The organism is Bathymodiolus japonicus methanotrophic gill symbiont, from assembly GCF_019721995.1.
Lineage (GTDB): Bacteria > Pseudomonadota > Gammaproteobacteria > Methylococcales > Methylomonadaceae > Methyloprofundus.
In genome coordinates this window covers 52,669-98,708 of record NZ_BLYC01000012.1, presented here as the reverse complement: position 1 = coordinate 98,708, position 46,040 = coordinate 52,669, and the positions used below count along the sequence as shown (strand labels likewise).

The window sequence follows — 46,040 nt, the reverse complement described above, 5'->3', positions numbered from 1 at the left end:
ATTACACCGATAAAATTACAACAACCTCAGAATACCTGATTTTACCTTCTCAATCATCAGTGTTCCCCTATCAATTGAGGCCGTGAAACTAACCTCGCCACAAGAGAGCTCATAAAGCACTGTAAAGACATTCCTGTTATTATTGCGTTTTGAACTGCCCGAATGGTATACGAGCTGATACGAGATATTCTTGCCTGGAAAAATAATGGATTCACAAAACGATCTCGTTTTTGAGCCTGTTGCTGCCTTATCTCCAGAGCCTCGCTATATTTTTTATCCGATGGATGAATCAATTCTGGCTGTTGTGTTTTTGAAATCTCTTCAAATACGCGCATTAAATTATAGCTCATTGCAGTCAGGCGCATTTGATTTTCAAGTGAGCGGGTATTGGAAGACCAAGCTTTAGTTTCCTTGAAATTACTTTTAGTGTTATTGAATGTCTTTTCAATCGTCCATCGCTTGAAATACAGCATGGCAATGGTTCCAGGGTTAATAGTCATTGGCAAGGTTGTCACAAACCGGTGAAGTTTTCCGGTTTCTGGATCACGGTAATCCACCACGTTAAATTTGATGCCCTTGTTTTCGTACACACTGTATGCTTCAACCCCTGTATTGATCTCATGGCGGGAGTCAAAAGGGATAGACTCAACCAGAGTCGCAATTGAATTTTCTTTTAGCATTGAAATCATGTAATTAGCATGTCGTTTCTGCCGATCCCACCAGACAAAGTCGGTGACGGCTTTATCGTAGACATAGAGATGTTTCTGAGAGCTGTTATTTCCCTTGTTTTGCTTTTCAATATGATCTCGTAACACAGGTATTTCTTGATGCCTCTGAGTTCCGTTTGTCACCAGACAAAGAAATCTGAGCAACCCACTTCTGAGATTCAACGCGTAAATCCCCCCGGCCGCATAAACTTTCCCCTTGCTGTTTTTTTCAGTATGGCAGGCATGATCAATAAAATGTCCATCCGCTGCTTCTATGGTGTATTCGTCAAGTTCTGGGAATGCTTTAAGATAATCAATGCCTTGCGATAGCAGTGTTTCAGAGTGAAGATGGTAGCTCTGCTGTTCAAATGCCTCAAGCATACTTGTTCGTCTATGCGACTTCAGTGATTTAAAATACGTTGAGTGGGGAAGCAGCTGGCCATAAATCTGTTCATTGGTTTGGAGGAAATGGCGACCACTATCGACTACACTGATACAGCGTAATAACCCAAGGCGAATAAAGTCGATATCCTTCAACTCTGGGCATGAACGAGCCCACAAAGGATGACGCTCTGCTAACAGGGCACGTTCCATACTTTCATTGCAGTGTTGGTGAATATGTTCAGAGAGTGGTAGGTCTTTAAGCATGGGTGATATCCGTTTATGAGGTGATTAAAACGGAAATTTTTAGAAAAATTTTTTCGGCAATTGCAAGCTTTATTTGAAATTATTTGTTGTTTTTTTACGGTGCCTACAGAGTGTCTATTTGCTGTTATAAGTGATTAAAATCAAAAATATGGAAATATTCGAGTGGTGCTACCTTCAGGTAGGTTATAGGCTGCTTTGTTTAGGTACTTCTTCTTTCAATGGGAACACTGATGTTCTCAATATCAAAAACCTGATTTTACCTTCTCAATATCAAAAACTTGAACATCGAGTTTTAGGCTTAGCGTTTAAAGCGGATATTGATGACTTAAGAGAAAGTCCTGCCGTAGGCATCCGCACTTAACCTATCTTCGTCACTTTTATCTCTTCAAGTCATTGATTTATAATTCGCATTAAAAATTCATCGTAAAAATCCCTTTAGAATCAATGGTGTTTTTTTTGAGGGTCTCTGTAGTGCCATCTTAACTTGCTCTGACCCTTGATTTTCCCTGATTTTTCACCGATGCTAGTGGTATGTATATTCGAAGAACCAAAACAAAAAGCCTTGAAGACGGCTCAGCTTATTTCACTTACCGCATTGTAGAATCTGTGCGTATAGGAAAACAAGTCAAGCAACGTACATTGCTCAATATAGGTGCGGACTTTACGATTGATAAAAAGTACTGGCCCTTGCTGACGGCCAGAATCGAACAATTACAGCAAGGTTTGGAACCACATCAGGAAGAGCTATTCAATTTAGCCGATGATTTAAATCAACTTCTGGAAGCAACAGCCCAGCGCTATAGCTCACTGATGACTGCAAAACTGTCACAACCGCTAGATTCAAAAACAACAACGCGAGATTTTCATCATGTCGATATTAATCATGTCGAAGCCATTAATGCCCGTAGTATTGGTGTTGAAACCCTGGCACTGCATGCCGCACAGCAGTTACAGCTAGACGAAAAACTCATGGCGCTGGGCTTTAATAAAGTAGATACGGCGACGGCCCTGGGCACTATCATAGGACGTATGGTTTCACCCGGCAGTGAACTGCAAACACATGACTGGTTGCAAAATCGAACAGGCCTGGGCGAATTACTGGGTCATGACTACGGTAACACCAGCCTGACGCGATTATATACAGTCAGTGACAAGCTACTCAAACATCAGGCAACTCTTGAATATTTTCTGGCTGACCGAGAGCAGACGTTGTTCAATTTAAACCGCAAGATTGTATTGTACGATCTGACCAATACTTATTTTGAAGGCCAGTGCGCCCGAAACCCGAAAGCGAAATTCGGTCGCTCTAAAGAGAAACGCACTGATTGCCCGTTGGTTACTCTGGGGCTGGTTCTGGATGGTGACGGCCGCTGTCAGCCCCGGACGGGCTGATAGTCTCCAGAAGGCGCAGGGAAATTTGCCAATCCGAAGTGCGCGATAGCGCGCGAGGGAGGCTAAAATTTTATCCCGAATAGCCGTAGAGCCATTTGTGGTAGCCATGACTGAGCTGCTTTGTGCTCAGTCTGTGGCGGACGCAGGGCGGCTGGAGCATCTCCTATTCGCTGCGTAGGTGAACGAATTACGGCGACAGGAGTCCCGGAATTTCGTGAGGTAGCATGGCGCGCCTGTTTCCATTGAGTAGTCAGGTTTTTCCCGGCAACGCCAGTGAGCCCGCGACCTTGAAACTGATGCTTGACGAACTGCGAGACAAGGATCCCTTTCATCAAATAAAGCCGGTGGTTATCATGGATGCCGGCATTGCCAGCGCTGACAATATTGCCTGGTTAATCGAACAAGATTATCATTATCTCGTTGTCAGTCGAGAACAACATGTAAAAAACCCAAGAGATCAGAAAACTCCGGTAGCGGTCAGGGATACCCGGGACAGCAATGTTGTTGTTTATCGTGAAGTTGATCAAGAAACCGGGGAAACCCGACTCTATTGTCATTCAGAACAAAAAGCAAAAAAAGAACAAGGTATCCGTAATCGCTTCCATGCTCGTCTGGAAGAGGTCCTGGAAAAACTGCACACAGGTCTGAGCAAAAAAGGCACCCTTAAAAAATACGACAAAATACTGGAACGTATCGGACGACTACGTGAAAAACATAGCCGTGTTGCTGCAGATTACACCATTAACGTTATCGCGGATGACAAAAAAAACAAAGCCATCGGTATAGAATGGCAACGTAAACCTGAAAGTGACCAAAAAGATAAGCACTGTGGTGTTTACTGCCTAAGAACGAATATCCCTGACTGGTCGGAAGAACAGTTATGGCTAACCTATACCATGCTGACTGAGATTGAAGCGACCTTTAGAAGCCTGAAAACCGAGCTAGGCTTGCGCCCTGTCTATCACAAAAAAGAAGAGCGGGTTACCGGACACCTATTCATCACATTATTAGCTTACCACCTGGTACATGTACTGCGTTATCAACTTAGATTGCAGGACATCCATCTAAGCTGGGAAAGCATTCGCAACAGGATGTCGACCCAGCAACGCATGACCATTACTTTACCCACGGATAACGATACAATCATTCACCTGCGAACCACAAGCAAAGCAGAAACCAGACAAAAACAAATATACACTGCGTTGAATATTAACCCCGACCCGACGCTGAAAATCATGGAAACGTAGCTTAGCGAAGTGGTGATTTTTAGTCCCTGATAGGCGACAGGGCAATTCGCTGATTCGACGTGTGCTAGCAGCACGCGAGAGGAGCAAGAATTGCATTCCGAATAGCCGTCCAGCCAGTGAGGTAGTAATGACGAAGCGGCTTTTGTGCGTAGTCGTTGCGGACGCAGGGCGCTCAGGGCATCTCCCATCCGCTGCGTAGGTGAACGAATTATGGCGACAGGAGTCCCGGAATTTCGTGAGGTAGCATGGCGCGCCTGTTGGAAAAGTTAAAACGATCGTTGATATGAAACCTGTAGTGCCAACTGGGGCCGATTGAAAAATTTAACTCATTGAAATAATGGGAAATTGACTGTATATGTCACGAAGATAGGTTAAGGTAATTCAAGAAAAATTCGGTGAAGTGCTGATTGTGGAGCCTAATATTAAAGAATTGCCTACACGCTTACAAGCCGGAAATGTGCAATTAGTGAGCCTTGGAGAAAGCCTGGAGAGGGCGAATATTATCGTGACCTTAACGGACCATTCTATTTTAAGCAGGTGAAGCAATCGGTATTGCAAGAGAAAGTGATCATTGATGCGCGCGGTATCTGGGAAAAGGACTAATTGATGTTAGGAAAGATAAAAATTGCCATGATAGGCTTAGGCTATGTGGGCCTGCCTTTAGCCGTTGAGTTTGGCAAAAAATATAATACAGTAGGGTTTGATATTAATCAGGCGCGGATTGATCAGTTAAAATCAGGCCATGACCATACTCTGGAAGTGAGTGATGAGGAGCGTGCAGAAGCAAAACAATTAAGCTATACCCCTAATACTGAAGATATTAGTTTATGTAATATTTATATAGTAACTGTTCCAACGCCGATCAATGAATATAAGCAACCTGATTTAACTCCATTGGAAAAAGCCAGCTGCTTAATAGCTAAGGTTATTAAGCAGGGTGATATTGTTATTTATGAATCAACGGTTTATCCGGGTGCAACAGAAGAAGTGTGTGTGCCGATTATAGAGCAGGATTCTGCGCTAGTGTTTAATAAGGATTTTTTTGTAGGCTACAGCCCAGAGCGTATAAACCCAGGCGATAAAGAGCACCGCGTAACAAATATTTTAAAAGTAACATCTGGTTCGACGGATGAAATTGCCGAGCAGGTTGATCAGCTATATAAAAGTATTATTACGGCAGGGACCTACAAAGCGAGTAGCATTAAAGTCGCAGAAGCGGCAAAGGTGATCGAAAATACCCAGCGTGATGTCAATATCGCGCTAATAAACGAGCTTGCGCTAATCTTTAATCGTTTAGGTATTGATACCGAAGAAGTATTGCAGGCTGCGGGGACAAAATGGAATTTTTTACCTTTCCGTCCTGGGCTAGTGGGCGGGCATTGTATAGGTGTTGATCCGTATTATTTAACCTATAACTCGATGTTCAAGTTTTTCCATCCCATTGCCATCAAACTCTTACCTTCACCCAGTAGAACAATACTTTAATGATGCTGTTGGCCCTAAGCGCCCTAAATCTCTGCCAATCATATGTTTTCCTGATGGCATCAGTTGAAACACATCCTTTATTAATTCACCTAACTCTTTCAGCTTATCACCAGGATCTGGAAACTCTAGCAATGACGTGATGAACTCAAGCAGTACATCCATTTGAGACTTGCGCTGTAAGCTTCCTACGGTATACGCAGGTAGTTTGCTTTCAATGCGGGCTATTTGCTCTGGGTGAAGGAGAAGGCAATGGTCAAACAAAAGACTCAGAATCAGGCCACGGCTTGATCCCTCTTCATCTAATTGTTTGGCCTCACGCCCCCATCCTTCATAAAGCTTCCAGTCCTCAAAGAAAACCTCAATCAGCCATCTCAACGTATAGGCCTGAATAATATCTTGTGTGCGCCAAGTCAGGTCTGTCGCCACTAAATAGCGATAGTCGTTTTCACCGTCATATTTTAAGGCAATGACAAAGCGTTTTTTACTGTGAGAACTCACCTTTAATCGTGCACTGCTGACAGTCACTCGCTGAAAATCAGGGAAACGGAGCCTAAGCGAAGTGATGATTTTTAGTCCGCGATAGCCGTAGGGCCGTTATTTTGTCGGAGTCTGAGCGTTAGCGAAGGTGGAGACAAAATAAAAGGCCATCCGACACGGCGTCAAGTCATTTGGAGCCTATGTTCCGACCCCTTGTTGGGTCGGGACGAGGTGACGAGGACGAATCGGGGCCGCCGGAGGCATAAGTGGTCGCGTTAAGTTTTTGCTGCTTGCTTGGGCTGGGATGCCCAAAACAAGCTTTCGCAAAAATAGCGACTCCCCGATTAATCTCTTTGCCGCCACGTACACGTATTATCTGATCAATGCCTTTGTTAATCGAATTAAAGTAGCTCTCGACTGACCTTATTCTACCTCTGTATTCAATATTTTGGTTTTTACGTAATTGGCTAATCACCTGCGAGCCTCCAGATTCTTTAGCGGCTTCGTCCATAAAGGCTTTTTCACCATACAGCGCATCAGCCAGTACGCCTTTAATTTTAATCAGGCTATGCGCAACTTTAAACTCTTTTAATAAGCCTAATGCAATCTCTGTTTTGGTTGGGTAGGCACTGTCACGTTCAGGCTTAATAGGCCGATCTTTTTTTGCTATACCGCTCTTTTTCAACCGTTTATCTTCTTTATCCCACTGCTTTAAGGCTGGATCCGGCATATAAAAGAAAAAACCGACAGGCACTGTAATGGATGAGGTAACTAGCAGCAATAATACTATCGTTTGTCCATTAACATACCCGCCGGAGCCTTTGTGTTTCTGCTTGTAAACCTTATAAATACGTTTTGTAGACTTAGATCGTGCTCGGTCTGATTCATCAAAGGCCAACACACCTTCAGTAATGCCATAACGTTTTAAAATTAAGACCACACTCACCCGTAGCAACCAGTCCCAGGGTATACTTGCTTTACGAAACACCCAGGATAATGCGGCTACTTTGCAATCTCCAAGGCTTGCTCGCTCAAACTTAGCCCAGCAAACAGAGTTCATTAGCAGTATGCCCGTTAAACAAGCGCCCAACCAAGCGGCTTGAATCCGTGTCAAAGCGGCTCCGGGTTTTAGCTGATTGAGCGCATCATTTAAATCGTCAATATAGCTTTGGATAAAGGTGGCTGGGGCATTCATTAACATGGGCTTACACCGATAAAATTACAACAACCTCAGAATACCTGATTTTACCTTCTCAATATCAAAAACTTGAACATCGAGTATAAAGCACAGTCCATCGGCTATAACCCGGAAATTATCTTATCCGGTCGACGTATTAATGATGGTATGGGCGAATATGTGGTTTCGCGTTTAATTAAGCTGATGTTAAAAAACCGCTTGCATGTCCGTGAATCTGACATTTTAATTATGGGCCTGACTTTTAAAGAAAACTGTCCTGATTTACGTAATACGCGAGTGGTCGATATAATTAATGAATTACAAACTTATGGGGTTAATATCCATGTTTATGACCCTTGGGTTGATCCAGAAGAGGCACAGGCTGAGTACGGCATTAAACCAATAGCGACACTAGAAGAAGGCAGGTTTGATGCTGTCTTATTAGCAGTTGCACATGAACAATTTAAAAAAATGCATATTGCACAGATTAGAGCTTTAGGTAAACCTGACTCAGTCATCTACGATCTTAAATATTTATTTCCAGCAGAACTAACAGACGAGCGTTTATAAAATGAAAGTAATGGTTACTGGCACAGCCGGTTTTATTGGTAATCACCTGGCGATAAAATTATTAGAGCGCGGCGATGAAGTGATAGGCATTGATAATCTTAATGATTATTATGATGTTAATTTAAAATTAGCACGCTTAGATCGAATAAAAGATCATCAAAACTATACTGATGTGCGAGCCGATATTGCGGATAGAGAATGTATGGAGCAGCTATTTAAACAGCATCAGCCGCAGCGCGTCGTGAACCTGGCTGCTCAGGCGGGCGTGCGATACTCTATCGAAAATCCACATGCGTATATAGAAAGTAATATAGTGGGCTTTTTAAATATACTAGAGGGCTGTCGGCATCATAATGTAGAACATTTGGTGTACGCATCGAGTAGTTCGGTGTATGGTGCGAATGAGACCATGCCTTTTTCTGTGTATGATAATGTCGATCACCCCTTAAGCTTATATGCCGCGTCCAAAAAATCTAACGAATTGATGGCGCATACCTACAGTAATCTCTATAACTTGCCAACAACGGGCTTGCGTTTTTTTACCGTCTATGGTCCCTGGGGGAGACCGGATATGGCTTTGTTTTTATTTACCAAAGCGATAAAAGAAGGCAAGAAACTTCAGGTATTTAATTATGGTAAGCATCGGAGAGACTTTACCTATATAGATGATATCGTTGAAGGTGTAATTAGAACACTGGATAATATTGCCCAGCCTAATCCTGACTGGAGCGGTAAAAATCCGGATTCTGGAACTAGCAAGGCTCCTTGGCGAGTTTATAATATTGGCAACCAGAGCCCTGTGGAGTTGATGGATTATATAGAAACTCTGGAAAAATACCTGGGTAAAACTGCAGAAAAAGAACTATTACCTTTACAACCAGGTGATGTACCCGATACCTATGCTGATGTAGAAGCGCTAGTACAAGATGTAGGCTACAAACCCGATACAACGATCGAACAGGGCATAGAGAAATTTGTCACCTGGTACAATGAATACTATCGCTGAAAATCATGGAAACGGAGCTTAGCGAAGTGGTGATTTTTAGTCCCTGATAGGCGACAGAGCAATTCGCTGATTCGACGTGTGCTAGCAGCACGCGAGAGGAGCAAGAATTGCATTCCGAATAGCCGTCCAGCCAGTGAGGTAGTAATGACGAAGCGGCTTTTGTGCGTAGTCGTTGCGGACGCAGGGCGTTCAGGGCATCTCCCATCCGCTGCGTAGGTGAACTAATTATGGCGACAGGAGTCCCGGAATTTCGTGAGGTAGCATGGCGCGCCTGCAACTTAATGCGGATTTGCATAAAGTTGTAGGCCTAGTTTAGTTACAGTAAGTATTTAATAAAATGTTATCCAGGACATGCATCAGATTGACCAAACAATATTGCATCTATTTTAATATCACCAGCGCCATTAGTGCCATTACAATACCAGAAGCTAGTCGGGATGGCATCCTCATCAACATACAGTTCATAGGTGTAATCAACTGAACCATCTTTGGTAGGATATGTGTAGGTAATAGTATGAGCAGCCGCATCTGATGACCAGGTTCCGATTTTTTTGGTTGGATCAATAGAAGGACTGATACCTCGTTTCCAGTCAATCAAATCGCCATTTTATTTATGGTATTCTTGTGATTTTTCTCCTTGAGTTACACAAACGGTGGTAAAGGATAATCTAGCGTCAGGATCCATTACTTGAGTGCTACTACAATTAGCATTGGCATTGCCTAAGAGCACAAGGCTCGTTAGAGTAATATAACTTATTGTACCGAGTAGATTTTTCATTTTTAACTCCATTGGAAATCGAGGGTCTAAATCACAGTATATTTGAAACAATTGTTAAACTGAAGTTTCCTGGTTTTTAAAGCATAAGAATATCAGTTAATGCTTATTTTTCATTAATATTAGATATTACTAATATTAATGGCATTCCGTTGACTAAAAGCCTTGAATTCTTTTTAAAAACAACAGGTTAATCGTGAGTGAGGCCTGGTTTCAGTGTATAATGAAAGTTTATAACACATTGATTATAGAAATAAAACGACCTCATTCATGTTCATTTTACGCGATATTTTACTCCCGCTTCAAGATCATTTTTCCGAAACCACTTTAGGCCGCGAACGAGCCTCTTTGTTCGTTTACACGATCCTGTCCATTATCGTTCCTTTTACGTCATCAGTGACCTCTAATCTTTGGCGTTTGCCTTGATACGTTTGTTTGGGTTTGAGATCAAGAAATAAGCGCTTTTACACTTTCATGGCTTCTTCCAAACCTTTGCCGTGGGCTGGGCTGTGGAAACTATCTGGGAGCTGATGTCCGTCTCCTGAAACCGATGGGCGCATATTGTTTGCACTGGATGACTACATTTCACTAAAGTAGTCAAAAATAATCTTCGGCTGTGAAGCCATTTTTGACCACGCGGCCAATCGACATCAAGCAAATAGCCATGGGCACAAAATATTTGTATCGGTAGGTTGCTGAAACTCGATGTTCAAGTTTTTGAGATTAGAAAAGGTAAAAATCAGGTATCTGAGTTGTTGTAATTTTTATCGGTGTCCCCATGTTAATGAATGCCCCAGCCCCTTTATTCCAAAGCTATATTTTGACGATTTAAATGATGCCGCTCAATCAGCTAAACCCGGAGCCGCTTTGACACGGATCAAGCCGCTTGGTTGGGCACTTGTTTACGGGCATTCTGCCTAATGAACTCTGTTTGCTGGGCTACGTTTGAGCGAGCAAGCCTTGGAGATTGCAAAGTAGCCGCATTATCCTGGGTGTTTCGGTAAAAGCAAGTATACCCTGTGACTGGTTGCTACGGGTGGAGTGGTGGGTCTTAATTTTAAAAACGTTATGGCATTACTGAAGCTGAAGTTTTCCCATTATTGAAGTAGCTGAAATACACATGCTGGTGTATCGATGTTTATTTTAGGTGGTTTTTGCCATGTTTATAACTCGATGTTCAAGTTTTTTTCCATCCCATTGCCATCAACTCTTACTTCACACCACAGAACAATACTTTAAATGATGCTGTTTTGGCCCTAAGGCGGCCCTAAATCTCCTGCCGTCATATGTTTTCCCTGATGGCAATCAGTTGAAACACATCCGCCTGAAAATCATCACTTCCGCTTAGGCCTATTTCCTACGTTTCCCTGATTTTTCAGCGGGGGCGAGCCAGTTTCGCCTTTTCAGATATCCGCCGCATCATTGCCGAAGCGGCTTTGGATCCGGATTTTGAAAGGGTTTGCCCCAAATACAGCAGCTCCCCTGTAAATTCGGTGGTAGCCGTTTTATTGCGAATGGTTGCTTGATGAATTTCTAAGAAACTTCAGTTGTTAAATACAATGCCTGAAAAAAACAGTTTTTCTGTTGCTGCCTAATTTGAATAGGTTTGTGCAAATTTTTTAATAAAATGGTTTAAATTTTCTGTTACTAAATGATTAATACCTGCCGCTGCGCTACGACCTCCACCGGTAGGGAATGATGCACAAAGTTGATCCGCTTTTGTTTTATTATTTACCGGAGCCCTGACACTGACTTGATAGTCATTATCTGGTGTAAAAGTGAGTACTGCATGCGCTCTATCTGGGTGCTGATTAGCGAGGTCATTGCTAAAAACACCACTGACACGTCTTGCCCAGGTTTGGTCAGTTAGTATAAAAACGGCAATGTTTTCGTTGTTGTATTCTGCTTGTACTTGTTCAGCACGTTGCATATCCTCTAAATATCCATTTTCTAATTGCTGATAAATAGGCTGATTATTAGCTATAAAATCAAGTGGTGAGGAATAAATAGCCATTTCAAGATAGAGTCTATCTGGGGCAAAGTGCAAGTCTGCCAGACAGCTACCATAGCCATTGTAATTAACATAAGTACCCAGCTTTGTAAGCTGCTCCAGTATTTCCGCACTGATATTTATGCTGGAGGCAAGCTGTTCTGCACTAGCATGCAGGTTATCACCAAAAGCTGCGGTAATAGCCCATAAAGGAAACTGGCCTTGCAAGTGCTGGTTAATAATTAAGCTGGTGCAGGTATCTTCGCTGGTATTAATCAGCGCGGTAAAGTTTGGGTGATAGGGTATATCACCAGGCTGATGATGGTCTGCATAAAAAATATGGGCACCACTTTGCAGAAAAGCAGTCACTTCTTGTATGTTTTTATGCAGGGAAATATCTAAAGCTGTTAATTGATCTCCAGCCTGGATATTAATTTTATTTAGTAATTGTATATCCCGTTTTATGCCAGTGACTAGGGTGGATTCAAGTGGCTCATCAAGGCGTAGCTGAACTAAGGCACAGATGCCGTCTGCATCGCCATTAAAGACATCGTAGTTCATTGTGCTACTTTGTTTTCGGAAAGGATATGTCGGTCACGTAATAATGCAATCACTTGCTCGGCGCTTTCTTCAAGAGATAGAGAGTTGGTATCAACTTTTAATTCCGGCTTTACTGGCGCTTCGTAGGGCGATGAAATCCCGGTAAAGTCTTTAATTTCGCCATTACGGGCTCTTTTATAAAGGCCTTTGAGATCTCTTGTTTCGCAGACTTCTAACGGACAATAGCAGTGTATTTCAATAAAATCACCGTGTGGCATCAGGCTTCTGGCCATTTCCCGCTCTTCTTTAAAAGGTGATATAAAAGCTGTTAGAGTAATGACGCCTGCTTCTAACATTAGCTTTGCAGCTTCACTGATGCGGCGGATATTTTCTTTTCGATCCCTGTCGCTAAAACCTAGGTCTTTATTTAGCCCGTGGCGCACATTATCACCGTCGAGTACAAAAGTATTTAGACCAAGCAGGTAGAGTTTTTCTTCTACCGCATGCGCAAGAGTTGACTTTCCTGATCCCGATAGGCCGGTAAACCAGAGCACAACAGACTTATGGTGGTTTTTTTCTTCTCTGCGCTTTCTGCTTACTGTGAATTGATGCCAGACGACATTGCTGGATTTTTCAGCTTGTTTATTCATATTCGGAGAATTTATAAAGGTAGAATGTTTAGGAGCTGAAGTTTCCCAATAATTATTTATGGTAAAATTGAAACTATGCTACAACTATATGAAAAAAACAGTCTTTTCATTCGTTTCAAATGCTATTGCCTAAGGGGAATTAAGTAGGGGTTTGCTATAAACATGGCAAAACCACCTAAAATAAACCTCGATACACCAGCATTGTGTATTTCAGCTACTCAATAATTGGGAAACTTCAGCAATGGAAATAACGCTGGCGAAAATCGGACGTTCGATAAAAAATCGAGAAAACATAACCTTATCCTGCTGTTGATTCTGTTATAGGCTGTACTACGCTGCCGGGTCTGGCTTGTTGCAAGCCATTAATAATGACTTTATCTTCAGCTTTAATTCCCTGCTCAATAACGACCATGCCATCAATGCACTGCCCTAGCGTAACAGGGCGTTTTTCCACCTTGTTTTCCTTATTAACCACTAATACATAACGCCCACTTTGGTCTGCAGCGATGGCACGCTCACTGACTAATAATGCATCTGGCGTTTCACCTATAGGCAAGCGTAAACGGACAAACAGGCCGGGTAGCAAGCGCACTGGCTTCTCAGTATTTGAAAAAACACCACGTGATTCTATGGTACCGGTACTGGTATTGATTGATGACTCGCCAAAATCTAATATGCCTTCGTGCGGGTAGCCTTCCTCATTTGCTAGCCCTAAGAAGAGAGGAATATGTAATTCTTGATCAGACATTGTGTCAGAGTCATGTCCTTGTTCCACAGACTCCTCATTACGTAACTCCAGCAAGCTTAGTAAATCACGTTCATTTAAGTGAAAATAAGCATACATGGGTTTGTATTCGGTTATGGAGGTTAATAAACTGAGGTTTCCCAATATTTATTTATGGTAGAATTTAAACAATGCCGCAACTATATGAAAAAAATAATCTTTTCATTCGTTTCAAATGCTTTCGCCTAAGGGTACTTAAATGGGGGTTTGCTATAAACATGGCAAAGCCACCTAAAATAAACCCCGACGTGCCAGCGTTGCGAGCTTTAGCTACTCAATAATTAAGAAACTTCAGTTAATAAAGTAGCCTCCCCTTCACCAACTAGGTTACCAACATCGACCAGATTTCTTCCTACACGGCCACTGATCGGAGCCATTACCTGAGTATATTCCATTTGAATTTCTGCACTACGTACCCGGGCAGCTTTAAGGCCAATTGCAGATTGTGCAACATCACGCTCAGTTGAATGGCGTAGATGCTCGGTTTTAGAAATATAATTTTTCTGTATTAATTTATCGGCGCGATCCAGTTCTGCCTGAGCTCGTTTCAACTTGGCTCTGGCACTGGCTAACTCGGCCTGATAAGGCTCCGGATCAATAACAAATAGTAAATCTCCCTGCTCTACATGAACACCCGGAAAAAAGTGCATACTTTCTAATATACCAGAAACCCTGGCTCTAACTTCAGCATAACCTACCGACTGTGTAGTCCCGGTAAATTCTAGATAGTCGGTAACACTCTGCTGTATTGGCTTACTAACGGTGACTTCTGGGGCTGGCGGTGCAATATATTCATTTCTTGATTCACAGGCAGATAAAAACAATAACAGCAAAGTAGTCAGTAATTGGCCATAGCCACGGGATAGAAACAAGCTCATAGTATACCTAAGTGATATGATGTGATGTGTAGTGAGACAGAATAGACTTATTAAATCACAAGCCCATGACAAGTAGAATATTTTTATTGCTATCACTCTATATTAATTTATAGCTTTAATTAGAGGGCTTTTCTACAAACTAGTCTTGCTGCCGGCAATATTCCAATGGAATCACTGCATCTTTTAGGGTAAAGTAATATTTCTATAAACAATTATATTGATCATCCAATGAAAAAATTTTACGCTCCTTTTGCACTATTGCTGCTTACTGTACTACTTTCAGCATGTACTAATACAAAAGACATAGAAGTAGAGACAGCATCTGACCCTAAAGTTAACCTGTCCGCTTATTCAACTTACGCCTGGTTAGGATCTGCAGAGATACTAAACGATCCGGAAGGAAAATGGCAGCCTGCAAAATTTGATATCTCCAGCGACATTAAATTTCTGATAGACAGCGAATTACGCGATAGCGGCCTGACTGAAGTGGCAGACGCGGATGCAGAAGTTGCAATCAGCTTCTTTACTGGTGTCGATATGGCGGCTCAAGAGTTAAAAGCTGATCCGGAAACAGATGTGGAGATCCCTGAAAATGTGCCAAAAGCAGCGTTAATCGTTGTCGCTCTGGATATTAAAACGGGGTTTGTTATCTGGATAGGCGTAGCGACGGGTAACGTCAATGAAAACTCTACCGTTGCAGAAAAAAAGGCGCGTATAGCTTATGCTGTGAAGAAGATGTTTAACCCACGCTTTTATGATTCATGGTTTAAATAAAACCTATATTGTAGTTGGGGTGCCTTTCAAGTCACCCTACTCCTTTAGTCCCACCACGAGACAGTGTGAAGCTAAAAACCCTACTTTCTATGTTTCAGGATTAAGGATTTAATAAAAAACCGAAAACCAGGGTGTGCTAAGCAACAAAACGCATCACATATAATAGTGCGCTTCTTTGCCTAAGATATATAGTTTTAGGTATCAAAAATCTTGGTTCCTTAGCTAATACACAGCCTACACACTTAGTTCGGGCAATAATAGTCACATCATTCCAACTCGTGAAAGATAAAGCTTATGCCTATCAATCGAAATTCCGTACTACCGCTGAAAATCATGGAAACGGAGCTTAGCGAAGTGGTGATTTTTAGTCCCTGATAGGCGACAGGGCAATTCGCTGATTCGACGTGTGCTAGCAGCACGCGAGAGGAGCAAGAATTGCATTCCGAATAGCCGTCCAGCCAGTGAGGTAGTAATGACGAAGCGGCTTTTGTGCGTAGTCGTTGCGGACGCAGGGCGTTCAGGGCATCTCCCATCCGCTGCGTAGGTGAACGAATTATGGCGACAGGAGTCCCGGAATTTCGTGAGGTAGCATGGCGCGCCTGGGCTGTGAAGCCATTTTTGACCACGCGGCCAAATCGAATCAAAGCAAATATCCATGGGCACAAAATATTGTATCGGTAGGGTTGCTGAAACAGGTCAAAGGTCGCTGGGCGTGCTTATTTTTAGATCTCCGATTTTATCTCCCCTTAAAAACAATTCAGGCAAAAAAAGAAACCGCCACGATAAGAGGTGATGTCGTTCCTTTCCAGACCAAGATGGCTCAGGCGGCTCAAATGCTGATTGCAATTGCAGAACATTTTTCCACCGCTCCGATATTGACAGTCACTGATAGCTGGTTTGGCAACAATGGCCTATGGAAGCCTGTTTACAAAGCTATCGGAAGCCGGTTTAATATTCTCTCTAGGTTAAGGTGCAATAATGTACTGTACGATCGTCCAGAAAAAAGAAAACCCAAGCAGAGGGGGCGGAATAAAAAGTACGGGCAGCGTCTGGGGGCAGCCACAGACATGGCAAAAACAGTACAACAAAAGGCCCGATCGTATACCGTGAATCTCTATGGAAAACAGCGTGAAGTCAGGGCTTATAGTCGCGTTGTCATGCTGAAAACATTGAAACGACCCGTTCAGGTTGTCTGGGTGTTTCGTCGCACACAGTGGATTGCTTTGTTTACGACCGATCTAAGTTTATCCGTCACACAGATTATTGAGTATTATGGTGCGCGATGGAAAATCGAATCCGGGTTCAAAGAGCTCAAGCAAGACATAGGGAGTCAGAAAAGTCAGTGTCGAAATGCGCAGGCAGTGACCAACCATTTGAACTTCTGTATGATGGCAACAACGCTGACGTGGATTTACGCGGATCGTTTAAAAACCGATCCGGAACGTCGGCACAAAGTGAAGGGGCGAGCCAGTTTCGCCTTTTCAGATATCCGCCGCATCATTGCCGAAGCGGCTTTGGATCCGGATTTTGAAAGGGTTTGCCCCAAATACAGCAGCTCCCCTGTAAATTCGGTGGTAGCCGTTTTATTGCGAATGGTTGCTTGATGAATTTCTAAGAAACTTCAGTTTTCAAAGGTAGCCATTGTTTTCCATAATCCTGAAATCCCTGAGCGTTTTTTTTCTCTGTGTATAACACTAACTGAAGTTTCCCAATAATTATTTATGGTAAAATTGAAACTATGCTACAACTATATGAAAAAAATAGTCTTTTCATTCGTTTCAAATGCTATTGCCTAAGGGGAATTACGTAGGGGGTTGCTATAAACATCATCAGTGTTCCCCTATCAATTGAGGCCGTGAAACTAACCTCGCCACAAGAGAGCTCATAAAGCACTGTAAAGACATTCCTGTTATTATTGCGTTTTGAACTGCCCGAATGGTATACGAGCTGATACGAGATATTCTTGCCTGGGAAAATAATGGATTCACAAAACGATCTCGTTTTTGAGCCTGTTGCTGCCTTATCTCCAGAGCCTCGCTATCGCTGAAAATCATGGAAACGTAGCTTAGCGAAGTGGTGATTTTTAGTCCCTGATAGGCGACAGGGCAATTCGCTGATTCGACGTGTGCTAGCAGCACGCGAGAGGAGCAAGAATTGCATTCCGAATAGCCGTCCAGCCAGTGAGGTAGTAATGACGAAGCGGCTTTTGTGCGTAGTCGTTGCGGACGCAGGGCGTTCAGGGCATCTCCCATCCGCTGCGTAGGTGAACGAATTATGGCGACAGGAGTCCCAGAATTTCGTGAGGTAGCATGGCGCGCCTGATTTTTTATCCGATGGATGAATCAATTCTAGCTGTTGTGTTTTTGAAATCTCTTCAAACACGCGCATTAAATTATAGCTCATTGCAGTCAGGCGCATTTGATTTTCAAATGAGCGGGTATTGGAAGACCAAGCTTTAGTTTCCTTGAAATTACTTTTAGTGTTATTGAATGTCTTTTCAATCGTCCATCGCTTGAAATACAGCATGGCAATGGTTCCAGGGTTAATAGTCATTGGCAAGGTTGTCACAAACCGGTGAAGTTTTCCGGTTTCTGGATCACGGTAATCCACTACGTTAAATTTGATGCCCTTGTTTTCGTACACACTGTATGCTTCAACCCCTGTATTGATCTCATGGCGGGAGTCAAAAGGGATAGACTCAACCAGAGTCGCAATTGAATTTTCTTTTAGCATTGAAATCATGTAATTAGCATGTCGTTTCTGCCGATCCCACCAGACAAAGTCGGTGACGGCTTTATCGTAGACATAGAGATGTTTCTGAGAGCTGTTATTTCCCTTGTTTTGTTTTTCAATATGATCTCGTAACACAGGTATTTCTTGATGTCTCTGAGTTCCGTTTGTCACCAGACAAAAAAATCTGAGCAACCCACTTCTGAGATTCAACGCGTAAATCCCCCCGGCCGCATAAACTTTCCCCTTGCTGTTTTTTTCAGTATGGCAGGCATGATCAATAAAATGTCCATCCGCTGCTTCTATGGTGTATTCGTCAAGTTCTGGGAATGCTTTAAGATAATCAATGCCTTGCGATAGCAGTGTTTCAGCGTGAAGATGATAGCTCTGCTGTTCAAATGCCTCAAGCATACTTGTTCGTCTATGCGACTTCAGTGATTTAAAATACGTTGAGTGGGGAAGCAGCTGGCCATAAATCTGTTCATTGGTTTGGAGGAAATGGCGACCACTATCGACTACACTGATACAGCGTAATAACCCAAGGCGAATAAAGTCGATATCCTTCAACTCTGGGCATGAACGAGCCCACAAAGGATGACGCTCTGCTAACAGGGCACGTTCCATACTTTCATTCGCTGAAAATCCTGGAAACGGAGCTTTAGCGAAGTGAAGATTTTTAGTCCGCGATAGCCGTAGGGCCGTTGTTTTTTCGGAGTCTGAGCGTTAGCGAAGGTGGAGACAAAATAAAAGGCCATCCGACACGGCGTCAAGTCATTTGGAGCCTATGTTCCGACCCCTTGTTGGGTCGGGACGAGGTGACGAGGACGAATCGGGGCCGCCGGAGGCATAAGTGGTCGCGTTAAGTTTTTGCTGCTTGCTTGGGCTGGGATGCCCAAAACAAGCTTTCGCAAAAATAGCGACTCCCCAAGCAGTGTTGGTGAATATGTTCAGAGAGTGGTAGGTCTTTAACCCATCTTCGTCACTATTGATGATGTAGTTGTTATAAATCAATTGGTTGAAATTTTAAAAAGTAGCCAGTTGGCACTACAGATTTTGTGTTTTTGTATAAAACGTTGGATTTTTTAGAGTATTTTTGTCGCATGTAAATTACACTCAAATAATGATGATTTTTTTGACAAAAGTCAATCGCTGTCAGCCCCGGACGGGCTGATAGTCTCCAGAAGGCGCAGGGAAATTTGCCAATCCGAAGTGCGCGATAGCGCGCGAGGGAGGCTAAAATTTTATCCCGAATAGCCGTAGAGCCATTTGTGGTAGCCATGACTGAGCTGCTTTGTGCTCAGTCTGTGGCGGACGCAGGGCGGCTGGAGCATCTCCTATTCGCTGCGTAGGTGAACGAATTACGGCGACAGGAGTCCCGGAATTTCGTGAGGTAGCATGGCGCGCCTGGAATTTATCGACAAAAATAATATAAATGGCACTACAAAACTTTCAAAAAAAACACCATTGATTTTAAAGAGAATTTTTCGACAAAAAATCGCTTAAACCGATGAATCAATGGCTTAGAAAGATGAAAGTGACGAAGATGGGTTAAGCATGGGTGATATCCGTTTATGAGGTGATTAAAACGGAAATTTTTAGAAAAATTTTTTCGGTAATTGCAAGCTTTATTTGAAATTATTTGTTGTTTTTTTACGGTGCCTACAGAGCATCTATTTGCTGTTATACGTGATTAAAATCAAAAAGATGGAAATATTCGAGTGGTGCTACCTTCAGGTAGGTTATAGGCTGCTTTGTTTAGGCACTTCTTCTTTCAATGGGAACACTGATGATAAACATGGCAAAACCACCTAAAATAAACCTCGATACACCAGCATTGTGTATTTCAGCTACTCAATAATTGGGAAACTTCAGTAACACTAATACCGCACTTATTTAACTTTGCGATGGCGGTGAACAAGACCTTAATTCAGGTGGATATAAAAGTCACGGCGCATCAATTACTTGGTTCAGTTACATAGTGTATTAAATAACAGTCAATTGCGGGTTATAGATGCATACTTTTTTAAAGTGTTCTGATAAAACATGAGATACTTATGCTAGTTTCTTATGTTTAACAAATACTATTATTCTATGTTTAAAAAACTCTACGACCAGGCCATACAGTGGTCTAAACACCGCCATGCTACAAAATATCTGGCGACATTAAGCTTTGCCGAGTCTTCTTTTTTTCCTGTGCCCCCTGATGTTATGCTGGCTCCCATGGTGCTGGCTCACCAGTCTAAAGCTTTGCGCCTGGCTTTAATTACTACCCTGGCATCGGTGTTAGGAGGGATGCTTGGTTATGCAATTGGTTATTTTGCATTTGATCTAATTCACCCCTGGCTGCAAGGTTCACATTACTGGTCAAAGTATCAACTTGCGGAGCAATGGTTTAAGGATTGGGGTTTCTGGGCTATTTTCATCTCAGGTTTTTCTCCCATACCTTATAAGGTTTTTACCATTGCGGCAGGGGCTTTATCCATGATGTTTTTGCCTTTTGTACTTGCTTCTTTTGTTGGACGGGGTGCTCGTTTCTTTCTGGTTGCTAGTTTATTGTCCTGGGGAGGCGAACGCTTTGAAAGCAAGTTACGCCAATATATGGATGTTATTGGCTGGGGCGTGGTAGTGTTAATTATTCTAGGCGTAGGTGTTTACAAATCTGAAGTTTCCCAATTATTGAGTAGCTGAAATACACAATGCTGGTGTATCGAGGTTTATTTTAGGTGGTTTTGCCATGTTTATACTCGATGTTCAAGTTTTTCCAGCCCATTGCCATCAAACTCTTACCTTCACCCAGCAGAACAATACTTTAATGATGGTGTTGGCTCTAAGCGCCCTAAATCTCTGCCAATCATATGTTTTCCTGATGGCATCAGTTGAAACACATCCTTTATTAATTCACCTAACTCTTTCAGCTTATCACCAGGATCTGGAAACTCTAGCAATGACGTGATGAACTCAAGCAGTACATCCATTTGAGACTTGCGCTGTAAGCTTCCTACGGTATACGCAGGTAGTTTGCTTTCAATGCGGGCTATTTGCTCTGGGTGAAGGAGAAGGCAATGGTCAAACAAAAGACTCAGAATCAGGCCACGGCTTGATCCCTCTTCATCTAATTGTTTGGCCTCACGCCCCCATCCTTCATAAAGCTTCCAGTCCTCAAAGAAAACCTCAATCAGCCATCTCAACGTATAGGCTTGAATAATATCTTGTGTGCGCCAAGTCAGGTCTGTCGCCACTAAATAGCGATAGTCGTTTTCACCGTCATATTTTAAGGCAATGACAAAGCGTTTTTTACTGTGAGAACTCACCTTTAATCGTGCACTGCTGACAGTCACTTTAATCTCTTTGCCGCCACGTACACGTATTATCTGATCAATGCCTTTGTTAATCGAATTAAAGTAGCTCTCGACTGACCTTATTCTACCTCTATATTCAATATTTTGGTTTTTACGTAATTGGCTAATCACCTGCGAGCCTCCAGATTCTTTAGCGGCTTCGTCCATAAAGGCTTTTTCACCATACAGCGCATCAGCCAGTACGCCTTTAATTTTAATCAGGCTATGCGCAACTTTAAACTCTTTTAATAAGCCTAATGCAATCTCTGTTTTGGTCGGGTAGGCACTGTCACGTTCGCTGAAAATCATGGAAACGGAGCTTAGCGAAGTGGTGATTTTTAGTCCCTGAAAGGCGACAGGGCAATTCGCTGATTCGACGTGTGCTAGCAGCACGCGAGAGGAGCAAGAATTGCATTCCGAATAGCCGTCCAGCCAGTGAGGTAGTAATGACGAAGCGGCTTTTGTGCGTAGTCGTTGCGGACGCAGGGCGTTCAGGGCATCTCCCATCCGCTGCGTAGGTGAACGAATTATGGCGACAGGAGTCCCGGAATTTCGTGAGGTAGCATGGCGCGCCTGCAGGCTTAATAGGCCGATCTTTTTTTGCTATACCGCTCTTTTTCAACCGTTTATCTTCTTTATCCCACTGCTTCAAGGCTGTATCCGGCATATAAAAGAAAAAACCGACAGGCACTGTAATGGATGAGGTAACTAGCAGCAATAATACTATCGTTTGTCCATTAACATACCCGCCGGAGCCTTTGTGTTTCTGCTTGTAAACCTTATAAATACGTTTTGTAGACTTAGATCGTGCTCGGTCTGATTCATCAAAGGCCAACACACCTTCAGTAATGCCATAACGTTTTAAAATTAAGACCACACTCACCCGTAGCAACCAGTCCCAGGGTATACTTGCTTTACGAAACACCCAGGATAATGCGGCTACTTTGCAATCTCCAAGGCTTGCTCGCTCAAACTTAGCCCAGCAAACAGAGTTCATTAGCAGTATGCCCGTTAAACAAGTGCCCAACCAAGCGGCTTGAATCCGTGTCAAAGCGGCTCCGGGTTTTAGCTGATTGAGCGCATCATTTAAATCGTCAATATAGCTTTGGATAAAGGTGGCTGGGGCATTCATTAACATGGGCTTACACCGATAAAATTACAACAACCTCAGAATACCTGATTTTACCTTCTCAATATCAAAAACTTGAACATCGAGTAAAAGTAATTTCAAGGAAACTAAAGCTTGGTCTTCCAATACCCGCTCACTTGAAAATCAAATGCGCCTGACTGCAATGAGCTATAATTTAATGCGCGTGTTTGAAGAGATTTCAAAAACACAACAGCCAGAATTGATTCATCCATCGGATAAAAAATATAGCGAGGCTCTGGAGATAAGGCAGCAACAGACCCAAAAACGAGATCGTTTTGTGAATCCATTATTTTTCCAGGCAAGAATATCTCGTATCAGCTCGTATACCATTCGAGCAGTTCAAAACGCAATAATAACAGGAATGTCTTTACAGTGCTTTATGAGCTCTCTTGTGGCGAGGTTAGTTTCACGGCCTCAATTGATAGGGGAACACTGATGGAATATATAGATAAGCAGTGCTTGCTTAAATTAAGGCAGGAAAAAGAAGGCAGCATGCCTGCAAAACGGTCAACTGACAGTGTGGAAAAGTCCAGTCAGGTGTCGAGTCCAGGTGCGGCGATTGAGGAACAGTTTCAGTTCGAGGATGAGCAACAGATGAAACCGGTTCACAACGCGCCGCACGTGAATGTACCCAGAGCATTTGATTATGTCAATCCAAAGCTGTCCAATATGCAGCGCCAGTTAGATGAACATAATAGAGAATTACAGAAACTGCAAAACGCACAGTAGTGATTGCCTATAACATTTGTGTAGCATCTGTTGAAAAGATAAATTAATAAACTTTAATGTTAAATCAACAAGATAAAAATAGCACAATCGATCGAAACGAAACAGTTGTTGAACTTGCAGAATTTAATTTAATTCAGCAGTTTTTTACCCGTTCTGCACAGCGTAAAGCTACTCGTCTGTCGATTGGTGATGATTGTGCATTATTGGCCATTCCCGAGGGATATGAATTGGCAATTACCACCGATACTATGGTGGAGAATATTCATTTTTTTCCCGATGTGTCGCCGGAAGATTTAGGGCATAAATTGCTTGCGGTTAATTTAAGTGACTTGGCCAGCATGGGGGCAGATCCCGTTGCGATCACCTTGGCGCTCACCATGCCCAATGTTGATTCGGCTTGGCTTAAAGCGTTTGCTGGTGGTATGTTTACTTTGGCTGATCAATATCAACTGGATTTAATTGGTGGCGATACAACGTCAGGTCCCTTGACTTTAAGTATTCAAGCGCTGGGTTTAGTGCCTAAGGATCAGGCATTAAGACGCTCGGCTGCAAAAGTGGGTGATTTGATTTATGTGACAGGATGTTTTGGCGATGCTGGTCTGGGCTTAAAAATCAAACAAGGTTATATAGGGCAGGGCATTCAGCAGGCTATGGAGCGATTTAATCGACCTGAGCCTCGTATTAAAGAAGGTCTGGCTATTCGGTCCCTGGCAAATGCCTGTATTGATATTTCAGATGGTCTGGCTGCCGATCTGGGGCATATTTTGAGTAGCAGTAATGTTGGTGCCAAGCTGGATTATGCGCAAATACCGATGTCGCAGGCTGTAATTACATATATGCAACTAACGGGTGACTGGCGGATGCCATTGACTGCGGGTGAAGATTACGAATTATGTTTTACCATTGTGCCTGAAAATGTCAGCAAGCTAAATGTAGCCTGTACGTGTATAGGTGTTGTGGAAGAGTCTCGGGGTTTGAGATTAATACGCGATGGCAAAACTTCAAATTTTAATATAAGTGGCTTTGAGCACTTTTTATGAGTTATAAATCATGTTTTTGACTAGAGTAGGAAAAAATCAATTAACAGCGCGGGAAATATTAATAGATCCCGTTTTATGTCTGGCCTTTGGCTTTGGGTCGGGGCTTGCAAGAAAAGCACCGGGAACCTTTGGAACTTTAGCGGCTGTGCCCATTTATTTAGTTTTAGTACAGGCAAATAACTGGGTGTATAGCATTGTCGCCGTGTTGTCCTCAATTATAGGCATCTGGATTTGTGGCATTGCAGCAGATAAATTAGGCGAACATGATTTTGGCGGTATAGTCTGGGATGAAATTGCCGGTTTTTTGATAACTATGTGGTTTGTAGTCTTTAGCTGGCAGAATCTAATAGCAGGATTTGTATTGTTTAGAATATTCGATATTTTCAAGCCCTGGCCAATAAGATGGATAGATCAAAAAATATCAGGTGGCTTTGGTATTATGCTGGATGATGTAATTGCAGGGCTGATGGCTGGGCTAGTGCTAGTTTTTTTAAATTTATAATAAATTAAACTTGCTAGAATTAGAATATCTAGTATAATTAAAAAAATCAATCGCGGGGTGGAGCAGCTTGGTAGCTCGTCGGGCTCATAACCCGAAGGTCGTAGGTTCAAATCCTGCCCCCGCTACCAGATTTTTAAGGACCCCTTTTTGGGGTTTTTTTGTTTCTAGGTGAAGGGAAATAGTGATATAGGTTGTATTGAAGGGGCTTTAGCCTCTTTTTTTATGTGTGCAAGAAAGTGAGGCGTAATGAAACAAGCTCCTGAACATTTGCTTAAATTAATTGAACCCGTGGTCGAAGGGCTGGGTTATGAATGCGTAGGGGTTGAGTATAACTCTCATCCGAAACATGGTTTTTTGCGTATTTTTATTGATATTGAGCAGGGCGTTGGGATGGAAGACTGCTCTAAAGTCAGCCATCAGGTAAGCGGGGTGCTGGATGTAGAAGGCCCTATTGCAGGGGAATATAACCTGGAAGTTTCATCGCCGGGCATGGATAGGCCGCTTTTTAAGTTAAAGCAATTTGAGCAGTTTATTGGTCATACTGCACAGGTGAATTTATTTAAGCCTGTCGGCGGTAGACGCAAAATAACAGGGTTGATCGAAAAGGTTGAGGATAATAATGTTTATCTGCAGCAGGATGGTCAGGTTTATAAAGTTCCATTTCAGGCGATGTCGAAAGCAAAGCTTGAGCCAGACTATTCAATTTAAGGAGGATTAGATGGCAGATAAAGATGTTTTGTTGGTTGTAGATGTTTTTTCCAATGAAAAAGATATAGAAAAAGAAATCATATTTCAGGCGATTGAATCTGCACTGGAGAGTGCCACTATTTCGCGTTATGAATTTCCTATTCTGGCGCGCGTTTCGATTGATAGAGAGAGCGGTGCTAATACGACTTACCGACGCTGGCAGGTGGTTGAAAAAAGTGATGAATTTCCTGGTGGTGTAGAATTTCCGACGACACAGATTGCCCTGAAAATTGCGCAATTAGATGATCCGGAAATCGAAGTCGATGATTTTGTCGAAGATGAAATTGAGCCAGCCGAATTTGGACGTATTTCAGCGCAGGCAGCAAAGCAGGTTATTATCCACAAAGTACGGGAAGCTGAACGAAAAAAAGTGGCTGATGCCTATATGGATAAGGTCGGCGAATTACTCACGGGGGTGATTAAGCGTATTGAAAAAGGTAGTGTCTATATGGATTTAGGTGGTAATGCAGATGCTTATATTCCTCGCGAACACATGATTCCAAGAGAAACAGTACGAGTTGGTGACCGTATACGGGGGTATTTAAAAGAGGTGCGTACCGAAGTGCGCGGGCCGCAATTATTTGTTAGCCGTACAGCGCCAGAATTATTATTAGCTTTATTTCGCCTGGAAGTGCCTGAAGTAGGTGAGGGGTTGATTAATGTATTAGGGGCTGCACGAGACCCAGGTTCAAGGGCAAAAGTAGCGGTACGCAGTAACGATTTGCGTATAGATCCAGTTGGCGCTTGCGTAGGTATGCGTGGCTCTAGAGTGCAGACCATTTCCAATGAGCTTAATGGCGAACGGATAGATGTCATTTTATGGAATGAAAATGAAGCTCAGTTTGTGATTAATGCCATGGCACCGGCTGAAATTGAGTCTATCGTCGTTGATGAAGACAAACACACCATGGATGTTGCGGTATCAACCGATAGCTTATCGCAGGCGATAGGGCGTGGTGGACAAAATGTGCGTCTGGCGACTGAATTAACTGGTTGGGAACTTAATGTTCGAGATGCTGATGAAGTTAACAAAGATTCTGAAGAAGTGTTACACAAATTAGTTGATGGATTTAAAGAGCAATTGAATGTCGATCAGGATATTGCAACTGTGCTAGTTGAAGTTGGCTTTAATACAGTTGAGGAAATTGCCTATGTGCCGAGTAGTGAAATGCTGGAGATTGACGGTTTTGATGCAGAGTTAGTGGAAACATTAAGATCTCGTGCAAAAGATATTTTGCTTATCAATGCGATTGCATCTGAAGAGAAAATTGAAACAGCAGAACCTGCAGAGGATTTGCTAGCTATGGAAGGTATGTCGGAAGAGCTGGCATTTGAGTTAGCGAGCAAAGGCATTATAACGATGGACGATTTAGCGGAGCAAGCGGTAGATGATCTGCTTGACTACGAGGGGGTGAATGAAGAAGTGGCTGCTAAATTAATTATGAAAGCGCGCGAACCTTGGTTTGCTAATGAAAACAGCGAGGGCGAAAAATGAGTGATAAAACAGTACAAGAATTAGCTGGCATAGTTGGCATACCTCTGGAGCGCTTATTAGAACAAATGAAAGAAGCGGGTATTGCTGCACATTCTGCGGATGACAAGATTAATGATGACGATAAAATGACACTATTAGGGCATTTGCGAAAACGTCATGGAAAAGATGAGCAAACCGATGCCAGTGTTGCTAAAAAAGTGACCTTAAAGCGCCGTACGGTAACCTCTTTAAAACAGGGCACAGTCTCTGGAAAAGATACCAAAACGATTAATATTCAGGTCAACAAGAAAAAAACCTATATCAAGCGTGAAGATGCTATTTCAGCAGAAGAGCGAGCAGAACTTGAGCGGGTTAAAAAAGATCTGGAAGAGCGAGCAAAAAAGCAGGAAGTTGAAGAACAGTTACATAGGGATAAGACCGCCAGAGAAAAAGCTGGACTGGAAGCAAAGCAAGCTGCAATCAGGAAGAAGGAAGAAGATGCTCGCGCCGAACGGGTGAAAAAAGAAAAGGAAACCGAGGCTGAGCGGCATCAGGCTGAAAAAGCTAAACGTCTGGAAGCATCAGTTGAACGCAATGCTGATAAAGTAAGAAAAATGGCGGCAGCGAAGAAAGCAGCGGCAGAGCGTAAAGCAGGAGGTGGGGGCGGGAGAAAACCCGCGACTAACAGACCTGGCGGTGCGACAAAACCAGGTGCTAAACCAGCAACTGTGCATAGACGGGCTGATAAGCCAGCCGGTGGCGCCAAACCAGCTTATGGTAAAAAAGGTCGCAAAAAAGGAGGCCGTGGTAGACAGGAGCAGCAATTTGTCGATCCTAATGCTAAGCATACTTTTGAAATGCCGACTGAAATTGGGGCTAAAGCTATTAATATTCCAGAAAATATTATTGTTTCTGAGTTAGCTCTGCAAATGAGTGTAAAAGCAGCAGAGGTGATCAAGCATTTAATGAAGCTGGGTATTATGTCGACCATTAATCAGAGTATTGATCAGGAAACGGCAGTCATCCTAGTTGAAGAAATGGGGCATAACCCGGTCATGACGAGTGAAGAAGATCATGAAACCGATATGCTGGCGGAACATACTGAAACGGATGAACGCAATGAATTTCCTAGAGCACCTATCGTGACAATTATGGGGCATGTTGATCACGGGAAAACGTCTTTACTGGATTACATTCGTAAAACCCGTGTCGCGTCAGGTGAAGCAGGTGGGATTACCCAGCATATTGGGGCTTATCAAGTTAAAACAGACCATGGTGCGGTAACTTTCCTTGATACTCCCGGGCATGCCGCTTTTACAGCGATGCGTGCGCGTGGAGCGGATGTGACCGATGTCGTTATTGTGGTTGTTGCTGCGGATGATGGAGTCATGCCGCAAACTAAAGAAGCGGTGGAACATGCACGTGCTGCGGGTGTGCCAATGATTGTTGCGATCAATAAAGTTGATAAAGCAGAAGCTAATCCCGATAAAGTAATGCAGGAACTAGCAGCGATTGAGGTAGTGCCTGAAGAATGGGGCGGCGATGTGCAATTTATCAAAGTTTCTGCCAAAACAGGCGTAGGGGTTAATGAATTAATTGAATCGCTGATTTTACAGGCTGAAATCCTTGAATTAAAAGCGCCTAATGAAGGTAAAGCTTCCGGCCTGGTTATTGAATCTAGACTCGATAAAGGGCGTGGTGCTGTAGCAACGATTATGGTTCAGAAAGGAACGCTGGAACAAGGTCAGATTGTATTATGTGGTCAAGAGTATGGCCGTATTCGAGCCATGTTTAATGAAAATGGCGAGACTGTTAAAATAGCAGGGCCTTCTACTCCGGTAGAAATTCTGGGGCTTTCCGGCACGCCTAACGCAGGTGATGATTTTGTTGTGGTAACTAATGAGCGAGCAGCCAGAGATCTTGCAGAACATAGAGAAGATAAGAGCAAGCTAAGACATAATGCCGCACAAAAATCATCAAAGCTGGAAGAAGTATTTTCTAAAATGGCTGCGGGCGAAACGTCTAATTTAAATATTATTATTAAAACAGATGTGCAAGGTAGTCTGGAAGCTCTGCGTGAATCACTGATTAAACTGTCTACTGACGAAGTATCAGTAAAAATTGTATATGGCGGTGTGGGTGGTATCAATGAAGGAGATGCGAATCTGGCATTAGCTTCAGGTGCAATTTTGATGGGCTTTAATGTCCGTGCCGATGCGACTGCCAGAAAATTGATTCAGGAAAAAGGTATAGACCTGCATTATTATAGTGTGATTTATGATGCTATTGATGAAGTGAAAAAATCACTCAGTGGCATGTTATCACCAGAGATCAAAGAGAAAATCGTCGGTCTGGCAGAAGTTAGAGATGTATTCCGCTCACCAAAATTTGGTTCGATTGCGGGTTGTATGGTGATCGATGGCTTTGTTAAGCGTAATTTACCGATTCGAGTGTTACGTGACAACGTGGTCATTTATGAAGGCCAATTAGAGTCATTACGCCGCTTTAAAGATGATGCCAATGAAGTCAAAATGGGTATGGAATGCGGTATCGGAGTTAAGAGCTATAACGATGTTAAAGTCGGTGATCAGATTGAAGTTTTTGAACGCTTTGAAGTGCAGCGTGAACTCTAATGGCTAGAGAATTTAAGCGTAGTGCGCGCGTTGCCTCGCAAATGCAAAAGGAATTAGCGATCATTTTGCAACAGGGCATTAAAGACCCGCGCATAGGCTTTATTACCGTTAATGAAGTTGAGTTAAGTAAAGACCTGGCGACGGCTAAAGTTTATATTACTGCTTTGGGTGCAGATACTGAGGGGCAGAAAAATAACATAAGCTGGCTGAATGATGCGGCACCTTATATACGCTCGGAAATGGGTAAACGAATGCGGCTTAGAAACGTGCCTTATATCAAGTTTTATTATGATAATTCCTTTGAAAAAGGCATGCGCGTCTCGGAATTATTAGCGGAACCAAAGCCAGTACAAGACACCTCAGAAGGTGAAGATTAACGTATGGCACGACGCAAAAAAGGCCGTGATATTCATGGTATCGTACTGTTAGATAAAAGGCAGGGTATTAGTTCTAATAAAGCACTGCAGGAAGTAAAGCACCTATATAATGCCAATAAAGCAGGGCATACGGGGAGTCTTGATCCCCTGGCAACGGGCTTGTTGCCCATTTGTCTGGGGGAGGCAACCAAGGTTTCTGCTTATATGCTAGAAGATGATAAGCGTTATCAAACAGTTATTCAGTTAGGTGTTATGACCGATACTGGCGATGTTGATGGTAAGGTGCTGGAAGTTAAAGAAGTGCCTGAAATTAGTCAGCAGCAACTTGCAGCGTGCCTTGCGGGGTTTGTTGGAGAGATCGAGCAAGTGCCACCGATGTATTCCGCACTAAAACATAATGGTAAGAAACTTTATGAGTTAGCACGTGAAGGCATTACCGTTGAGCGTAAGGAACGTAAAATTACTATTTATGCCATCGAATGCCTGAATTTTTCAGATGGCTTGCTGACTCTGGATGTACAGTGCTCAAAAGGGACATACATCAGGACTTTAGCTGAAGATATAGGTCATGCCTTTAAGTGCGGCGCAACAGTAAAAGAATTACGCCGTACTGCCGCAGGTATGTTCAAGCTGGATGACGCGCTAACTATAGAGCAATTAAAAGCAATACCGACAGATGATGCGTTACAAGCGATATTACAAGCCGTTGATAAGCCGCTACAGGCAATTCCAGCTGTCAATATTTCCTGCTCTGATATGGATCTAGTTGTACAAGGCCAGCAAATATTAGCACCTGTTCAGGACGTTAGGCAGGGCTTATGTCGTTTATATAACCAGCAGCAATTTTTAGGCTTGGGCGAAATGTTAATGAATGCTAAAATACAGCCTAGAAAATTATTTAAACTGAATTAAATTTTCGTGTTTCTACACCCTATCGTGGAAACATATTAACCAGAGAGCCAAGACTCTTTACACTATAATCATAGGGATTAAAATGCCATTTACAGCAGAACAAAAAAAAGCAGTTGTTGAAGAATACCGTCTATCTGAGACCGACACGGGTTCATCAGAAGTTCAAGTTGCTTTATTAACCGCCCATATCAATCATTTAACACCGCATTTTGCGGCACATAAAAAAGATAATCACTCACGTCGTGGACTCTTGAGAATGGTTAACCAGCGTCGTAAGTTGCTGGATTATCTGAAGAGAACTGACAGCGAGCGTTATAAGTCTTTAATTGCACGTCTAGGCTTACGTAAATAAAAGCTAAAATAATAAAAGCGGTACACTGTACCGCTTTTTTATTGTCTAGTGCTTGGGTCGCACGTTACAAATCCAATTTATAAAACTAAGGAAAAACAATAGTGAATCTGAATCCAGTCAGAAAAGAATTTCAATACGGTGAACAACTCGTCAGTATTGAAACAGGTGAAATTGCACGGCAGACTAGCGGCGCAGTTATGATTGATGTTGAAGGTACATCGCTTTTAGTCTCAGTCGTTGGTAAAAAAGAAGCCTCTAAAGGTGACTTTTTTCCATTAACAGTGAACTATCAGGAAAAAGCGTATGCTGCTGGAAAAATTCCGGGGGGATTTTTTAAACGTGAAGGCCGTCCGACAGAAACAGAAACCTTAACCTGTCGTCTGATTGATAGACCGATTCGTCCTTTATTTCCTAAGGGCTATACTAACGAAGTGCAAATTATCATCACGGTTGTTTCATTAAACCCCGATGTGGATCCGGAAATCCCGGCATTATTAGGAGCGTCTGCTGCGTTAGCCGTATCTGGCCTGCCTTTTAATGGCCCTGTAGGTGCTGCACGCGTTGGCTATATCAATGGTGAGTTCGCTTTAAATCCGAATAAAGAACAACTAGAAGAATCATTATTGAACCTAGTTGTTGCCGGTACTGAACACGCTGTATTGATGGTTGAGTCTGAAGCGGATAACCTAACTGAAGAAATCATGTTGGGTTCGGTTTTATTTGGCCACGAGCAAATGCAGGTTGCGATTCAGGCAATTAATGAATTTGCTGCAGAAGTTAATACGCCTCTGTATGAGTGGGTTGCACCAGTCGCAGATACAGAACTAGAAGCATTAGTAACTGCAGAAGTAGAAGCCTCTATTGCGACTGCTTATCAAATTGCAGAAAAATTAGTACGTCAGGATGCTTTAAGCGAAATTAGAGCCGCAGTGGTTGAAAAATTAACTGCAGATGAGCAATATCAGGAAGCTGATATTCGCGACATTATTGAAGAAATCGGAAAAAGAGTCGTACGTAGCGCAATTTTAAGCGATAGAAAACGTATCGATGGACGTGAATTAGATGTCGTCAGACCCATTGCAGTACGCACCGGTGTGTTATCTCGCACTCACGGTTCGGCATTATTCACGCGTGGTGAAACACAGGCGCTAGTTGTAGCAACATTAGGTACTGAGCGTGATGCGCAAATTATTGATGCACTGGCTGGTGAGTATAAAGAGCCATTTATGCTGCATTATAATTTCCCTCCATACAGTGTTGGGGAAACAGGTTTTGTAGGCTCACCCAAACGTCGTGAAATTGGTCATGGCCGTTTAGCGAAACGTGGAGTTGCGGCTGTTATGCCGGATATGGCTGAATTTCCATATATTATCCGTGTGGTATCAGAAATTACCGAATCAAACGGCTCTAGCTCGATGGCTTCTGTTTGTGGTACTAGTCTGGCACTTATGGATGCAGGGGTTCCTCTGAAAGCACCGGTTGCAGGTATTGCCATGGGCTTGATTAAAGAAGGCGATGATTTTGCCGTGCTGTCTGATATTGTGGGTGATGAAGATCATTTAGGTGATATGGATTTCAAAGTAGCGGGTTCTGAGCAAGGAGTTACTGCTTTACAGATGGATATCAAAATTGATGGAATTACCTCTGAAATTATGAGTACTGCTTTGGAACAAGCTAAAGCAGGGCGCTTGCATATTTTAGGTGAAATGAATAAAGTCTTATCGTCAACTCGTGAAGAGATGTCTGATTTTGCCCCCAGAATTATTACCTTTAAAATTGACCCGAGCAAAATTCGTGAAGTTATTGGTAAAGGTGGAGCTACCATTCGTGGTATTACCGAGCAAACCGGTGCGAATGTTGATCTAAGCGATGATGGCACAATTAACGTATCTTCAGTCGATAAAGCAGCAGGAGAAGCGGCTAAGAAGATCATTGAAGAAATTACCGCTGAAGTTGAAGTGGGTAAAATCTACGAAGGAAAAGTTGCCCGCTTAATGGACTTTGGTGCATTTGTGACCATTCTTCCGGGTAAAGATGGTCTGGTGCATATTTCTCAAATTACTAATGAGCATGTCGATAAAGTCAGTGACAAGCTATCAGAAGGTGATATTGTTAAAGTGAAGGTGCTGGAAATTGACCGTCAAGGTCGTGTAAGATTAAGTATGAAAGAGGTAGAGAAAGAAGCAAACTAAGCGCTTTTTTTGATTATCACTATAAGGAAGGGTCGCAAGGCCCTTTTTTTATGGCTGATTGTGAGAGAAGTGTTTACACTACGTATACTTTGTGAAAGTTAGGGACATATTATGGGATTAGCACTTAAAGACTGAAGTTTCCCAATAATTATTTATGGTAAAATTGAAACTATGCTACAACCGCTGAAAATCATGGAAACGTAGCTTAGCGAAGTGGTGATTTTTAGTCCCTGATAGGCGACAGGGCAATTCGCTGATTCGACGTGTGCTAGCAGCACGCGAGAGGAGCAAGAATTGCATTCCGAATAGGAGATGCTCCAGCCGCCCTGCGTCCGCCACAGACTGAGCACAAAGCAGCTCAGTCATGGCTACCACAAATGGCTCTACGGCTATTCGGGATAAAATTTTAGCCTCCCTCGCGCGCTATCGCGCACTTCGGATTGGCAAATTTCCCTGCGCCTTCTGGAGACTATCAGCCCGTCCGGGGCTGACAGCGTATGAAAAAAATAGTCTTTTCATTCGTTTCAAATGCTATTGCCTAAGGGGAATTAAGTAGGGGTTTGCTATAAACATGGCAAAACCACCTAAAATAAACCTCGATACACCAGCATTGTGTATTTCAGCTACTCAATAATTGGGAAACTTCAGTTAAAGATACTGCCTATCATAATTACACCGATTATCTGCAGTGGACAGATAATAACTATGAACTGATTGATGGCGAGGCTTATTTTATGGCTCCTGCGCCAAATTTAGAGCATCAAGAAGTAGTTGGTGATATTTACTTTCAATTGCGCTTAGCTTTAGCAGGCAAAAAATGTCGCGCCTTTATTGCACCTATCGATGTGCGGCTCGCGCAAGGTCAAGATGACGCTGATGAGCTGGTTGATACGGTGATTCAACCCGATGTGTTAGTGGTCTGTGATGAGAATAAATTAGATCGTCGCGGGGTGCGTGGTGCGCCTGACTGGGTATTGGAAGTACTGTCACCAGCAACCGCAAGTCATGATCAAATCAAAAAACGTGATCTTTACGAGCGTCATGGCGTGCGTGAATACTGGTTAGTTCATCCTACCGATAGGGTTTTGACCATTTATCTACTAGAGGGCAAGGAATTTTCAAAGCCTCGAATAGTTGAATTATCGGGTGAAACTGCGCTTACTGTGCTGGATGATGTGCTGATTCAATGGGATGATTTACTCACGCGATTGCCTTTGGCAGAGGATCTTTACTAGAGTGCCAATCGATAGTATATTTTTGTACCATGAAGAGCAAAAAGGAACTGAAGAATCGCTATATCTATATGTCCTGAGTTTCATGCTACCTGAATTCAAGTCATAAGTACATAACCCAATGAATTTTTCATATCTATCCCAGTCAGCTCTTCAAATACCTCATAAGGTGTTTTGTAATTGAGACACTTTTTAGGGCGACTATTTAGCTTATCAACGGCTATAAAAACCTCTTTTATCGTAACATCAATCAACTCCATTACTTTAGGGAAATACTGTCTTAATAAGCCATTAGCATTCTCATTTTGCCCTCTTTCCCAAGAGCTGTAGGGAGTCGAAAAATACGTATCACAACCTAGTGCTTCTGCTATTTTTTCATGCAGGGTAAACTCTTTCCCGTTATCAAAAGTAATTGTTTTAACAAAGCTTTTTATAGGATCAAGCATTAAAATAGTTGCGTCTAATACATTGTTGAGCCTTTTTCCCCGCTAAAGGGAAGGCCAACCGTAATTTAGAGACTCGCTCATCCAACGTTACAATCGCCCCTTTGTGATTTTTCCCAATGATTGTATCTGCCTCCCAATCACCTATACGCTTACGGTTGTTGACCTCTTCAGGACGCTCATCTATATCGACTCTATTAGGGATTCCTGTCCTATTATGGGCTGACCCATACCGCTTGCGATAGGTTTTGTTCTGATGCCGAAGATGCTTGTATAGTTCACCCCCTGCCTTTTTGTCCGCCAGAATATGCTGGTAGATTGTTTCATGATGAAGACTAATTATACCTTCTTGTTTTAACCGCCCTGCAATCTGCTCAGGACTCCAGTCATCCTCAATGCGAACATTAACAATGCCTTTTATTTCATCCGTTAATTTAACCTCTTTAGGCTTGTTTTTGTGTCGTTCTTGGGCAAAATCTTCTGCTTGTTTATGCCTGTAGCCTCTTTGACCTGTATTGCGTTTAATCTCGCGTGAAATATTGCTTTGGCTTCGTTCTAAGGCTTCTGCTATTTTATTCTGTGAAGTTCCCTTTTTTAATTCAATTTCTATATAATATCTTTCTTCAGGACATAGGTGTGTATAGCTCATTTGTAGCCTCTGTAAATTGTTTGGTAGCTGTTTACTTTACACCTATGTCTTGTCTTAATTCAACAGGTGTTAGTCTAGCCAATACTTGCAGAGGGTTATGCACTTATTATACGAATTCAGGCTAATCAATAATAGTTAATGAGTTATTTACATGACAACAGTTGATGCAGCAAGTGCTGATCAACAGGCATTTGATATAGAAGCCTTTCTAAAAAATCTGACCCGCTTGCCAGGCATTTATAAAATGCTAAATGATAAAGATATTATCGTTTATATAGGCAAAGCCAAGAATTTAAAGAACCGGGTCTCCAGCTATTTTAGAAAAGGCGCGGCATCACCAAAGCAACAGGTGATGGTTGCGAAAATAGCGCGTATAGAAGTGACTGTTACACATACAGAAGCTGATGCCTTGCTATTAGAAAGCCAGCTGATTAAAAAACACAAGCCGCGTTATAACATCTGTTTACGTGACGATAAATTCTACCCTTTTATTTATATTTCTGCTGAGCAGCAATTCCCGCAAATTACCTCACATCGAGGTGCAAAAAAGAAACAAGGTAATTATTATGGCCCATACCCTAGTGCCGGCGCAGTAAGAGAAACCTTAAAGCAATTGCAGAAAATATTCCCCATTCGCCAGTGTGAAGACTCCTATTATAAGAATCGCTCCAGGCCGTGCTTGCAGCATCAAATCGAGCGATGTACAGCGCCGTGCGTAGGTTTGATTAGCCAGGAAAAATATGCCGAAGATGTGAATAATACCCAGTTATTTTTGGCAGGCAAGGGTAGTTTATTAATCGATAAACTAGTGCAGAATATGGATAACCTGGCGGCTGATCTGGCGTTTGAACAGGCGGCGATTATCAGAGATCAGATCAGTCAGTTACGCACGATTTTAGAAAAGAACTATGTGCATGGTGAGCGCGGTGATGTTGATATCGTTGCCTGTGCAACCAGGGCAGGGGTTGCCTGTGTACAGATATTTTTTATCCGTAATGGGCAAAATCTGGGCAATAAAACTTTCTTTCCCAAAATCAGTGATGAATATACTCCCGAAAGTATTTTGCAGGCATTTATTCCGCAATATTATTTAGATAAAAATGTTCCTTATGAATTAATCGTCAGTCATCAGCCAGCAGAGGTGGGGTTGTTAACTGAAGTACTTGCATCACATGCCGGGCATAACGTGGCTATTTCACCCAATGTACGTAGTGATCGTGCTAAATGGCTGCAAATGGCCTGCACAAATGTCGAAAATGCATTGCTTACTAAATTATCTGATAAACAGGGTATTTATGCGCGGTTTTTAAGCTTGCAGGAAGAACTGGGTTGTCAGGAAGTTCCTAGGCGGCTGGAATGTTTTGATATTAGCCATACTCAGGGCGAGTACACAGTGGCTTCCTGCGTGGTTTTTGATCGTGAAGGGCCGGTAAAATCAGCTTATCGGCGCTTTAATATTGCCGGAATTACCCGGGGTGATGACTATGCTGCGATCTATCAGGCGGTTGCCAGGCGCTTTAGACGTCTGGTAAAGGGTGAGCATGAGGCGCCGGATATCTTATTTATTGATGGTGGGAAAGGGCAGGTTAATGAAGCTGAAAAGGCATTAGCGGAATTACAGGTAAATAATGTTATGATAGTCGGTGTTTCTAAAGGTCCTGATAGAAAAGCTGGTATGGAAAAAATGATTTTGCCAGGTCAGCAGCAACCTATCGATGTAACACCTGGTGCCAGTGGTTTATTACTTATCCAGCATATCCGAGATGAGGCACATCGCTTTGCTATTACTGGACATAGAACACGCAGGGGCAAAGCAAAAAAACAGTCTACCTTAGAAACAATAGCAGGATTAGGGCCGAAAAGGCGACAGATTTTATTAAGGCAATTTGGCGGTATGCAGGGAATCTCCCGGTCGGGAGTCGATGCACTATGCAGTGTAGATGGAATTAGCCGGCAATTAGCACAACGAATATACGATACATTCCATCATCAAGATGATTAACTTAAATATTCCCACATTACTAACGCTATCACGTATTGCGTTAATACCCATATTGGCTGTTTTTTTCTATATTCCGTGGGAATATTCAAATATTGCGACCACAGCTATTTTCATAGTTGCTGGTATTACTGATTGGTTAGATGGCTATTTAGCAAGAAAAATGCAGGTGGAAACCCCGTTTGGTGCGTTTTTAGATCCTGTCGCTGACAAGGTTATGGTTGCCTTTGTTTTAGTTTTATTAGTACAGGTAGAGTCGAGTATCTGGATGACCCTGCCTGCTGCAATTATTATTGGTAGAGAGATTACAATTTCATCATTACGCGAGTGGATGGCACAAGTCGGCCAGCACGCGACGGTAAAAGTTTCACAAATAGGAAAATGGAAAACAACAGCGCAAATGATCGCAATAGGTTGCTTGTTGTATAGTGAGGAATTTGTAGGCGTTTCGATGCAATTATTCGGTTTGGGGATGTTGTATATTGCGGCAATTTTAACTCTATGGTCAATGATGAGTTATTTAAAAGTCGCTTATTCCACCATGACCGATTGAACAATAATAGACTGGAATAAATCTAAAAAAAACAACATGGATCAGGAAATACAAAAAGACAAAGAAGAGCTGCGTAATGATATCTTAACTGCAGCGTTAAAATTATTTGCAGAAAAAGGCTATTTTAATACATCTCTAACAGAGATAGCTGAGCTGTCCGGGGTTAAAAGCAGTGCTGGAATTTACAAGCATTTTAAAAATAAGCAGGAAATAGCTCAGGCCTTATATCATTGGATTATCGACAGGCTAAGTGTATCGATTGATGATATACGCCGACGCAATCGTAAGTCCTCAGAGCAACTTAGAGAAATCGTTGATTTATGGTTTCGCTTAACTGATGACGCGCCTGAAGTCATGCGGTTTCTATTAGTGCTTAATATCAGTGAGTTTCTTCCCGAAGAAAAGCCGATCATGGCGACACCGCCATTTGTAAAAATTATAAAGGTGTTACAAAACGGAATTAAGACGGGTGAAATAAAGGCAATAGATGCCCAGCGAGCTTATTGCCACTTTTTCGGGATTATAGAAAATACCTTAAAGCAGGTACTAACCGGAACTTTACAGAAAAAATCCTATTACTATGAAGGTGATGCCTGGTTATCCGCCTGGGGAACCATAGTTAAAAAATAAGCCATAGGCCGGGAAAGTTTTTTATTGCGTAGCACTAAAAAACGTAACTCGGCAAAAGTTTAATAGTATGCCTCATTCAGAATTTCTCTCATTATCAATTCCCTTTTTGTAATTGCTCAATATCCTGTAATAACTTCTGACTATGCAGGCTAGGTGTAACGCTGCGATAAATCTTTGCAATTTTTCCAGTTGGGTCAATGATAAAACTATGCCGCTTGCAGAATTTAATCGGGCCCAACTTAAATAAGGCACCATACGCTGCGCTAACTTTGCCTTCCGGATCAGCGAGCAGGGTAAACGGTAAAGATTGCTTTGCAGTGAAATCAAGATGACTCTTGCTATTATCAGTGCTAATGCCTACCACCTGAGCTTTTAAATTTGCAAAGGCCTGATGATCGTCGCGCAATGCACAGGCTTCTTTAGTACACCCCGGGGTATTATCTTTAGGGTAAAAGTATATAACCAGCCACTGGTCCCGGTAATCTGATAATTGATGCAGGTTTTCATGTGCATCATAAAGCACAAAGTTAGGTGCTGCCTGATTGAGTTCTAGCATGTGTCTGTACTCACTGTTTATAAAAATAAATTAAACGGCTCTACCAGAACCGATTCACCAGGGATTACATCTCCCTGTGCTTGTGCAAGGATAATATAGCAATTAGCGCGACTACTGGCACTTAATATATTAGAACCTTGCTTACCGGCAGAGATTACCTCAAATTCACCCGCATCAGTCTGGCTTAATACGCCTCGTTGAAACTCCTGCCTACCGGCTTGTTTATATAAGTTGCTGTTACAAATTGCCTGAAAGCGTATCGGCGTGTTATTAGTCAGGCCGCTTAACTGGCGCAGGGCCGGTGTAACAATTTGCTGAAACGTGGCAAGAACCGAAATGGGGTTACCCGGCAGGCCAAAGAAATAACAGCCCTGTATATGCCCAAACGCGAGAGGTTTCCCGGGTTTAATGGCCAGCTTCCATAAAGCGACCTGGCCAATTTCATCTAATATTTGCTTTATATAATCGGCATCCCCGACAGATGCACCGCCACTGGTGATAACCACATCATGGCTTTGCGCCGCCTGTGATAAGCATTGGCTAATCATTGCTTTATTATCCGCAACAACGCCAAGATCACTGACTTGATAACAAGGATTATCGAGTAAAGCAGCTAGGGTATAGCGGTTGCTATCATATATTTGCCCTTCAGATAATTGACTACCTACAGGGCGTAACTCATCGCCGGTTGAAAAAAAAGCGATGCGTATTTTACGTTTCACCTGCACCTGGTAAATGCCCGCAGATGCAAGTAAACCTAAATCAATCGCAGTTAATTGCTTTCCAGCTGGTAATAAACAATCATGCTGTCTGACATCTTCACCTACTGAACGGGTATGCTGCTGTGCTTGTGTGTTGGTAGGGAAATGAATAGTCACATCACTTATCTCGACCTGCTCCTGCATAATCACACTGTCAGCACCGTTAGGCAAAACAGCGCCGGTAAAAATGCGTACACATTGCCCGCGCTTTAGCGTTTTCTTAAAAGGGCGGCCTGCCCATGAAATGCCTATCTGAAGCAAGTCAAAATCAGAACTCTGAATATCCGCACTATTAAATGCATAGCCATCCATCGCTGAATTTGCAAAGGTAGGCAGGTCAATAGGAGCCGTACATCCTACACTCAAAACGCGATCTTTGGCAGTATGTAAGCTTAGCATTTCATCGCCTGTCAGGGTTGATAGCGCACTGGAAATATTCTTCAGTGCCTGGTCAATGCTTATTAATGATTGTGTATGGCATAAATCAGTCATGATTTTTCTAAAAAAATGTGCAGGATAAAGTCAGCTATTTGAGGAATATTATTTAAGTCCATGCTGACTATTTTCCTTTCTACTGTGATTGTTTGATCAGCGGCGATGGCAATAATGCTGCTGTCATCAGGATAAAGCAGTGGCAGTCCAAGGCTGGGGCGATGTAATTCGATCTTGGGAAAGCGCTCTCGCTTAAAGCCTTCAACCAGAATTAAATCCAGGCTGGATTGGTCAAAAAACTCAAGTTGTTCATCCAGTACAGGTTCTTGCTGTGTAGTAAACTCGGTAATGATTGCGCGTCTATGGCTAGAAACGAGCATTACTGGCGTGGCACCTGCCTCGCGCAGGCGAAAGCTATCTTTGCCGGGCTTGTCTATTTGAAAATTATGGTGGCTATGCTTAATTAAACCAACGCGTATTTGCTGCATGCGTAACTGGGGAATAAGCTGGGTTAATAAGGTTGTTTTTCCCGTGCCGCTAGGTGCAGCAAAACCTAGTATCGGGATATGTGCATTGTTCATGGTAAATTAATGGTTATAGATTTTGCATTATTATACTTGCTGACTAGCTAACTGAGTGAAGTATAATTACGCATCATTAATATTATCACTGCACAAATCAATGCTAATAGACTCTCATTGCCATCTAGATAAACTCGACTTAACCCCCTACCAGAATGATTTTTCCTGTTTTATGCAGGAGGTGGAAAAAACTAACATTGAACATATGCTCTGCATTAGCATCGACCTGGAAGCTTATCCTGCCATGTGTGATCTGGTTGCACCTTATCAAAATATTTCTTTATCGGTAGGTGTGCATCCTAATGTTGATGAGGGGCAAGATCCCAGTACAGATGAACTTATTGCCTTGGCGGATAATGATAGGGTGGTGGCTATTGGTGAAACAGGCTTGGATTATTTTCGCAGTGAAGGCGATTTATCCTGGCAGCATGAGCGCTTTATTAATCATATCGCTGCGTCTAAAGTGACTAAAAAGCCACTGATTATTCATACCCGTGAAGCAGGCGATGATACCTTGCGTTTTTTAAAAGAGCAGGGCGCTGATGAAGTCGGCGGCGTAATTCACTGCTTTACCGAAGACTGGGATTTTGCACAGCAGGCGATGGACTTAAATTTTTATATCTCATTTTCTGGAATTGTCACTTTTAAAAATGCTAAAGCAATTCAGGAAGTGGCAAAAAAAGTACCTGCAGACCGGTATTTAATCGAGACCGACTCACCTTATCTTGCCCCGGTTCCGTTTCGGGGTAAGTCTAATTACCCTATCTATGTGCAGCACGTTGCGCAATATATAGCGGATTTACGTGGGAGTAGCTTTGATACTATTAGCCGGCAGTCTAATGAAAATTTTCGCCGACTGTTTAATGTTTAAGCTGAAAAAATATAAGTTTTGCTCATATCTCTATTACCTTTCTTAGAGTGTGATAATAAATGCTGGGAAAGTGGCCTTTTTATTGCTATGCTCGAAATAAGCAATACTTATGGAGGATGCTATGAAATTCATCAGGTTTTTTGCAACATTGGGCATGGGTGATGTCGGACTGGTTGGTGAAAAAAAATGCCAGCCTGGGGGAAATGTATCAGAAGCTGAGTCATCTGGCCGTTAATGTTCCCAATGGCTTTTCAACCACTCGTGATGCTTATCAATTCGCTGGGCAAAACAATCTTGCCCAGCGAATTGATGCGCTGATTGCTGACCTGGATATAGGAAACATTGCTCAGCTACAGGCAAGTGGTAAAGCGGAGCGCGAATTAATTCTTAATGAGCCTTTGCCTACTGAGATAGAGCAGGAAGTAACGGAAGCCTATCGTCAGCTTTCTGCAGGTTAGGTTACGCTGAGAAAAACATTGATGTTGCCGTGCGCTCTTCAGCAACGGCTGAAGACCTTCGCTGTCAGCCCCGGACGGGCTGATAGTCTCCAGAAGGCGCAGGGAAATTTGCCAATCCGAAGTGCGCGATAGCGCGCGAGGGAGGCTAAAATTTTATCCCGAATAGCCGTAGAGCCATTTGTGGTAGCCATGACTGAGCTGCTTTGTGCTCAGTCTGTGGCGGACGCAGGGCGGCTGGAGCATCTCCTATTCGCTGCGTAGGTGAACGAATTACGGCGACAGGAGTCCCGGAATTTCGTGAGGTAGCATGGCGCGCCTGCCCGATGCAAGCTTTGCCGGGCAGCAGGAGAGCTTCTTAAATATACGTGGTGAATTATCCTTATTGATTCATGTACGCAAATGCTTTGCCTCACTGTTTTCGGGGAGTCGCTATTTTTGCGAAAGCTTGTTTTGGGCATCCCAGCCCAAGCAAGCAGCAAAAACTTAACGCGACCACTTATGCCTCCGGCGGCCCCGATTCGTCCTCGTCACCTCGTCCCGACCCAACAAGGGGTCGGAACATAGGCTCCAAATGACTTGACGCCGTGTCGGATGGCCTTTTATTTTGTCTCCACCTTCGCTAACGCTCAGACTCCGACAAAACAACGGCCCTACGGCTATCGCAGACTAAAAATCTTCACTTCGCTAAAGCTCCGTTTCCAGGATTTTCAGCGACCGATCGCGCCACCAGTTATCGCCATAGCCGTGGCTTTGATTATCGCCAGGTTGCATTATGTGTGGGTATTCAGAAAATGGTGCGTAGTGATCGCGCTACCAGTGGCGTTATGTTTACACTGGATACGCAAAGTGGTAATGATAATGTCATTATGATAAATGCTATTTTCGGTCTGGGTGAAAATATCGTAGGCGGCCGGGTTAATCCGGATGAATTTTTTGTCTTTAAACCGACCTTGCAAGCGAATAAGTCAGCGATTATCAAACGTCAACTCGGCTCCAAAGAGATGAAGATGATCTATGATGATAAACTCAAAACGCTGAATGTTTCTACTACGCTTAACGAACGCGCACGTTTTACGCTGAACGATGATGAGGTAATGACCCTGGCGCGCTATGCACTTACCATTGAAGAGCATTATGCCATGGCAATGGATATAGAATGGGCTAAAGATACCGCAGAAGGTGAATTTTATATTGTTCAGGCACGGCCTGAAACCGTGTATTCCAGGCAGTTGCATGGCAAGAAAATTCAAAGTATTAAGAAATATATAATCAAAGAGGATACCTCTAAACGTAAGCAGTTATTAAGTGGCTTAGCCATAGGCGAGAAAATAGGGTTTGGTGTTGTAAAGGTGATAGCTAATTTAAGTGAAGCGTCCCGATTTAATGCTGGTGAAGTGCTGGTCACTGATATTACTGATCCAGATTGGGAGCCATTAATGAAAAAAGCGGCAGCCGTAGTCACTAATAAAGGTGGGCGTACCTGCCATGCTGCGATAGTTGCCAGGGAAATCGGTGTCAGCACAATAGTCGGTACTTCGAATGCCATGCAGGTATTGCAAGAAGGATCCGAGGTGACAGTGTGTTGTGCCGAGGGTGAAACAGGCTATGTTTATCAGGGGCAGATCGACTTTGAAATTGAGTCGATTGACTTGCAGGATTTGCAAGAGCCTAAGACTAAATTATTTATGAATGTTGGTAATCCTGAGCAGGCATTTGGCCTGGCAGCTATTCCTAACCAGGGAGTAGGGCTAGCACGTATGGAGTTTATTATTAACAACCATATCAAGGCACACCCCATGGCACTATATGATATGCAGCAGGGACGTTATGTTAAAGGGAGTGAAAAGATCGAGCAGCTGATGCAGGGTTTTGCTGATCCCCTGAGCTTTTTTTGTAGACAAGCTCTCAGCAGGCATAGGTATGATTGCTGCCGCGTTTTATCCTAAGCCGGTGATAGTGCGAACCAGTGATTTTAAGACGAATGAGTACAAACATATGCTCGGTGGTGAAGTGTATGAGACCGATGAGGAAAACCCGATGATCGGCCGCTGAAAATCATGGAAACGTAGCTTAGCGAAGTGGTGATTTTTAGTCCCTGATAGGCGACAGGGCAATTCGCTGATTCGACGTGTGCTAGCAGCACGCGAGAGGAGCAAGAATTGCATTCCGAATAGCCGTCCAGCCAGTGAGGTAGTAATGACGAAGCGGCTTGTGTGCGTAGTCGTTGCGGACGCAGGGCGTTCAGGGCATCTCCCATCCGCTGCGTAGGTGAACGAATTATGGCGACAGGAGTCCCGGAATTTCGTGAGGTAGCATGGCGCGCCTGGTTCCCATTGAAAGAAGAAGCACCTAAACAAAGCAGCCTATAACCTACCTGAAGGTGGCACCACTCGAATATTTCCATATTTTTGATTTTAATCACTTATAACAGCAAATAGACACTCTGTAGGCACCGTAAAAGAACAACAAATAATTTCAAATAAAGCTTGCAATTTCCGAAAAAAATTTTCTAAAAATTTCATCAGTGTTCCCCTATCAATTGATGCCGTGAAACTAACCTCGCCACAAGAGAGCTCATAAAGCACTGTAAAGACATTCCTGTTATTATTGCGTTTTGAACTGCCCGAATGGTATACGAGCTGATACGAGATATTCTTGCCTGGGAAAATAATGGATTCACAAAACGATCTCGTTTTTGAGCCTGTTGCTGCCTTATCTCCAGAGCCTCGCTATATTTTTTATCCGATGGATGAATCAATTCTGGCTGTTGTGTTTTTGAAATCTCTTCAAACACGCGCATTAAATTATAGCTCATTGCAGTCAGGCGCATTTGATTTTCAAGTGAGCGGGTATTGGAAGACCAAGCTTTAGTTTCCTTGAGAAATTACTTTTAGTGTTATTGAATGTCTTTTCAATCGTCCATCGCTTGAAATACAGCATGGCAATGGTTCCAGGGTTAATAGTCATTGGCAAGGTTGTCACGAACCGGTGAAGTTTTCCGGTTTCTGGATCACGGTAATCCACCACGTTAAATTTGATGCCCTTGTTTTCGTACACACTGTATGCTTCAACCCCTGTATTGATCTCATGGCGGGAGTCAAAAGGGATAGACTCAACCAGAGTCGCAATTGAATTTTCTTTTAGCATTGAAATCATGTAATTAGCATGTCGTTTCTGCCGATCCCACCAGACAAAGTCGGTGACGGCTTTATCGTAGACATAGAGATGTTTCTGAGAGCTGTTATTTCCCTTGTTTTGCTTTTCAATATGATCTCGTAACACAGGTATTTCTTGATGTCTCTGAGTTCCGTTTGTCACCAGACAAAGAAATCTGAGCAACCCACTTCTGAGATTCAACGCGTAAATCCCCCCGGCCGCATAAACTTTCCCCCGCTGAAAATCCTGGAAACGGAGCTTTAGCGAAGTGAAGATTTTTAGTCCGCGATAGCCGTAGGGCCGTTGTTTTGTCGGAGTCTGAGCGTTAGCGAAGGTGGAGACAAAATAAAAGGCCATCCGACACGGCGTCAAGTCATTTGGAGCCTATGTTCCGACCCCTTGTTGGGTCGGGACGAGGTGACGAGGACGAATCGGGGCCGCCG

General features: G+C 42.9%; 60 protein-coding genes, 1 tRNA gene and 6 pseudogenes (1 of these 67 running past the window's edge). 41 read left to right on the top strand and 26 right to left on the bottom strand.

The features are described from left to right. Positions 1 to 56: 56 nt before the first annotated feature. Positions 57 to 1,355, bottom strand: coding sequence for a transposase (locus K6984_RS16340; RefSeq protein WP_221894003.1), 1,299 nt, complete (start codon positions 1,353 to 1,355; stop codon positions 57 to 59). Positions 1,356 to 1,485: 130 nt separating this feature from the next. Here K6984_RS16340 and K6984_RS16335 point away from each other — a divergent pair, with 130 nt between their 5' ends. The 4 genes and pseudogenes from K6984_RS16335 to K6984_RS16325 form a co-directional block, all read left to right on the top strand. Next, positions 1,486 to 1,716: a hypothetical protein gene (locus tag K6984_RS16335; protein ID WP_221896485.1), complete on the top strand. Its 231-nt coding sequence runs from the start codon at positions 1,486 to 1,488 to the stop codon at positions 1,714 to 1,716. A 170-nt stretch (positions 1,717 to 1,886) separates the two neighbouring features. After that, positions 1,887 to 2,720 (top strand): annotated as a pseudogene (locus K6984_RS16330) (IS1634 family transposase); the annotation flags it as partial. A gap of 147 nt (positions 2,721 to 2,867) precedes the next feature. Further along, positions 2,868 to 2,993: a hypothetical protein gene (locus K6984_RS33895; protein ID WP_263458779.1), complete on the top strand. Its 126-nt coding sequence runs from the start codon at positions 2,868 to 2,870 to the stop codon at positions 2,991 to 2,993. Then, positions 2,984 to 3,994, top strand: a pseudogene (locus tag K6984_RS16325) (IS1634 family transposase); the annotation flags it as partial. The gene K6984_RS33895 and the pseudogene K6984_RS16325, both read left to right, overlap by 10 nt. Here the strand turns inward: K6984_RS16325 and K6984_RS16320 are convergent. After that, on the bottom strand, positions 3,895 to 4,182 hold the full coding sequence (locus tag K6984_RS16320) for a hypothetical protein (RefSeq protein WP_221896482.1): 288 nt from the start codon (positions 4,180 to 4,182) through the stop codon (positions 3,895 to 3,897). The pseudogene K6984_RS16325 and the gene K6984_RS16320 overlap by 100 nt on opposite strands. Here K6984_RS16320 and K6984_RS33890 point away from each other — a divergent pair. Both K6984_RS33890 and K6984_RS16315 read left to right on the top strand, forming a co-directional pair. Continuing rightward, a complete protein-coding gene (locus K6984_RS33890) occupies positions 4,139 to 4,264 on the top strand; it encodes a hypothetical protein (RefSeq protein ID WP_263458778.1) in 126 nt (41 codons plus the stop codon). The two genes, K6984_RS16320 and K6984_RS33890, sit on opposite strands and share 44 nt — an antisense overlap. 336 nt (positions 4,265 to 4,600) lie before the next feature. Then, positions 4,601 to 5,434: pseudogene (locus tag K6984_RS16315) on the top strand (nucleotide sugar dehydrogenase); the annotation flags it as partial. A 21-nt stretch (positions 5,435 to 5,455) separates the two neighbouring features. On the opposite strand, the gene K6984_RS16310 reads toward K6984_RS16315, so the two are convergent. Beyond that, positions 5,456 to 6,004 carry a hypothetical protein gene (locus tag K6984_RS16310; RefSeq protein WP_221896481.1) on the bottom strand — a complete coding sequence of 183 codons (549 nt, stop codon included), beginning with the start codon at positions 6,002 to 6,004 and terminating at the stop codon, positions 5,456 to 5,458. Between the two features lie 139 nt (positions 6,005 to 6,143). Further along, positions 6,144 to 7,157 (bottom strand): transposase, encoded by a 1,014-nt coding sequence (locus tag K6984_RS16305; RefSeq protein ID WP_221896480.1) that lies wholly within the window; start codon positions 7,155 to 7,157, stop codon positions 6,144 to 6,146. A gap of 72 nt (positions 7,158 to 7,229) precedes the next feature. Between K6984_RS16305 and K6984_RS16300 the strand changes: the two are divergent. Together K6984_RS16300 and K6984_RS16295 are read left to right on the top strand one after the other, a co-directional pair. Next, positions 7,230 to 7,703: pseudogene (locus K6984_RS16300) on the top strand (UDP binding domain-containing protein); the annotation flags it as partial. 1 nt (position 7,704) lies between these two features. Next, on the top strand, positions 7,705 to 8,709 hold the full coding sequence (locus tag K6984_RS16295; protein WP_221896479.1) for an NAD-dependent epimerase: 1,005 nt from the start codon (positions 7,705 to 7,707) through the stop codon (positions 8,707 to 8,709). Here the strand turns inward: K6984_RS16295 and K6984_RS16290 are convergent. Further along, entirely contained in the window at positions 8,681 to 8,914 is a 234-nt protein-coding gene (locus K6984_RS16290; protein ID WP_221896478.1) for a hypothetical protein, read from the bottom strand. The genes K6984_RS16295 and K6984_RS16290 overlap by 29 nt on opposite strands. On the opposite strand from K6984_RS16290, the gene K6984_RS16285 reads away from it, so the two are divergent. Beyond that, entirely contained in the window at positions 8,871 to 9,014 is a 144-nt protein-coding gene (locus K6984_RS16285; protein ID WP_221896477.1) for a hypothetical protein, read from the top strand. The genes K6984_RS16290 and K6984_RS16285 overlap by 44 nt on opposite strands. A 35-nt stretch (positions 9,015 to 9,049) precedes the next feature. Here K6984_RS16285 and K6984_RS16280 read toward each other — a convergent pair whose 3' ends face one another. From K6984_RS16280 to K6984_RS16260, 5 genes are all read right to left on the bottom strand, one after another. Beyond that, positions 9,050 to 9,307, bottom strand: a complete 258-nt coding sequence (locus K6984_RS16280; RefSeq protein WP_221896476.1) for a hypothetical protein — start codon at positions 9,305 to 9,307, stop codon at positions 9,050 to 9,052. 1,768 nt (positions 9,308 to 11,075) lie between these two features. Then, complete coding sequence (locus K6984_RS16275) at positions 11,076 to 12,035, bottom strand: DHH family phosphoesterase (RefSeq protein WP_221896475.1); 960 nt, start codon at positions 12,033 to 12,035, stop codon at positions 11,076 to 11,078. Further along, a complete protein-coding gene (gene cysC, locus K6984_RS16270) occupies positions 12,032 to 12,664 on the bottom strand; it encodes an adenylyl-sulfate kinase (protein ID WP_221896474.1) in 633 nt (210 codons plus the stop codon). Before cysC ends, K6984_RS16275 begins: the two co-directional genes overlap by 4 nt. A gap of 298 nt (positions 12,665 to 12,962) precedes the next feature. After that, positions 12,963 to 13,553: an efflux RND transporter periplasmic adaptor subunit gene (locus tag K6984_RS16265; RefSeq protein ID WP_263458777.1), complete on the bottom strand. Its 591-nt coding sequence runs from the start codon at positions 13,551 to 13,553 to the stop codon at positions 12,963 to 12,965. 176 nt (positions 13,554 to 13,729) lie between these two features. Then, positions 13,730 to 14,320: an efflux RND transporter periplasmic adaptor subunit gene (locus K6984_RS16260; RefSeq protein ID WP_221896472.1), complete on the bottom strand. Its 591-nt coding sequence runs from the start codon at positions 14,318 to 14,320 to the stop codon at positions 13,730 to 13,732. Between the two features lie 264 nt (positions 14,321 to 14,584). Here K6984_RS16260 and K6984_RS16255 point away from each other — a divergent pair, with 264 nt between their 5' ends. Next, positions 14,585 to 15,100: a DUF4136 domain-containing protein gene (locus K6984_RS16255; protein ID WP_221896471.1), complete on the top strand. Its 516-nt coding sequence runs from the start codon at positions 14,585 to 14,587 to the stop codon at positions 15,098 to 15,100. 266 nt (positions 15,101 to 15,366) lie between these two features. Here K6984_RS16255 and K6984_RS16250 read toward each other — a convergent pair whose 3' ends face one another. Next, positions 15,367 to 15,633 (bottom strand): hypothetical protein, encoded by a 267-nt coding sequence (locus tag K6984_RS16250; protein WP_221896470.1) that lies wholly within the window; start codon positions 15,631 to 15,633, stop codon positions 15,367 to 15,369. Here K6984_RS16250 and K6984_RS16245 point away from each other — a divergent pair. Continuing rightward, entirely contained in the window at positions 15,590 to 15,781 is a 192-nt protein-coding gene (locus tag K6984_RS16245) for a hypothetical protein (protein ID WP_221896469.1), read from the top strand. The two genes, K6984_RS16250 and K6984_RS16245, sit on opposite strands and share 44 nt — an antisense overlap. Then, positions 15,691 to 16,704 (top strand): IS701 family transposase, encoded by a 1,014-nt coding sequence (locus tag K6984_RS16240; RefSeq protein ID WP_476693194.1) that lies wholly within the window; start codon positions 15,691 to 15,693, stop codon positions 16,702 to 16,704. The genes K6984_RS16245 and K6984_RS16240 overlap by 91 nt, the downstream gene beginning before the upstream one ends. A gap of 433 nt (positions 16,705 to 17,137) precedes the next feature. On the opposite strand, the gene K6984_RS16235 is transcribed toward K6984_RS16240, so the two are convergent. The 4 genes from K6984_RS16235 to K6984_RS16225 form a co-directional block, all read right to left on the bottom strand. After that, the gene (locus K6984_RS16235) at positions 17,138 to 18,454 is read right to left on the bottom strand and encodes a transposase (RefSeq protein ID WP_221896467.1); all 1,317 of its coding nucleotides are present in this window, start codon (positions 18,452 to 18,454) and stop codon (positions 17,138 to 17,140) included. Continuing rightward, positions 18,436 to 18,585: a hypothetical protein gene (locus K6984_RS16230; protein WP_221896466.1), complete on the bottom strand. Its 150-nt coding sequence runs from the start codon at positions 18,583 to 18,585 to the stop codon at positions 18,436 to 18,438. The genes K6984_RS16235 and K6984_RS16230 overlap by 19 nt, the downstream gene beginning before the upstream one ends. Positions 18,586 to 18,612: 27 nt before the next feature. Further along, positions 18,613 to 18,741 (bottom strand): hypothetical protein, encoded by a 129-nt coding sequence (locus tag K6984_RS33885; RefSeq protein ID WP_263458596.1) that lies wholly within the window; start codon positions 18,739 to 18,741, stop codon positions 18,613 to 18,615. A gap of 89 nt (positions 18,742 to 18,830) precedes the next feature. After that, the gene (locus tag K6984_RS16225) at positions 18,831 to 19,109 is read right to left on the bottom strand and encodes a hypothetical protein (RefSeq protein ID WP_221896465.1); all 279 of its coding nucleotides are present in this window, start codon (positions 19,107 to 19,109) and stop codon (positions 18,831 to 18,833) included. 12 nt (positions 19,110 to 19,121) lie between these two features. On the opposite strand from K6984_RS16225, the gene K6984_RS16220 reads away from it, so the two are divergent. Both K6984_RS16220 and K6984_RS16215 read left to right on the top strand, forming a co-directional pair. Continuing rightward, positions 19,122 to 19,262 carry a hypothetical protein gene (locus K6984_RS16220; protein ID WP_221896464.1) on the top strand — a complete coding sequence of 47 codons (141 nt, stop codon included), beginning with the start codon at positions 19,122 to 19,124 and terminating at the stop codon, positions 19,260 to 19,262. A gap of 635 nt (positions 19,263 to 19,897) precedes the next feature. Then, complete coding sequence (locus K6984_RS16215; RefSeq protein WP_230988128.1) at positions 19,898 to 20,518, top strand: YqaA family protein; 621 nt, start codon at positions 19,898 to 19,900, stop codon at positions 20,516 to 20,518. Positions 20,519 to 20,619: 101 nt separating this feature from the next. Here K6984_RS16215 and K6984_RS16210 read toward each other — a convergent pair whose 3' ends face one another. Together K6984_RS16210 and K6984_RS16205 are read right to left on the bottom strand one after the other, a co-directional pair. After that, a complete protein-coding gene (locus tag K6984_RS16210) occupies positions 20,620 to 21,477 on the bottom strand; it encodes a transposase (RefSeq protein WP_221896494.1) in 858 nt (285 codons plus the stop codon). After that, positions 21,458 to 22,306, bottom strand: a complete 849-nt coding sequence (locus K6984_RS16205) for a transposase (RefSeq protein ID WP_221896463.1) — start codon at positions 22,304 to 22,306, stop codon at positions 21,458 to 21,460. Before K6984_RS16205 ends, K6984_RS16210 begins: the two co-directional genes overlap by 20 nt. A 139-nt stretch (positions 22,307 to 22,445) precedes the next feature. On the opposite strand from K6984_RS16205, the gene K6984_RS16200 reads away from it, so the two are divergent. From K6984_RS16200 to pnp, 12 genes are all read left to right on the top strand, one after another. Next, positions 22,446 to 22,754 (top strand): hypothetical protein, encoded by a 309-nt coding sequence (locus tag K6984_RS16200; RefSeq protein ID WP_221893923.1) that lies wholly within the window; start codon positions 22,446 to 22,448, stop codon positions 22,752 to 22,754. Continuing rightward, on the top strand, positions 22,754 to 23,047 hold the full coding sequence (locus K6984_RS16195) for a hypothetical protein (RefSeq protein ID WP_221896462.1): 294 nt from the start codon (positions 22,754 to 22,756) through the stop codon (positions 23,045 to 23,047). The genes K6984_RS16200 and K6984_RS16195 overlap by 1 nt, the downstream gene beginning before the upstream one ends. A gap of 56 nt (positions 23,048 to 23,103) precedes the next feature. Further along, complete coding sequence (gene thiL / locus K6984_RS16190; protein ID WP_221896461.1) at positions 23,104 to 24,087, top strand: thiamine-phosphate kinase; 984 nt, start codon at positions 23,104 to 23,106, stop codon at positions 24,085 to 24,087. A 10-nt stretch (positions 24,088 to 24,097) separates the two neighbouring features. Then, positions 24,098 to 24,589: a phosphatidylglycerophosphatase A family protein gene (locus K6984_RS16185; RefSeq protein WP_221896460.1), complete on the top strand. Its 492-nt coding sequence runs from the start codon at positions 24,098 to 24,100 to the stop codon at positions 24,587 to 24,589. A 51-nt stretch (positions 24,590 to 24,640) separates the two neighbouring features. Next, positions 24,641 to 24,717, top strand: a tRNA-Met gene (locus tag K6984_RS16180). A 118-nt stretch (positions 24,718 to 24,835) separates the two neighbouring features. Beyond that, entirely contained in the window at positions 24,836 to 25,297 is a 462-nt protein-coding gene (rimP, locus tag K6984_RS16175) for a ribosome maturation factor RimP (RefSeq protein ID WP_221896459.1), read from the top strand. A 10-nt stretch (positions 25,298 to 25,307) separates the two neighbouring features. Beyond that, entirely contained in the window at positions 25,308 to 26,831 is a 1,524-nt protein-coding gene (gene nusA, locus K6984_RS16170; RefSeq protein WP_221896458.1) for a transcription termination factor NusA, read from the top strand. Next, on the top strand, positions 26,828 to 29,443 hold the full coding sequence (infB, locus tag K6984_RS16165; RefSeq protein ID WP_221896457.1) for a translation initiation factor IF-2: 2,616 nt from the start codon (positions 26,828 to 26,830) through the stop codon (positions 29,441 to 29,443). The genes nusA and infB overlap by 4 nt, the downstream gene beginning before the upstream one ends. Then, positions 29,443 to 29,820, top strand: coding sequence for a 30S ribosome-binding factor RbfA (gene rbfA, locus K6984_RS16160; RefSeq protein ID WP_221896456.1), 378 nt, complete (start codon positions 29,443 to 29,445; stop codon positions 29,818 to 29,820). The genes infB and rbfA overlap by 1 nt, the downstream gene beginning before the upstream one ends. 3 nt (positions 29,821 to 29,823) lie before the next feature. Continuing rightward, positions 29,824 to 30,732: a tRNA pseudouridine(55) synthase TruB gene (truB, locus tag K6984_RS16155; RefSeq protein ID WP_221896455.1), complete on the top strand. Its 909-nt coding sequence runs from the start codon at positions 29,824 to 29,826 to the stop codon at positions 30,730 to 30,732. Positions 30,733 to 30,814: 82 nt separating this feature from the next. Then, positions 30,815 to 31,084, top strand: a complete 270-nt coding sequence (gene rpsO, locus K6984_RS16150) for a 30S ribosomal protein S15 (protein WP_221896454.1) — start codon at positions 30,815 to 30,817, stop codon at positions 31,082 to 31,084. A gap of 107 nt (positions 31,085 to 31,191) precedes the next feature. Next, complete coding sequence (gene pnp, locus K6984_RS16145) at positions 31,192 to 33,276, top strand: polyribonucleotide nucleotidyltransferase (RefSeq protein ID WP_221896493.1); 2,085 nt, start codon at positions 31,192 to 31,194, stop codon at positions 33,274 to 33,276. Positions 33,277 to 33,428: 152 nt separating this feature from the next. Here pnp and K6984_RS16140 read toward each other — a convergent pair whose 3' ends face one another. Next, entirely contained in the window at positions 33,429 to 33,626 is a 198-nt protein-coding gene (locus tag K6984_RS16140) for a hypothetical protein (RefSeq protein ID WP_221896453.1), read from the bottom strand. Positions 33,627 to 33,640: 14 nt separating this feature from the next. Here K6984_RS16140 and K6984_RS16135 point away from each other — a divergent pair, with 14 nt between their 5' ends. Together K6984_RS16135 and K6984_RS16130 are read left to right on the top strand one after the other, a co-directional pair. After that, positions 33,641 to 33,832: a hypothetical protein gene (locus K6984_RS16135; RefSeq protein ID WP_221896452.1), complete on the top strand. Its 192-nt coding sequence runs from the start codon at positions 33,641 to 33,643 to the stop codon at positions 33,830 to 33,832. Positions 33,833 to 33,875: 43 nt separating this feature from the next. Beyond that, entirely contained in the window at positions 33,876 to 34,511 is a 636-nt protein-coding gene (locus tag K6984_RS16130; protein WP_221896492.1) for a Uma2 family endonuclease, read from the top strand. A gap of 95 nt (positions 34,512 to 34,606) precedes the next feature. Here K6984_RS16130 and K6984_RS16125 read toward each other — a convergent pair. Further along, positions 34,607 to 35,600: pseudogene (locus K6984_RS16125) on the bottom strand (IS30 family transposase). Positions 35,601 to 35,751: 151 nt separating this feature from the next. Here K6984_RS16125 and uvrC point away from each other — a divergent pair. The 3 genes from uvrC to K6984_RS16110 are packed head-to-tail and all read left to right on the top strand — an operon-like array spanning position 35,752 to position 38,782. Then, positions 35,752 to 37,602 (top strand): excinuclease ABC subunit UvrC, encoded by a 1,851-nt coding sequence (gene uvrC / locus K6984_RS16120; RefSeq protein ID WP_221896451.1) that lies wholly within the window; start codon positions 35,752 to 35,754, stop codon positions 37,600 to 37,602. Continuing rightward, complete coding sequence (gene pgsA, locus K6984_RS16115; protein ID WP_221896450.1) at positions 37,595 to 38,152, top strand: CDP-diacylglycerol--glycerol-3-phosphate 3-phosphatidyltransferase; 558 nt, start codon at positions 37,595 to 37,597, stop codon at positions 38,150 to 38,152. Before uvrC ends, pgsA begins: the two co-directional genes overlap by 8 nt. A 36-nt stretch (positions 38,153 to 38,188) precedes the next feature. After that, positions 38,189 to 38,782, top strand: a complete 594-nt coding sequence (locus K6984_RS16110; protein ID WP_221896449.1) for a TetR/AcrR family transcriptional regulator — start codon at positions 38,189 to 38,191, stop codon at positions 38,780 to 38,782. A gap of 94 nt (positions 38,783 to 38,876) precedes the next feature. Here the strand turns inward: K6984_RS16110 and K6984_RS16105 are convergent, their stop codons facing one another. The 3 genes from K6984_RS16105 to mobB are packed head-to-tail and all read right to left on the bottom strand — an operon-like array spanning position 38,877 to position 41,112. Next, entirely contained in the window at positions 38,877 to 39,338 is a 462-nt protein-coding gene (locus tag K6984_RS16105; protein ID WP_221896448.1) for a peroxiredoxin, read from the bottom strand. A gap of 17 nt (positions 39,339 to 39,355) precedes the next feature. After that, on the bottom strand, positions 39,356 to 40,591 hold the full coding sequence (moeA, locus tag K6984_RS16100; protein WP_221896447.1) for a molybdopterin molybdotransferase MoeA: 1,236 nt from the start codon (positions 40,589 to 40,591) through the stop codon (positions 39,356 to 39,358). After that, on the bottom strand, positions 40,588 to 41,112 hold the full coding sequence (mobB, locus tag K6984_RS16095; RefSeq protein WP_221896446.1) for a molybdopterin-guanine dinucleotide biosynthesis protein B: 525 nt from the start codon (positions 41,110 to 41,112) through the stop codon (positions 40,588 to 40,590). The genes moeA and mobB overlap by 4 nt, the downstream gene beginning before the upstream one ends. Positions 41,113 to 41,212: 100 nt before the next feature. Here mobB and K6984_RS16090 point away from each other — a divergent pair, with 100 nt between their 5' ends. Together K6984_RS16090 and K6984_RS16085 are read left to right on the top strand one after the other, a co-directional pair. After that, positions 41,213 to 41,983, top strand: a complete 771-nt coding sequence (locus K6984_RS16090) for a TatD family hydrolase (RefSeq protein WP_221896445.1) — start codon at positions 41,213 to 41,215, stop codon at positions 41,981 to 41,983. Between the two features lie 176 nt (positions 41,984 to 42,159). Further along, on the top strand, positions 42,160 to 42,441 hold the full coding sequence (locus K6984_RS16085; RefSeq protein WP_230988133.1) for a PEP/pyruvate-binding domain-containing protein: 282 nt from the start codon (positions 42,160 to 42,162) through the stop codon (positions 42,439 to 42,441). Between the two features lie 38 nt (positions 42,442 to 42,479). Here K6984_RS16085 and K6984_RS16080 read toward each other — a convergent pair whose 3' ends face one another. Beyond that, entirely contained in the window at positions 42,480 to 42,632 is a 153-nt protein-coding gene (locus tag K6984_RS16080) for a hypothetical protein (RefSeq protein WP_221896443.1), read from the bottom strand. A gap of 12 nt (positions 42,633 to 42,644) precedes the next feature. On the opposite strand from K6984_RS16080, the gene K6984_RS16075 reads away from it, so the two are divergent. The 8 genes and pseudogenes from K6984_RS16075 (at position 42,645) to K6984_RS16050 (ending at position 44,810) form a co-directional block, all read left to right on the top strand. Next, entirely contained in the window at positions 42,645 to 42,800 is a 156-nt protein-coding gene (locus K6984_RS16075) for a hypothetical protein (protein WP_221896442.1), read from the top strand. Continuing rightward, on the top strand, positions 42,749 to 42,928 hold the full coding sequence (locus K6984_RS36310; protein WP_221896441.1) for a PEP/pyruvate-binding domain-containing protein: 180 nt from the start codon (positions 42,749 to 42,751) through the stop codon (positions 42,926 to 42,928). Before K6984_RS16075 ends, K6984_RS36310 begins: the two co-directional genes overlap by 52 nt. Next, entirely contained in the window at positions 42,877 to 43,005 is a 129-nt protein-coding gene (locus K6984_RS33875; RefSeq protein WP_263458596.1) for a hypothetical protein, read from the top strand. The genes K6984_RS36310 and K6984_RS33875 overlap by 52 nt, the downstream gene beginning before the upstream one ends. A 27-nt stretch (positions 43,006 to 43,032) precedes the next feature. Next, complete coding sequence (locus K6984_RS16065; protein WP_221896440.1) at positions 43,033 to 43,311, top strand: hypothetical protein; 279 nt, start codon at positions 43,033 to 43,035, stop codon at positions 43,309 to 43,311. Then, a pseudogene (locus K6984_RS31245) lies at positions 43,212 to 43,634 on the top strand (PEP/pyruvate-binding domain-containing protein); the annotation flags it as partial. The gene K6984_RS16065 and the pseudogene K6984_RS31245, both read left to right, overlap by 100 nt. Before the next feature lie 243 nt (positions 43,635 to 43,877). Continuing rightward, complete coding sequence (locus tag K6984_RS31240; protein ID WP_230988132.1) at positions 43,878 to 44,387, top strand: PEP-utilizing enzyme; 510 nt, start codon at positions 43,878 to 43,880, stop codon at positions 44,385 to 44,387. Further along, the gene (locus K6984_RS31235; protein ID WP_230988126.1) at positions 44,362 to 44,493 is read left to right on the top strand and encodes a putative PEP-binding protein; all 132 of its coding nucleotides are present in this window, start codon (positions 44,362 to 44,364) and stop codon (positions 44,491 to 44,493) included. The genes K6984_RS31240 and K6984_RS31235 overlap by 26 nt, the downstream gene beginning before the upstream one ends. A gap of 161 nt (positions 44,494 to 44,654) precedes the next feature. After that, complete coding sequence (locus tag K6984_RS16050; RefSeq protein ID WP_221896438.1) at positions 44,655 to 44,810, top strand: hypothetical protein; 156 nt, start codon at positions 44,655 to 44,657, stop codon at positions 44,808 to 44,810. A gap of 152 nt (positions 44,811 to 44,962) precedes the next feature. On the opposite strand, the gene K6984_RS16045 is transcribed toward K6984_RS16050, so the two are convergent. The 3 genes in view from K6984_RS16045 to K6984_RS16035 are tightly spaced (at most 16 nt apart) and all read right to left on the bottom strand, a layout consistent with a single transcriptional unit that may run on beyond the window. Next, complete coding sequence (locus K6984_RS16045) at positions 44,963 to 45,271, bottom strand: hypothetical protein (RefSeq protein ID WP_221896437.1); 309 nt, start codon at positions 45,269 to 45,271, stop codon at positions 44,963 to 44,965. Then, the gene (locus K6984_RS16040) at positions 45,262 to 45,954 is read right to left on the bottom strand and encodes a transposase (RefSeq protein ID WP_221896436.1); all 693 of its coding nucleotides are present in this window, start codon (positions 45,952 to 45,954) and stop codon (positions 45,262 to 45,264) included. Before K6984_RS16040 ends, K6984_RS16045 begins: the two co-directional genes overlap by 10 nt. A gap of 16 nt (positions 45,955 to 45,970) precedes the next feature. Beyond that, positions 45,971 to 46,040, bottom strand: partial view of a hypothetical protein gene (locus K6984_RS16035; RefSeq protein ID WP_221896435.1) — the 3' portion only. It continues 518 nt past the right edge of the window; the window shows 70 of its 588 coding nt (coding positions 519–588); its start codon lies beyond the right edge, outside the window — the gene reads right to left on this strand; its stop codon occupies positions 45,971 to 45,973.

What these genes read in the sequence shown, in the direction of transcription:
- K6984_RS16340 (WP_221894003.1), bottom strand. Translation starts at nt 1,355, where the DNA reads ATGCTTAAAGACCTACCACTCTCTGAACATATTCACCAACACTGCAAT.
- K6984_RS16320 (WP_221896482.1), bottom strand. Translation starts at nt 4,182, where the DNA reads ATGGGAGATGCCCTGAGCGCCCTGCGTCCGCAACGACTACGCACAAAA.
- K6984_RS16305 (WP_221896480.1), bottom strand. Translation starts at nt 7,157, where the DNA reads ATGTTAATGAATGCCCCAGCCACCTTTATCCAAAGCTATATTGACGAT.
- K6984_RS16295 (WP_221896479.1), top strand. Translation starts at nt 7,705, where the DNA reads ATGAAAGTAATGGTTACTGGCACAGCCGGTTTTATTGGTAATCACCTG.
- K6984_RS16290 (WP_221896478.1), bottom strand. Translation starts at nt 8,914, where the DNA reads ATGGGAGATGCCCTGAACGCCCTGCGTCCGCAACGACTACGCACAAAA.
- K6984_RS16275 (WP_221896475.1), bottom strand. Translation starts at nt 12,035, where the DNA reads ATGAACTACGATGTCTTTAATGGCGATGCAGACGGCATCTGTGCCTTA.
- cysC (WP_221896474.1), bottom strand. Translation starts at nt 12,664, where the DNA reads ATGAATAAACAAGCTGAAAAATCCAGCAATGTCGTCTGGCATCAATTC.
- K6984_RS16250 (WP_221896470.1), bottom strand. Translation starts at nt 15,633, where the DNA reads ATGGGAGATGCCCTGAACGCCCTGCGTCCGCAACGACTACGCACAAAA.
- K6984_RS16240 (WP_476693194.1), top strand. Translation starts at nt 15,691, where the DNA reads ATGGCGCGCCTGGGCTGTGAAGCCATTTTTGACCACGCGGCCAAATCG.
- K6984_RS16235 (WP_221896467.1), bottom strand. Translation starts at nt 18,454, where the DNA reads ATGGAACGTGCCCTGTTAGCAGAGCGTCATCCTTTGTGGGCTCGTTCA.
- K6984_RS16230 (WP_221896466.1), bottom strand. Translation starts at nt 18,585, where the DNA reads ATGGCCTTTTATTTTGTCTCCACCTTCGCTAACGCTCAGACTCCGAAA.
- K6984_RS16225 (WP_221896465.1), bottom strand. Translation starts at nt 19,109, where the DNA reads ATGGCTACCACAAATGGCTCTACGGCTATTCGGGATAAAATTTTAGCC.
- K6984_RS16215 (WP_230988128.1), top strand. Translation starts at nt 19,898, where the DNA reads ATGTTTAACAAATACTATTATTCTATGTTTAAAAAACTCTACGACCAG.
- K6984_RS16210 (WP_221896494.1), bottom strand. Translation starts at nt 21,477, where the DNA reads ATGATTTTCAGCGAACGTGACAGTGCCTACCCGACCAAAACAGAGATT.
- K6984_RS16205 (WP_221896463.1), bottom strand. Translation starts at nt 22,306, where the DNA reads ATGTTAATGAATGCCCCAGCCACCTTTATCCAAAGCTATATTGACGAT.
- K6984_RS16200 (WP_221893923.1), top strand. Translation starts at nt 22,446, where the DNA reads ATGCGCCTGACTGCAATGAGCTATAATTTAATGCGCGTGTTTGAAGAG.
- K6984_RS16195 (WP_221896462.1), top strand. Translation starts at nt 22,754, where the DNA reads ATGGAATATATAGATAAGCAGTGCTTGCTTAAATTAAGGCAGGAAAAA.
- thiL (WP_221896461.1), top strand. Translation starts at nt 23,104, where the DNA reads ATGTTAAATCAACAAGATAAAAATAGCACAATCGATCGAAACGAAACA.
- K6984_RS16185 (WP_221896460.1), top strand. Translation starts at nt 24,098, where the DNA reads ATGTTTTTGACTAGAGTAGGAAAAAATCAATTAACAGCGCGGGAAATA.
- rimP (WP_221896459.1), top strand. Translation starts at nt 24,836, where the DNA reads ATGAAACAAGCTCCTGAACATTTGCTTAAATTAATTGAACCCGTGGTC.
- nusA (WP_221896458.1), top strand. Translation starts at nt 25,308, where the DNA reads ATGGCAGATAAAGATGTTTTGTTGGTTGTAGATGTTTTTTCCAATGAA.
- infB (WP_221896457.1), top strand. Translation starts at nt 26,828, where the DNA reads ATGAGTGATAAAACAGTACAAGAATTAGCTGGCATAGTTGGCATACCT.
- rbfA (WP_221896456.1), top strand. Translation starts at nt 29,443, where the DNA reads ATGGCTAGAGAATTTAAGCGTAGTGCGCGCGTTGCCTCGCAAATGCAA.
- truB (WP_221896455.1), top strand. Translation starts at nt 29,824, where the DNA reads ATGGCACGACGCAAAAAAGGCCGTGATATTCATGGTATCGTACTGTTA.
- rpsO (WP_221896454.1), top strand. Translation starts at nt 30,815, where the DNA reads ATGCCATTTACAGCAGAACAAAAAAAAGCAGTTGTTGAAGAATACCGT.
- K6984_RS16135 (WP_221896452.1), top strand. Translation starts at nt 33,641, where the DNA reads ATGGCTACCACAAATGGCTCTACGGCTATTCGGGATAAAATTTTAGCC.
- uvrC (WP_221896451.1), top strand. Translation starts at nt 35,752, where the DNA reads ATGACAACAGTTGATGCAGCAAGTGCTGATCAACAGGCATTTGATATA.
- pgsA (WP_221896450.1), top strand. Translation starts at nt 37,595, where the DNA reads ATGATTAACTTAAATATTCCCACATTACTAACGCTATCACGTATTGCG.
- K6984_RS16110 (WP_221896449.1), top strand. Translation starts at nt 38,189, where the DNA reads ATGGATCAGGAAATACAAAAAGACAAAGAAGAGCTGCGTAATGATATC.
- K6984_RS16105 (WP_221896448.1), bottom strand. Translation starts at nt 39,338, where the DNA reads ATGCTAGAACTCAATCAGGCAGCACCTAACTTTGTGCTTTATGATGCA.
- moeA (WP_221896447.1), bottom strand. Translation starts at nt 40,591, where the DNA reads ATGACTGATTTATGCCATACACAATCATTAATAAGCATTGACCAGGCA.
- mobB (WP_221896446.1), bottom strand. Translation starts at nt 41,112, where the DNA reads ATGAACAATGCACATATCCCGATACTAGGTTTTGCTGCACCTAGCGGC.
- K6984_RS16090 (WP_221896445.1), top strand. Translation starts at nt 41,213, where the DNA reads ATGCTAATAGACTCTCATTGCCATCTAGATAAACTCGACTTAACCCCC.
- K6984_RS16080 (WP_221896443.1), bottom strand. Translation starts at nt 42,632, where the DNA reads ATGGCTACCACAAATGGCTCTACGGCTATTCGGGATAAAATTTTAGCC.
- K6984_RS36310 (WP_221896441.1), top strand. Translation starts at nt 42,749, where the DNA reads ATGGCGCGCCTGCCCGATGCAAGCTTTGCCGGGCAGCAGGAGAGCTTC.
- K6984_RS16065 (WP_221896440.1), top strand. Translation starts at nt 43,033, where the DNA reads ATGGCCTTTTATTTTGTCTCCACCTTCGCTAACGCTCAGACTCCGACA.
- K6984_RS31240 (WP_230988132.1), top strand. Translation starts at nt 43,878, where the DNA reads ATGAAAAAAGCGGCAGCCGTAGTCACTAATAAAGGTGGGCGTACCTGC.
- K6984_RS31235 (WP_230988126.1), top strand. Translation starts at nt 44,362, where the DNA reads ATGATTGCTGCCGCGTTTTATCCTAAGCCGGTGATAGTGCGAACCAGT.
- K6984_RS16045 (WP_221896437.1), bottom strand. Translation starts at nt 45,271, where the DNA reads ATGCGCCTGACTGCAATGAGCTATAATTTAATGCGCGTGTTTGAAGAG.
- K6984_RS16040 (WP_221896436.1), bottom strand. Translation starts at nt 45,954, where the DNA reads ATGGCCTTTTATTTTGTCTCCACCTTCGCTAACGCTCAGACTCCGACA.